Here is a 44,083-nt window from a genome sequence, read left to right on the forward strand (position 1 = left end):
GCTATGTCAGTCACCTTGTGGTCAGGCTTAAGATTTCTGAAGAACTTTGCGACACGTCCCTGGCAATATCTCCACCACCTCGGGTGAGCCACACCAAAACTTTCCGTGACATCGCTTGAGTTCAGCCGCTTTTCAGTACTTACCGCAATACAGCGATAGGTAGTATTTGCAACTTATACAGCCCGAAAGCGGCAGTCCGCTCTGGCGAACGCCGCCGAGCCGCGCTAAGAGGAAGCATTGAAAGATGCGTGGTGGTCTTCGAATGATGAGACGTTTAGCGGCGCCGGTCGGCTTGGCCCTTATGGTGCTCGCGATTGCGGGGGCGGTGGTGTTCGCCGCTCAGGCCCAGGCCCCCAATCCCCAGATTAAGCCGATCGTCCCGGATGCTTGGCAGGGTGATGCCTATCGGCCCAAGCCCGATCTGAAGGGCATCAAGAAGATCCGCTTCATCACCGATTCGGACTACCCACCATTCCACTATTACGACGAGGTCGGAGAACTGACCGGCTTCAATATCGACCTCGCTCAAGCGATTTGCGAGGTGCTTGGGGTCGAGTGCCAGATCGTGGCGACGAACTGGAGCAGTTTGATCCCAGCGATCGAAACCGGCGAAGCGGACGCGGCTATCGCCTCGATCCGCATCACGGCCGAGGCCTTGAAATCAGCTGATTTCACCTTGCGCTATTATGCGACGCCCGCGCGCTTTGCCGCGCGCAAAGAGAGCGAGATCACAGATATCCGCCCTGAGACGATCAAGGGCCTCAAGATCGGCGTGGCGAAAGAGAGCGGTCACGAGGCTTATCTCAAGACCTTTTTCCCGGGCGCTCCGATCGCCGCGTTCGACACGAGCGAAGCGGCACAGAGGGCGCTCAAAGAAGGCGCCATCGATCTGGTATTCGCGGATGGGGTCTCGCTCGCTTTTTGGTTCAACGGCGTGGAAAGCGAGCGCTGTTGCGAGTTTCGTGGCGGACCCTTTTTGGATTCACGGTTCTTTGGGGAGGGCGTCGGCATCGCCGTCAAAAAGGGCAACCGAAATCTCGTTCAGGCCCTAAATTACGCCCTTGAACAGGTGCATGCGCGTGGTACCTATGAAGAGCTTTTCCTGCGCTACTTCCCCATGAACTTCTTCTAGGCGAACGCCGTTCACGCATTGGTCTTCGTCTGGGGTGTGTCTTCCGCGGCGCGGTTTGGTGCGGCTTGGTGGATTTGAAACGGCAGCCAGAGGCTCCAACCGAAATGCGTGGGGGCCGTCGTCTGATAGGGATTCAGTCCGATGCGCATACCCAAATGCCCGTCCTTGGGTTGAGCGGTGTAAGTGCCGAACAGCCGGTCCCAGACAGACAGGTTGAAGCCGTAGTTCGAGTCATGCTCGGGTCTCAAGACCGAGTGGTGCACGCGATGCATGTCCGGCGTGACGATCGCGAGCCGCAAGACCCGGTCCAGGGGCCGCGGCAGGCCAATATTGGCGTGATTGAACATCGCGCAGCCATTGAGGATCACTTCGAACAGGAACACCGCCAGCGGCGAGGCCCCGAGTGGAATCACCACGGCCATCTTCCACAACATGGAGAGGCCGATCTCGATCGGGTGAAAGCGGATTGCCGTCGTCACGTCAATGTCGCGATCGGCGTGATGCACCTGATGGAGCCGCCATAGGACAGGGATCTTGTGTGAGGCGAGATGCTGGGCCCAGATCGCAAGATCGAGCACGACAAGGGCAATGAGAATCTTGATCCAGTCCGGCCAATCCACTGTGTTCAAGAGGCCGAGTCCGTTGTGCTGGGCGAAGAAAGCCGCGGCAACCGCCGTCAGCGGCACGGCGATCGCCGCCATGAGCCGAAGCAGAAGGCTTGCCGTCGCGCTGATGCCGAGATTGGTGAGCCAGCGGCGTCCTTTCGAGGCGATGAGCCGGCGCCGCGGCAGAAGGAGCTCGATCAGTGCGAACAGGACGAAGAGCCCGGCGAACACACCGAGCCGCACCATCGTATCGTCGAAGGAAAATGCATCTTGCATAGAGGGCAATGTGGCGCGCTTGCCCGCCCAAACCAATGGCGCGGCGATCAAAACGCCGCGAGGCAGGCTGCCAGGAGCCGGACGCTCAAGCAAAGAGGGGCGGTGCTGCGTGTACCGCCCCTCTTACTAATAAGCATGTTGATTGCCGGCGCCCCGCTAGACCTTGGCCGGGGCGTCCGTGGCTGGCGGAGTCTTGGCCGCATTGTCCGTCTTCTTGCCGCGCAGCTTGAAGCCGAGAAATAGCATCATGATGCCGAAGGCAATGGCATAGGCGCCGACCCACCACGTCAGAACGACGGCACCCATCGCGGGTGCGACAAACAGCAGAATGCCGAAAACGACCGAAGCGACACCGGCCAGGACGAGCCACCAGCGGCCATAGTCGAGCTTCAGGCTGAGCGCCGCATAAACCAAGAGAGCGCCCGATATCACGGCCCAGATGCCGATGATCAATACGAACACGATGGCGGCCATGCCGGGCCACAAGAAGGCGATGACACCGGCCGCGATGTCGACAATGCCCTCGAGGATCAACAGGCCCCATCGCTTTCCGTTGCGCGCGGCCTTGATGCCGGAGGTGATGGCAAGAACACCATCAACAAGCATATAGGCCGAGAACAACAGGACCGCCGCGAGGATTGCGGCAGGCGCGACAAAGAAACAGATCAGGCCGAAGATGACAGCGATCACGCCACGCAAGGCGACGACCCACCATCGGTCCGCCAGAACCGCGCTGAGCGCGTCTTGGTGCTCTGAGTTTTCTTTGACGTCCGTGCTTTCCGCCATCGTTGCCCCCTTCGGCATTGGATCGAGTTGAGTCTGACGCGCCGTCCCGCTTGTTGGTGGTGCGTGCGGCCGGCTCATGCGGTGAGAATATGAATATAGCGCGCTCGTTGCGGCTTGGGGAGTTGAGGTGCCCACACCGTCGCGGAGCGCGCCTTCACACGGCCGCGAAACTCAGAGTTCGAGGCTGTCTTCGGAGACAAGCGAGGCGATGGTCTGGCGCAGCCAGGTATGGCTCAGGTCCCGGTTGAAGCTGCCATGCCAGAGCAGCGAGATCGTGAAGCGCGGCAATTCAATCGGGACATGGCTAGTTGCAAGCGCAAACGCGTCGGCGAAGTAGTGCGCGAGCCGAGAAGGCATCGTGGTCATCACGGGCGCTCGGCGCACCACGAATGGAACCGCAAGGAAGCCATGCGTCGTCATGATGACTCGGCGCCGGAGCTTCCGCTTCGCCAAAGTCTCGTCGACCACGCCTCGAGTATCTTCTGCGAGGCTCGTCAGGATATGCGGGAACTTGAGATACTCCCCGAGCGAGAGCGGGGGAGACACGCCGAGTTGCTCGGAACTGAACAAACATAGAAAGTGATCCGTATACAGCTGCCGGCGGAAATGGTGGGCCTGGCCCTGTTCGAACACGCCGATCCCGAGGTCCAACTGACCGGTGTCGAGCTCTTCGAGAACGTCACTGCGGTTCGCGGGCCGCAAGCGTATGGACACGCCCGGTGCGATCGCTTGCAGGCGCTCGATGAGCACGGGCATGATCGCCACTTCGATCGAGTCCGCAAGGCCGATCCGGAATACGCGATCGGCGATGGCTGGATTGAACGTGCCACTTTCCAAGACGGCGGACTGGACCACTCTCAGGGCATTGCGGACCGGCTCGGCGAGCGCCAAGGCGCGCGGCGTCGGCCGCATCCCGTTTGCGCTCCGGGTCAAGAGTTCGTCGTCGAAGAGGCGGCGGAGCCGCGCCAGATTGTGACTCATGGCCGATTGGCCGAGGCTGATACGGCTCGCAGCCCGTGTCACGCTGCGTTCTGACAGGAGTGCGTCGAACGCGACGAGGAGATTGAGGTCCAGGCGACTTAGATTAGTGTGATCGATATCCATCATCGACCCTACCCATTGGATTAATTCTAGGAGAAGCTGCATGCTGGTGGCAACAGGATCATCTGGGGTGCCTGGTGAGGCACGGGCTTCAGTGATGACCTCGCGCGAACGAGATTGCTCCCTAGCGGCGTGAAGTGCGAGGTCCCGGCCGTCCTTCTGCTGCGCCAGTAGCGAGGACGGCCGGACTTTCGGGGCCCTTGGCAGGAGTGACTTAGCGAACGCGAGGGGGTCATTGGGGGGCATCGCGCGGCAATTGCGCCGCCGCCAGCGGTAACCTTTTGTTATGGTTAACGTGCTGGCCTTCAAATCGCCACGAAACCATTGAAAATATTATATTAATGGAACGGTCGACGTCAGACGGGCGTTAACCATAAGTGTTTGTTCGTCAGCACTCTGGGGACTGGGGGAGGAAGCTGATGGAATGCGTACCACCTCGTTTGTCGCGCTTGGGGCCTTAAGCCTCTTTGGCGTTGCCCAACCCGTTGTCGCTCACGCCACCGACGCGGTTGCGGCCACCAATGGGCTTCAGTCCAACAGCAGTGCGTTCTCCAAGAGCGCGCCCGTGCCGTTCGCTGCTCCCGTCTCGTCCGAAGCTGCCTTGCCACAAGCCGCAGTGCCGCAAGAGGACGACGCAAGGCCCGTTGCGGAGGTGCCCTACCAGGGCGACTCTGAGACGGTGTACATTCGGCCGACATTTCAGAATTCAGCACCGCAAGTACGGGCGCAGATGGCACCGGCCGCTCCCACGCAGTCGTCTCAGCCCAACGCGACAGCCTACGCGCCGCCTTCTGGTTCGGCGGCAGCGACCCCGGCAACCCCTCCGGAATTCGCCTCGGCCGAACGCCTCCTCGACTGGATCTCGAACTATCGTGACCAGCCGCAATTTTGGAGGGTTCCGGCTGCCGTTCATGCCATGCGGGACCATCGCCTGTTCTCGGACGAGGAGCAGCGCTGGTTCTGCATCGGGTTTATCGCCGGCGTGCTTGGCACCAACCCGAATGACGGGCCGGGGCTGATACCCAAGATGTTCCCGATGCCGCCCAAGGAGCAGGAGATCATCATCCGCGCGATCGCCTATTCCGGGCGCCCCGACTGGCAGGACCTTCTGGTGAAGAACGCCGCGAAGATGCCGCTGCGCAAGCCGTTGATCGACGACCTACTTAACGGGCGGCGGCCGACCCTGCAGGCGACGGAACTCGACACGGGCGGCACCACGGCCGTCTACGCCCTTTGGGGCTACTACGTTGCCTCGGGCCAACATGAGCCGGTCATGCGTATCATGCATGCGCTGCAATGGTCGAAGGGTGCTCAGAAGGCGGGCTTTTTCGACAAGCTCACCTCGGGTTGGGGCAAGGATGCCAACGACGTCGAGAAGGTCACGACGGGCGGGACAGCGAAATGGACGCTCGCCTCTTATGCGGAGCGCGATCGCGAGCTGATCGGCCTCTATCGCGCTGAATTGGGCAATCAGCCCGAGGAGATCGCCGGACCTTTGAAGGATGTCATCGAGGCGGCCGAGCTGTTCGAAGCGGAGAAGATTCGCAAAGAGCAGTATGGCGCGATCGAAGACGCCGAGCGCCGTCAGCTCACGGCGGACGCGGGCATGTCGAAAGGCTGGACCGCGGGCTCGATCGCTATCGCCACGGGCTGCATGGCCGCGACCGCGTTCGGGCAAGCGCAAATCGCCGTGCCTTGCGTCATTGGCGGCGCGCTCTACTCAGGCGCGGGCAGGCTCGCGCGCTAGGACAGAGATTTGTTAGAGAATTTTGTTGCGGGCCCGAATGCCGCGCTCGATTGCCGTCTTCGTAAGCATGTCGATCTCGAGCGCCTCGGCCAGGAGCTCCAGGAAACGGGTTTCCTCGGGACGCACATCGAGGTCCGCCGCCGCAACTTCCAGGGCGAGCGCATAGGCCGTCTCTCGCAACTTCATGGGAAGACCGCTCCGGATCAGCTCAAGGACAAGTTCGAGGCCGGCTTCGCTGCCGAGCAGTTCGCCACAAGCCTGAGAGGCGTCGACCAGGCCATCGGCGTTGTAGTCAGCGAAGACCGGCAGATGCGAAACGATTTCCCCGATGCGGGAAAGCTCCGCCCCAGACATGGTCCTGTCGACCGCCGAGGTTGTGACCATCGTGTAGATCAGTGCTGCGTGATGGTCCAAGGACTTGGTCATCGGCTTTCAACCCTTTCTGGCCGTAAATCTTCAAACGGGCGCGACGGTATGAAATTGCGACGGACCGGGCAAGCTCCTGTTTGGGAAGAAAGTTTGGGAAATAGTGGCGTCGTGGAAAAATCTGTGAAATTTGTTGCCTCTTGAGGGCGCCATTTTGTCGTTGGCGCCTGTATCTGTTTCTTCAGCACGCCCAAGTCTGTCATGCCCGAGACCACGAACGCTGGCCGCGACGCGGCGCCCATTAAGATCAATTCGGAACTGCTGGCCCACGTTCATGTGAGCAAGGCCTGGCCGTTCGAGGAGGCGCGCAAAGTCTTAAGCCGGTTGAAGCGGATCCCGCAGCCGACCGGCCCGATCTTATTCGAGACCGGCTACGGGCCGTCGGGACTGCCGCATATCGGCACGTTCGGCGAGGTTGCACGCACCACAATGGTCCGGCATGCCTTTCGCGTCCTCACCGAAGACAAAATCCCTACACGGCTGATCTGCTTCTCCGACGACATGGACGGGTTGCGGAAGGTCCCGGACAACATTCCCAACAAGGACATGGTCGGTGCGCATCTCGGCAAGCCGCTGACCCAGGTGCCCGATCCCTTCGAGGAGTATCCGAGCTTCGGTCAGCACAACAATGCGCGGCTGAAGTCCTTCCTGGATACATTCGGCTTCTCCTACGAGTTTCTCTCGGCGACGGAGTGCTACACTTCCGGTCGGTTCGACGCGACGCTGCTCAAGGTGCTCGAGCACTACGAGGAGATCCGCGACGTGATCTTGCCGACATTGGGGCCAGAACGGCGCGCCACCTATAGCCCCTTCTTGCCCATCTCGCCGGCGACCGGCAAGGTGCTGCAAGTTCCCATCGTCGACCGGGACCTTGCGGCAGGCGCCATTCTCTATAAGGACCCTGATACTCAGAAGCTGACACAAGTCTCGGTTAAAGGCGGCCACTGCAAGCTGCAATGGAAGGCGGATTGGGCCATGCGGTGGGCAGCGCTCGGCGTCGACTACGAAATGGCGGGTAAGGATCTGATCGACTCGGTGCGCCTGTCCGGGCGTATCTGCCGGATCCTCGGCCGCCAGCAGCCCGAGGGCTTCAACTACGAACTCTTCCTCGACGAGAATGGCGAGAAGATTTCCAAGTCTCGCGGCAACGGTCTGAACATCGAGGAGTGGCTGGCCTATGCCTCGCCCGAGAGCTTGGCGCTCTACATGTATCAGAGCCCGAGAAAGGCCAAGCGGCTCCATTTCGACGTCATTCCGCGTGCGGTCGATGAGTATGCGGGGCACCTTGCCGCCTACCCGAAGGAAGATCAGGCGGCTAAGCTGATGAACCCCGTCTGGCACATTCACGAAGGCTCGCCGCCCGAGGCCGATCTGCCGATCAGCTTCGCGCTTCTGCTCAACCTGGCCTCGGCCTCCAACTCCGAGGACCGGTCCGTGCTGTGGGGCTTCATTCAGCGCTATGCCCCCGCGGCGACCCCTGAGACCCAGCCCTTGCTGGATGAGCTTGTCGGCTATGCGATCCGCTACTTCCACGACTTCGTAAAGCCGTCCAAGCAGTACCGTGCCCCGACCGATAAGGAGCGTGAAGCTCTTGTCGATCTCGATAAGCGGCTCGCCGCGCTCCCGGCCAAGGTTCTGGCGGAGGAGATTCAGAACGAGGTCTACGCGGTGGGCAAGGATCACGGGTTCGAGCCCTTGCGGGCTTGGTTCCAGGCGCTGTACCAGGTTCTGCTCGGCCAGTCGCAAGGTCCGCGCTTCGGCTCTTTCGTGCAGCTTTACGGCATCGAGAACACCCGCACGTTGATCGCAAGGGCCTTGTCCAACGGCCCAGGAGCTTAGATCCAGCTCTTAGCCTTCCAACCTTTTTGTAAATCAAAATCAGCAAAAGCCGCTGATTCGTGCTCGCCGTTCAAGGATCAGCGACGTTGTTCCTCCATAATGGCTGAAACGGCCATCTTCTCTGGGAGGGTCGGTCGCCGAAGCGAAGCACCGGGAGACAGGGAAATGCGGGCCCTCCGCAACGAGTCCTGAGCGTCACGGGATGGACCGGCTTTCAGTCGCATGACGAACTTGAAGCGAAGGTTTGCGTGAAGGACAGGCGCGTAGACCAAGCTTATGAAGGCCGGTTTTACGACGACTGGGACAGTGTGGCAGCGGTACAGGCGCGCCTGTCCGACGAGGTCAGGTCATGGAACGCCGAGTGCCGCGAGCTGAAGCCTCTGCGGTTCTGGCCAGCGGAGGAACCTTCCGTCGAGTCGGCCAACGGGCCAACGGAGGGTGTGCTGGAGCGATCCGAGGCTACTACGGAGACCCCGGATGGTGCAGAATCGCCTGACGCGGCGGCTTCCCAGGAAACAAAAAATGCGACTGGGAGGCGACCGTAGCGCGTGTGAGCAAGGGCGATTCAGTTCGTTCGAGGACCCGAGGCCCGCAAGGCTCTGATCCAGGGCGTCTACGCCGGACCGTATGACGCCGATATCAAGGATGTCCGTCCCAACCGGGTCGCAAAAGCACTTTTGAGCAGGATGTTCTCGTAGCGGTCCGGTCGAAGCCGGGTCTCTTCGCGATCCGGATGGAGCCTCTGTCAGCGCCAGATTCCGAGCCGCCGCTCCTGAGCCGTCTCCGCCGCCTCCGTCAGGACCGTACTCGCTGGAGCCTTTGGCTTGGCCCAGCCATGGGTCACCATCCACAACGAAAGATCTTTGCCGCCGACCGCGCAGCGCGCTGTCAGGTTCGTTTCCTCGCCGGTCGCCGGCACACTGCACAGCACGGCGCGGCCCCGGATCAGCCGTGTCAGCGCGGTTCGGGCAAAACGCCCGCAGGGCCAGGCTTGCCCGCGGCTGTCCTCGCACTTTCCGGTCAGGCCTTCGACTTCAATCTCCGCAAGTGTGATGGTCGTGTCGTCGGCCTGGATGGAGCCGCCGTCCTGGACGACAACCCGATAAAAGCGCTTCGGCTGTAACAGGGACTTCGGCGGTTGGGCCTGTTGCGCCGCCCCGCCGGGCGTCGCGGCCGCCTCGTCTTGCGATGCCTCTTCCTGGCCGGGCTTGGCCTCGGGGGCGTCGGCATCCTTGGACAGAGGCTTGGTGAAGAGCTGTCCGTCGGCTTCGGGTCGCGGCGCGTCGACTTGCACCATGTCGTCATATTTGCCGAACGGCCAAAAGAACCAGATCGCACCGAGGGCAGCCAAGACGAGGAATAGGCACGAGACGCGGAACATAGGAATTACCTTAGAGCGAAGGCTTGGCGTCTTTGTGGAGCCGGGGCACGCTTATTGGCTTGCCCAGATGATGCGCGCGATCCACTCGACCCGGTCCAACGGGAAAACGAAATTCGGATGATCCGGGTTCAGCGAGGCGAGCTCGATCGTATTGGTAGTGCGGCGTACGAGCAGCCGGGCCATGACTTTACCATCGGTGGTCCGGATCACGACGCGGTCGTCGTTCTGCGTCGGCGCATTGGGCGACACGATCAGGATGTCCCCTTCCCGGTAGAGCGACTCCATGCTTTCCCCGGTGACTTCGAGCGCGTAGGCGTTTTCGTCGTCGACCCGGGGAAACTGGACCTGCTCCCAACCGTCCCCGACGGGATAGCCGCCATCGTCGAAGAAGCCCCCGGCACCGGCCTTTGTCAGGCCAATCAGCGGAATCGGTACGTTCCGCCTGGCCGCGCCCGGGTCGGATGAGGCGAGGGTCGCGAAGTCGTCGAGCGTCGCGCCCGTCGCGTCCAGAACCTTGGCAATGCTCTCGGTGGTTGGCCATCGAGGACGGCCGTCGCCAGTTGCGCGTTTGGACTTGTTGAAAGCGGTCGGGTCCAGCCCCGAGCGTTTGGCGAGGCCCGATACGGAGAGTCCGTAGCGATGCGCCAGTGCGTCTATGGAAGACCAAATTCGGTCGTGGGTGAGCCTTTTCAAGGAAACGGCTCCAGACTAACGGCGTTGATAAGGAAATAATACCTATTGCCTTTCTTATGGCTTATCTTGGGTCTGGGGTCCACCATGCTCGAATTGAAGGCCGCGCGCCAATTCGCCTGTGGCGTGTGGCCTTGTTGGCCGGGAATAGGGCGGCTAGTGTGGCGCCGCGTGCCATGGTCAAGCCCATCTACAAGATCCTAGCCGATGCCGCCTATGACGCGGCGAAGAACGAAGGGCACTTCGTCGGAACGGCCGATGATTTGCGCGACGGGTTCATCCATTTCTCCGCCGGGTATCAGGTGGTGGAAACCTTGGCCAAACACTATCCGGGACAAGAAGAACTCGTCCTGCTCTCGGTCGATCCGGACCGGCTGGGCCCGGCGCTGAAATGGGAGGAATCCCGTGGCGGCGATCTCTTCCCGCACCTTTACGGCCCGCTCGAACTCGACGCCGTCGTTGCCGAGGTGCCGCTCCAGCTCGACGACGACGATCTCCACATTCTGCCAGAGGATGTCGCGTGAGCCCGCTCTTCAGCCTGGGGCAGTCGCTTCTGCTCGCGCTCGACCCGGAGCGTGCGCACAACTTGACGATCAAGACATTGGAAATGGGTATCTACCCAAGCTGCCGGGTGCCGGACGACGCGCGGCTGCGCCAGACGCTGTGCGGGCTCGAGTTCCCCAACCCCATCGGCATTGCACCGGGCTTCGACAAAAACGCCAAGGTCGCGACGGCGCTGCTCGATATGGGATTTGGATTTGTCGAAGTGGGTACGCTCACACCGCGCCCCCAAAGCGGCAATGAGACGCCCCGCGTGTTTCGCTCTATTGAGGACCGAGCCGTGGTGAACCGGCTCGGCTTCAACAATGAAGGCCAGGCCGCGGCTCTGGCCCGCCTCCGGAAAGGCGTTCCGGGAATCGTCGGGGTCAATCTAGGGGTCAACAAGACCAGCGACGACAGGATCGCGGACTATGTGGAGGGCGTGGCGCAGATGGCGCCTGTCGCATCCTATTTGACGGTCAACATCTCCTCACCCAATACGCCGGGCTTGCGGGACCTTCAGGCGCCGAAAGAGCTCGCAGCGCTGCTGACCAAGATCGAGGAGACGTGCCGCGCGCTCCCCGGCAGAAGGCCGCCGCTCTTCGTCAAGCTGGCCCCGGACCTTGCTGACGCCGACCTTCCGGAGATTGTTGGGATCATTCAAGGGAGTGGCGCCGACGGCATCATCGTCTCCAACACGACTCTCGCTCGCACTGGCCTGACGGACCGAGCCTTGGTCGCCGAGCAGGGCGGGCTGTCGGGGCGGCCGCTATTTGCGCGGTCGACGCGCATGCTTGGCCGTGTCTACAAGCTCACCGCCGGCACCATGCCGCTGATCGGTGTGGGCGGAATCGATAGCGCAGAGGCTGCCCTCGCCAAGATCGAGGCCGGCGCCTCCCTCATTCAGATCTACACGGGAATGGTTTTTGAAGGCCCCAATCTGATCGACCGCATCAAGCGCCGCCTAGTTCAGGCGGTGTCGGAGGCGCATGCGAATTCGCTCGCACCTCTCATTGGGCGGCGCGCCGAGGAATGGGCGATAAAGATACTGCAGGAGGATGCCGAGTGAGTGTCACGATCTACCACAATCCGCGCTGTTCGAAATCGCGCCAAACCTTGGCATTGCTTGAGGAGAAGGGCGTCGCACCGGACATCGTGGAGTATCTGAAGACTCCGCCCAGCGCTGCCGAGCTCAAGGCCATTCTGAAAAAGCTTGGCCTGAAGCCGCAAGAGATCGTGCGGACCACGGATGCGCGTTACGCCGAACTCGGATTGAAAGAGCGCGCGGTCTCCGAAGACGATCTGATCGCGCTGATGGCCAAAAACCCGATACTGATCGAGCGGCCAATCGTCGTCTCCGGAAACAAGGCCGCTATCGGCCGCCCGCCGGAGACGGTTTTGGCGATTCTTTAGCGGCGGTCGCCACAGTTGCTAACGGCGCGTTCCGCTCGGTCGGTACCAAATCGTCCGACGGAGCGTCGTCGTTGCGGCTGAGCACTTTGAATACCCGCATCAAGAACCAGATGGGGAACACGATCACGGCGCCGAGCAGGAAGTAGCGGAAGCCCTTCTCGATCGTAGCAAAGCCCATGTCGTACATGCGCTGAATGAGGTCGCGTAGGGTCTGGACCAGGTCGTACGGGCTGAAGCCCAGTGCCGCCAGGATGACGCCGACGATCAGGGATATGATCGCGAGTCGGGCGATGACGAGAGCCGGATTGCCGCCAAAAAACCGTTCCATATACACGCGGGCCTCCACAGGGTGGGCGTAAGTTAGAGTCTTCGATTTAATTGGGGGGGCGAAGCCGGAAGGTCAAGGCAAAGGCCGGCCAAGAGTCGGCGTAGAGGCGATAGGGACGCAACGCAGTGAGCGCGCGAACGAGGAGACGGACAGCGGAGGGAAACTTTAGTGCCCATGCCGCGCAGTTGCCCGGACAGTTCGCGGATTGGTTCGCCTCGCGGGGCTGGCATCCGCGCGCCCACCAACTCGACTTGCTGGATAAAGTGACGACCGGGCTTGACGCACTCCTGATCGCACCGACGGGCGGCGGCAAGACCTTGGCCGGCTTCCTGCCCAGCCTGATCGACCTTGCGGGCCGGCGCGTCACGAAACGCGAGAGCGGCGTGCATACGCTCTATATCTCGCCGCTTAAGGCCCTTACCAAGGACATCGCGCGCAATCTCGCCACGCCCATCGCCGAGATGGGTATACCCGTCCAGATCGAGACCCGAACTGGCGATACGCCCCAAGCCCGCCGGGCGCGCCAGCGCGTTCTGCCGCCCGATATTCTGCTCACGACGCCTGAACAGATCGCGCTGATGCTCTCCCACAAAAGCGCGGCGCAGATCTTCGGCTCGCTGAAGTGCGTCATCCTCGACGAGCTGCACGCCTTGAGCGCCAGCAAGCGCGGCGACCTACTCGCACTAGACCTGGCACGCTTGCGGGCGCTGGCGCCGGACTTACGAGCGATTGGCCTCTCTGCCACCGTCGCACGGCCATACGAGCTCTCGGCCTATCTCGTGCCACAGTACGACGGCGGGGCGCCCGCTACACATTTCGCCGAGATCGTCACCGCGTGTGGCGGCGTGAAGGCCGACATCACGATTCTCAAATCAGACGCCGACATGCCGTGGGCCGGACATTCGGCGCGCTACGCGCTTCCCGAAATCTACGAAGCGATCAAGGCCCACAAACTCTCACTGATGTTCGTCAATACGCGCTCGCAAGCCGAGCTACTGTTCAACGAGCTATGGCGCTGCAACGACGACAATCTGCCGATTGCGCTACATCACGGGTCGCTCGACCTGGACCAGCGGCACAAGGTGGAGGCGGCCATGGTGGCCGGAAGGCTCCGCGCGGTCGTATGCACCTCGACCCTCGATCTCGGCATCGATTGGGGCGATGTTGATCTCGTGGTCAATGTCGGCGCGCCGAAAGGCGCAAGCCGGCTCGCGCAACGGATCGGCCGCGCCAACCATCGGCTGGATGAGCCCAGCAAGGCGCTCCTCGTGCCAGCCAACAGATTCGAGGTGATGGAATGCCAGGCCGCGCTCGAGGCCGCGGAAGAAGGCCAGCAGGACACTCCGTCAACGCGCCCCGGTGCGCTTGATGTGCTGGCCCAGCACATTCTCGGCACGGCCTGTGCGGAACCTTTTGACTCCGACTTGCTTTTTACAGAAGTCACAAGCGCCTCGCCCTATCGCGATCTCTCCCGCGAGAGCTTCGACCAGGTCCTCGCTTTCGTGGCGACCGGCGGATACGCGCTCGCGAACTACGATCGCTACGCCAAACTAAAACGCACCAAAGAAGGCACCTACCGCGTGGCCCATCCGCGAATTGCGCAGCAATACCGGTTGAACGTCGGCACCATCGTCGAGGCGCCCATGTTGCGCGTGCGCCTGGCGCGCCTCAAGGGCGTGGTGCTAACGCCGACAGGTGCGCTCGCCGGCGGGCGCATTCTGGGAGAGGTCGAGGAACACTTCATTGAACAGCTCGCGCCTGGCGACACGTTCGTCTTCGCGGGCGAGGTGCTGCGCTTCCAGGGCCTGCGCGAGATGGACGCCATCGTAACCCGCGCCCACGCGACCGACGCCAAGGTGCCTGCCTATGCCGGCGGAAAGTTCCCGCTCTCGACCTATCTGGCCGAACGCGTGCGCTTCATGCTGGCCGAGCGCCGGCACTGGGCCAAATTGCCGGAGCAAGTGTCCTATTGGCTGAAGCTGCAATCGGCGTTTTCGATTGTTCCCAACGCGCGCGAAATGCTGATCGAGACCTTCCCGCGCGGACAGCGCTACTACCTTGTCTGCTATCCGTTCGAAGGGAGGCTGGCTCATCAGACTCTCGGTATGCTGCTCACCCGGCGTTTGGAACGGGCGGGAGCCGCGCCGCTCGGATTCGTCGCCAACGAATACGCACTGGCGGTTTGGGGCCTCAACGACATGAGCGCCATGATCCGCAACGGAGACCTCGATCTCAAAGAGCTCTTCGACGAGGACATGCTTGGCGACGATCTCGATGCGTGGCTCGCCGAATCCAATCTGATGAAGCGCTCCTTCAGAGTCTGCGCCATCATTTCCGGCCTGATCGAACGGCGCCATCCGGGCCGGGAAAAGTCGGGCCGGCAGATGACCGCGTCCTCCGATCTCATCTATGATGTGCTGCGCCAGCACGAGCCCGGGCATTTGCTGCTGAAAGCCGCGTTTGCCGACGCGGCGGCGGGGCTTATCGATCTGCGGCGGCTCGGCGAATTCTTGAAGCGTATTGGCGGACGAATCAGGCATAGTGCAGTGAGTCGCGTATCACCGCTTGCCGTACCCGTCATGCTTGAGATCGGGCGTGAGAGCGTTCCGGGCGATGCCGGTGACACCCTGTTGCGTGAGACCGCCGAAGAACTCGTCGCCGAAGCCCTTGGAGAAGGGCCTCTGGATGAAGAGACGCAGAGCCCTGGGGGGGAGCATGCTGCACGCTAGACTTGATCTCATGCCAGAGACCGCGCCGACATTACGTTCACATCTCACCGTCGGAAGACACTCGATGCGGCCGCTCGCGGCCGGGGCTCTTTATTGGGAGGCCCAAGACGCGTTGCTCGTCGCCGATCTCCACTTGGAGAAAGGCGCGGCCTTCGCCGCCCGCGGCATGCTGCTCCCGCCTTACGACACGCGCGCGACCCTATCGCGGCTGGAAAGGATCATCCAAGCGCTGGATCCGAAGCGCGTCGTTGCGCTGGGCGACAGCTTCCATCGCAGCGAATGCGCCGACAATCTCGCCCGTGACGACTTCGCGCTGCTGCGATCGCTGCAGAATGGGCGCGACTGGTTCTGGATTTGCGGCAATCACGATCCGCATCTGCCTGACAGTGTCGGCGGGACGGTCTGCGGCTGCTTGACCATCGAGGGCGTCGTGTTACGGCATGAGCCGTCGAAGGCGGTGTTGAGCCCCGAGATCGTGGGGCATCTGCATCCCATCGCGCGAATTTCCAGACGCGGCACCGTTGTCCGCCGCCGCTGCTTCGCGACCGACGGCAGCCGCCTCGTGATGCCGGCGTTCGGTGCCTATACGGGCGGGCTCAACGTCCTGGACGGGGCGTTCGAATCGCTCTTTTGCTGGCAGCAACTGGAAGCCTGGATGATGGGGCGGCACGCCGTCTATCCCGTGCTGGGCAGTCTGCTCATGCCCGATTGAGGGACTGCTAGTCGCGGCGGAACGCGAACCAGCCCATCAGCCCCGCGAACACGGCGATGACGATGCCCATCAGGCCGTAGAGAAACGGCTTGCTGAAGGCGAGATTGTAAATCGTTGCCTCGATGCCGGCCTTATTGACCTCCAGCGACCCCTTGGTCTTGCTCGCAAGGTAGCCATCGCGGAATAGATAGACCTCCACCAGATAGCGGCCCGTGGGCACGTTCACTGGCAGAGCGACCGTCGCGCGGAACAGGCTGCGGCCGATAAACACCACACCGGAATCGAGTTCCGTGTACAGATTCCTCTCTTCCATCAGCCGGATCATGGCCGACTCGAAGCTCTGCTCCTGCGGGCTGCCGGCCGTGTCCCGGCCGAGATCGAGCTCCGAGAGGCCGATCCCAAGCTCGCGCAGGGTGTCGTCGGAGGCGATGGCCCGGATCGGCCGGGACGATAGAACGGCGTAGAATCCTGGGACATCCGTATACGTCTTGCCTGGGCCATTCACCCAGACGCCGGCCACGCGTATCTTCTTTCTCACCACGATCGAATCGTTGGGTCCGCGAACCACGGCGATCACATCGTAGGTCCCGCTGCTCGGCATCCGAGCGTCACTAAAATCGACACTTCCGAAAATGAGAATCTCGATGCCGGTGAAATTCGATTCGATAGCGATCTGGCGGGTCGAGATGTCCGCCTGAACCTTTTCCTGGCTGGTGCCAGGTTTGATGACGGGCGCCGGGGGCAGGGGGTCCTGGGCGCGCGCGGCACCGGCAAGGAGCATCAGGAACAGGAGAATGGAGCCAAGCCGTGAGATGCCCATCTCAGCCTCCCGTCGCTGGAATGATGCTGTAGAGGTCGGCCGGGCGTGCGACCAGATCGATTAGGATCCGGACCGCGACCCCGAGCACCATGAGCGCCAGCAGCGCGCGGAGCTGCTCGCCGCGGAGTTTTTGCCCCGCTCGCACACCAAACTGGCCGCCGATGACGCCGCCGATAATCAGCAGGAAGGCAAGAAGGATATCGAGCGTGTGATTCAGCGTGGCTTGCAACAGCGTCACCACCGCCGTCACGAAAATGATCTGAAAGATCGACGTGCCGACGACGACATTGGTCGGCATGCGCAAAATGTAGATCATGGCTGGGACCATGATGAAGCCGCCGCCGACCCCCAGAAACGCCGCCAGCAATCCTACCAATACGCCAATCGCCAGCGGTGGAATGGCACTGATATAGAGTCTCGACCGCGGAAAGCGCATCTTGAACGGCAGGCCGTGGATCCAGTTGTGCTGGCCCGACTTTCTTGCTGAGACGGTCTTACCGGCCCGCTGACGCCGCATCACGTTCACGCTCTCCCATAGCATCAACGCGCCGATCGTGCCGAGGAAGACAACGTAGGTCAGCGAGATGATGAGGCCCGCCTGTCCCACGCCGCGGAGATACTTTAAGAGGAGAACGCCGACGAGCGCGCCCGCGACACCGCCGGCGATTAGGATGGCCCCCATATGCAGGTCGACATTGCCGCGCCGCCATTGAGCGAGTGTGCCCGAGACCGACGTGCCGACGATCTGATTGGCGCCCGTGGCCACGGCGATGGCCGGGGGGATGCCCGACAGCATCAGAAACGGCGTGAGTAGGAAGCCGCCGCCGACGCCGAACATGCCCGACAGGAACCCGACCGCCGCGCCGAGACTCAGCATCACCAACAGGTTCACTGAAATCTCGGCGATCGGCAGATAAATCTGGAACATAGGCTGGTCGGTCAGAGGGCAAGCGCTCATGCACCGTGTTCGTGGCATGCCGACAAGTCAATGCGCTAAGCGGATTGATCTCCAATTCTCACCGAATTTCAGGCGGAAGTGTGGACAGGCTGCCGGAACGCTGCAGTCCACCGGGCCCTAGCTTGCGAGTGCCTCGAGCTGAGCGACCAGCGGAACCGTGATCTGGCCGGTCACGGACAGGCCGTTCCGTGCCTGGAACCGCTTGACGCCTGCGCGGGTCTTCTCGCCGGGTAGGCCGTCCGGCACGCCCACGTCGTAGCCAAGCTTGTTGAGGAGACTTTGGGCCCGGCTCACCAGGGGAGACCCTTGGGGCAGCTTGATTTGAGAGGCCGCAGCGGTCCCGCCCCTCCAGGAATTGAGCTCGGTTACCGTATTGGCCTCAGGCGAGACCGGCTTCGGTTTCCAGTTGGCGACCTTCCCGTCGACGGCCACGATGGTCGCCGCGGGCAGTTGGGCGGCGACCAGGTCGCGGCGCTTCTGCGCCTCGGCGTCGCCCTGCTTGGCCGACAGCACGTACCATTTATAGGCCTCGGCGATGTCCTTCGTCTGGCCCAAGCCATGCTCGGCCAGGATGCCGAGATTGAATTGGCTGTCGGCGAGGCCGCGCAGGGCCGCTTCACCGTACCATTTAGAGGCGAGAGCGTAGTTCGGCGTCGATCCGCCGCCGCTGCTCACGCTCACGGCGAGATTGTGCATGGCCCTGATGTTGCCGCGTTCGGCGGCCGCCAGGTACCAGCTGCGCGCCGTGTCGATATTGCGGGTCACCCCCACGCCGCGCTCATACATGGTGCCCAGCCGGTACTGCGCCGGAGCCAGACCGCCCCGGGCCGCACGCTCCATCCACACGGAGCCCGCCTTCGGATCGGCCATCGTGCCGCGGCCGTCGATATAGCGGACGGCAACGGAGTACTGGGCGATCGGGTTGCCCTTTGACGCGGCTTGGCGCAAGCTCTCGGGGCCGAGAGCCGCGGGCGGCATCGGACCGCTTACGGACGTTTCCGTCAGCTTCTCGGCCATCGCCACCTCGGTCGCGGAGGCAGGCTCCTCGACCGAGAATTCCACATCGCTCGGCAGGGCCGTAGAGTCGTCGGACTTCAGTGAGGCGAGTTGGGGCGCAGGCGCAATATCGTTCGCGGGCATGTTCCGAGCTGGCATCTTGGGAAGGTCCGTTACGCCGGGAGTCGCCTGGCCGACCCAGTCGTTCAGCGGCACCATGCCGGGAACGGGCGCAATCTCGGGGCTGGGGACGAGCCTGAATGACCCGGATTGCTGATCGGCGGGCGCTTCGGTTGCTCCTGCCGGTGTGTCATTGGCGGCCTCGGCCGAAGTTGCGGTCCCGCCGGCCGGCAGCGCCGGACCGCTTTGAGGGATCACGTCGACGCCCTGGTCCGTCTTGGTCCCAAGCCGTCCGTAGAGGAGGATCGCGCTGATCGTGAGGAGTATTGCAGCCGAGACAATCAGATAGGGCCGCTTCCGGCCGTTCGAGTTCTCGTCGATGGCGACGTCGATTGCCGAGTCGCGGCTCGCGGGCCGTTCTTCACGAGACTCCGCAAGGGCCGCTGCCTGGGCGGCCGCGGCTTGGGCGGCACGGCGCGCCGCGGCGACCATGTCCTCCGACGCGCCAGATTTCCAGTCCGCCTCGGGCTCGGGGCTTGGGGCCTGCATGGCCGTCGCGGCATACGGGGCTCTGGCACGCTCGAAGGCCGCCAGAAGATTTCGTGGCTTGACGGTGGCGCCGGTGGTGTCGAGCCGGTCCCGCAACGACTCTTTGACGCGAATCTCGGCTTTGTCCGGGTTTGAGGGCGCAGGGCGCGGGGCTACAGGGCTGCTAGCGCTGCGCGGCGTGCCGTTTCTAGCCGGTGCCGCCGTCTGCGGCGGTCGCTTGCGCTTTGGCCGAGGCGCCGCTGCGGCCGGGTTGGCCGCAGAGGGGGGCTGGATGGCGTTGCCGGAGGCCGGTCCGGCTTGTCTTGGCCGCTTGCGTTCGGCCTTCGCAATGAACGGGTTGGTCTGAGGCGAGCGGGCCACGGGGCGCTCGACCTGTTGCACGAGCCGTTTCAGAGACTCGTGCACCGATTGGAGCGAGCTGTTGAGCTTGTCGTCCGCCTGGCGGCTGGTATCGCTTACGGCGTTGAGCTCGCGCTGCATCGCCTCGAGACGGTCGGTTGTCTTCTGCGAGTCATCGGCGACCAAGCGGGCGGCCTTCACGGCGGCCTTGGCTGCGATTTCCTGAAGCTGCCCCGCATCGATCCCGGCTGGTTTGGCGCTTGTATCTTTGTCATCGAGGCGCGCGAGCAGCTTGACCAAGCGCTCCTCGACGCCGCCAAGCCGGCCAAGCTGTTCTTCGGCGCGGTTCAGCTGGCGGCCCATATCGGCAATCTGCTGCTCCACATGTTCCAGAGCCGCCCGGCTGGGCGCAGCCTCAAGCGACTGGGCAATCTGGTGGCTGACCTTCTCGAGACGGGCGTTCAGCGCCTCAATGGTGCTGCTCGGCATTGCCGCGCCGATGGACTGTTCCAGCCGGTTCGCCATCTCGGCGAGCCGGTTGTCGAAATCCGCAGGCGCCGCGGGCTTGGGCTCCCAAGCCCAGTCGGCGACCGGATCACGTTCCGGTGCCAGGTGGTTGGGGCTCCGTGGGGAAGAGATAGACTGAGCGAATGGGCTGGGCGGGGGCGCGTGGCCGGCGAACCTCCGAGGATTGTCGTCGAGATCGCCCCGTAGGCCACCCGTGAGCACGCGGCCCAGGCGTTCGAAATCATCGAGGTGTGTCTTGGGCGCGCTGTCCAGGCGCCGGGCCAGGCTGCTGACCTGTTCGTGCAGCCGGTCGAAGGACTCCGCATTTTCGGGCGCGCTCGTGCTGCGCGCGGCGTCCGTCGTCTGCGAGAGATGATCGAGTCTTGCGTGAAGTTGGTCTAGTGCTTGGCCATAGCGGCGCTCCGTCTCCTCGACGCGGTCGACCAGCCGGCGCAGCAGGGATTCGACTGAGCGCTGATCCATGGGCTCGTCGAGCAGCCCGTCAAACGATGTATCGAGGGGTGCGTCCCAGCGCGGCTCGGACCGCCATTCGCCGTGAGCGCTCTCGTTACGGCCGCCGCTTGCCGAAGTTTGCCAACCTGCCTTTGAAGCCATACCGTTCCCCATGGATAAGCCGCCGTTTCCGCTCCCCAAGCGGGTACCGGCGCGACCACGCGGGTGGTCCCATAGCGGTCAAATGGACGGTGGCAAGGCAGGGTAAATTTTCTCTTAAGGATTGCCCGATATCGGGGCATGCGGGTCCTGGAAGCGGGATATTATGAGGAGCGTGCGCCAGTGGCGGGTCTAGAGGAGCGGAGCCATGTCCTGACCGTGCCGACGCCCGGCAAGGGTTTCGTCAACTTCACGCAAGCAATCGGCGCATGGCTTGAGGCGATCGGCGCCCAAGGCGGATTGTTGACGGTATTCGTGACCCACACCTCGGCCTCCCTGACAATTCAGGAGAATGCCGACCCGAATGTCCGGGTCGACTTGCTCGATGCGCTGGAGCGGTTCGCACCCGAGGATCACCCCTACGCCCATCACGAGGAAGGTCCCGACGACATGCCGAGTCACATCAAATCGATGCTGACATCGGTAAGCCTCTCGATCCCTGTTCGTGCGGGTGCGATGACCCTCGGTACATGGCAGGGGATCTATCTCGTCGAGCATCGCGCCGCCCCGCACGACCGCCAGGTCGTTCTGAGCTACATCGGCCGTGTGTAGTCAGTCGCCTGCGTACATCCGTGTCGCGGCGATCAGGGCGTGCACGATGCCCGGCTCCGTCATGGCGTGCCCGGCATCCGAAACCACGCGCAACGCGGCCGATGGCCAGGCGTTGGACAGGTCGAACGCATTCTTAATCGGTGTGACGACGTCGTAGCGGCCATGGACGATCGTCCCGGGAATGGCGCTCAGGCGTTCCGCGTTGCGCAAGAGCTGGCCGTCGTCTTCGAAGAACCCGCCATGGAGAACGTAGTGGTACTCGATGCGCGCAAGGGCGAGCGCGTAGTGATCGGCCGTGGAATAGCGTTTGCGGTCGTGATCAGGTAGTAGCGGGAGCGTCCGCCCTTCCCAAGAGGTCCACGCACGCGCGGCCGCAAGCCGGATGTCCTCGTCCGTACTCGTCAAGCGATTGTAGTAAGCCCCGATCATGTCTCCGCGCTCTGTTTCCGGAATGGCTCGAGTGAACTCGGCGAAAGCCTCGGGGAACAGCCAGTTGCAGCCGTCGCGGTAGAACCAGTCGAGTTCGGAGCGTCGCATGAAAAGATGCCCCTCAGGATAGGTTCGCGGACGCGGTCGGGGCGCGTTTGCGCATAGGCAAGAGCAAGCGCCGACCCCCAAGAGCCGCCGAAGACCCGCCAGCTTTCAATCTCGAGATGGCCGCGCAAAGCCTCTATGTCGTCAATGAGATCCCCCGTCGTGTTGTTTTCGATCGAGGCGTGGGGGAGCGATCTTCCACAGCCTCGTTAATCGAACAGGCCGATGCGATAGAGCCTGGGGTCGTGGGAGCGGCGCATGATGGGCGCGTCGCCGGCGCCCGGTCCACCGTGTAGGACAACGACAGGCTTGCCGACAGGAGACCCGCATTCCTCGAAATGGAGATCGTGCCCCCCTGAGACTTGCAGACGCCCCGTGCGAAAGGGCGCGGTCGCCGGGTAGAGGGAAAAGCGTTGGGGCTCGGTCAGGGTATTCAAGCTGCGCTCGTCAGCCTGTCTTGCGGCGCGCGATCTCGGCTTGCGCTTCCGCTTGGTCGTACAGTGTTTCACCGTCGGGGCGCCGCATGGCTTCGAAAAACGTAGTGTCTGTCGCCGAGGGAGCCGGGCCGTAAAGACTTGTGCCTATCCCGGCGACGAGCGCAAGCACCGCCGAGATGAGACTCGCGGCCGCCGTTCCCGCCGCCGTTTCGGCGATACCGACAAGCCCGCCCGCGATGAGGTAGAGAAACAGGATGCCGAAGCCAGTCGCCATGCTGACCAGTGCACCCCAGACCGTGCAGCCTTGCCACCATGTCGACAGAAACAGCGTCGGAAAGAACGTCGCGGCCACAAGGGCAAAGGCAGTGACCGCATAACTCAGGGAATCCACGTCGGAGATGAACAGATAGATCGCCGTGAGCAGTGCGAGCGCACCAATGGAGCCCCAGGCGACCAGCAGCCGCGGCAAGACGATCGGCTGCGGATCGATCGACCTGTAGAGGTCGTCCGCGAGGCTCGCACTCAGCGTGAAGAGGTGTGAGCCGGATGCCGCAAGCGCGATCGCAAGACCGGCAGCGGCTATCAGCACGGTGAGTATGTAAGGCAGGGCCGCGAGCATCGGCAGAGCGAGCGCGATTCTATCCCGCGCAATCAGCACGTCGCCGACGCTGATTGCGCCGTCTCCGTTGAGATCGGTTGCACGGAAAATGTTCATCTCGCTGAGGCCGTTGAACCACGCCGGAAGACCTTGCATTGGGATGAGCACGATGTCTCCGAACATCAGAACCTTTGCGAAGACGACAAGCGCGGGCGCGGTAATGGCGAAGAGGGCGACCAGCAGAAGGGCCCAGGCCGTGGATCGGCGCTGATCCGCAACCGAGGCGGTCACGCCGCTGCGGGCCAAGAGGCTCGGCAGGGCCGCGGTGCCGAGGGCGAAACACACGAACAGGGCAAAGTAACCAGCCTCCGAGATCATGCCGAAGGTTTGGAGAAAGGGCTTCTCCGCGGCGGCGGGTTCGTGACCGGGCATGCCGGAAAATAGGCCCGGGTCGGCAGTGGCGACGCCCGAAGCTACTTCGGCGTTCATCAATGAGCCGAGCATTTCGCCATAGGTGAACTGCGGCGCAGGCAGGTTGGTCAGAGCCACAGCGACAATGGTCAGGGGAATCGCGAGTCCCAGGCTGCCAGCGATGAACTGGGCACTGCCGGACCATGTTAGTGAGCGCATCCCGCCTAGGATCCCAGTGGCTGCAATGAACAGAATCACGATCAGCACACACAGCCAGAACGCCGCCGGTAGAAAGATCGACAGCACCATCGCTGCGATGTTCACCTCTGCGGCAACCAGCAGAAAGGTCGGTGCGATCTGGAGCGCGCTCGCGACTATCCGTGTTTGCCGCGAGCGGAATCGCTGTTCGAAAAAGGCAGGAAGCGTGTAGGCCCCCACCCGTCGCAGATAAGGCACGAACAGCACGCCCGCGAGCAATAGACCGCAGACCCAGCCAAGGCCGATTGCAAGCCCGTCGAAACCGGCGAAGAACAGCGCCCCTGTATAGGCGAAGAACCCTGTGCCGCCGACGGTGATCGCCGCCAGCAGGAACCCGTTATAGACCTGGGGCACGCGGCGGCCGGACACGAAGAAGTCTTCGATGTTAAGTGTCCGTGCGGCGACCGCGATAGCCATATAGAGGATCATCGGCACCAAGATCATGAGCCGCGCGATCGACCGGTGGCTCCAACCGAGTTGCTCCGCCATGGCCAACAGGATCGCCAGGGAGACGAACAAACTGGCGACAATTCCGTAATAGGCGCCGAGATGGGGGTTCGGCGTGCGCTGGCGCGACTGGAGAGCCATCGCCTAGGTGACCTCCTCGTTCATGCTGCGAGTGAGGTCGATCTTCTCCTGAACGCGCACATACCAGAACGTGACGAAGACCGCGAATATGATAAGCCCTTGAGCCAAGAGGTAGAAGCCGAGCGGAAAGTGAAGGAACCAGATGCGGTTGAGTGCGAACGCATAAATGATGGCGACGGCCACGGCAAAGAGCACAACCGACACGGTGGTGACGGCGACGGCTAGCGTGCGCAGCTGATGCCGATCGCGGGCCGCGTTCTCGATCTCGACGTCTTGCTCTGTCACAAATCCTCCTCGCGCTGCAAAGGAGTTAGCAGTTCGCGATAGCCTTGCAAACCATACGCCTCGGCGTAATCGCCGCCAAAAATTTGGTAGGGCAGGACGCCAGCTATTTACCGCTTCGGAAGGCAGTGCAGGAAACTAGGACCGTCCGGCGGTTCGTGGGTTAGCGATCGGCAGAACTCGTTGTGGACGTTGGAACGGAGGTCGTGCTGGCGGCGATGCCGAACAACCGCCAGCGGCCAGCCACGGGTTCGAAGAGCAGATCGAAGTTCGACGGTTTCAAAGTAGCCAGTCAACCGCAAACGGCCTGAACGGTCGATTGACGGGGTGCGCACCAGCTTGGGCTGCAGAAGGATGATCGGAGAGAAATCAAATCGCCAGTCTCGCAGCTCCGTAAAAATTCCCGAGGGGCGTCCGCTGCAGTTCGAGGCCTGAAAGTTTGGCGAGCCAATCTCCCGCAGCAAGCTGTAATTTCCAGTGAAGTTCGCATCGTTCAGCGTAACAAGCGTCGAAATGATCAGCGTGGCCAACTGAGAGTCCGACGTTATGTCGAGAGTTTGGATTGGAGCGGCCCGTCTCTGCGGACCGGCTTGCCCACCACCCTGAGCGTGAAGGCATTCATGAAGTCCCAAACTAATTACAAGAAGTCCGGAAAGCAGCAATAGCGAGGTCGGCCGAGCGAAGCGCACTTTGCACAGTCTTGGAGCAGCGGTGGATCTGGCTACAGATCGTCAATAAGCAAAGCACGTTAGCTTCTGAGAGCTGTATTGTCGCACGCAATATTCGGGGCAACAAGTAGACGGCAAAAAGGTCCGTCCCACGAGGTTGCGGGCCGGACTCTTGAAACAGCCTTAGGTGCTTGTGCGGTTCTTAGTTGATGTTGCGCCAGGTCCACTGCCCACCGATGCGGCCGCCCCACCCATCGTCGCCAGCATCTTTGAAACCGACGCCGAAGCCGCAAGAGACAGCAAAACGATCGCCGCCGGTGATGAAATTCTCGCCCACCACGCCAAGGGCGGTGAAGCCGAGCCCGCTTGCGCCATCGAATATGGCGTAATGACCGGTAAGGCCAAACTGCTCGTTTCCAGCGAGGTCTGGGTTGTCCATCGCCATCGCCAACGCAAAACTTGAACGGTTCTTGTTCCGAGCCTGCCGGTTCTCCTTAATCCCCGCCGTGTTCTGGTCGATCTGGGCGAAAGTGGCGCCGCCATCAGTTGCCAAGTTGCCGTTCGCATCAGAGGTCACGATTTCAAGTGCACCTGACTGCCGGCTGCGGCTCTTGCTCGAAGTAATACCGGGCGTTTTATAGGTCTCGTTCTTCGTGCCGAGCACAACCTGGTTCGGCCTCGATGCCACAGCGCCGGCGCCGATCGCGATGTTGTTCACGCCATTCACGTTATTGCCCGAGTTGTCGCCATTGCCGTTGCCGTGTCTTTGTTCCATTAGCACAACCGCGCGGCTCAGTAGGGCATGTTCATGCGCTGCGTTCCGGAATTTCTACCTCGAAAAGGCGGTCAGAGAACGCGTTTTCCGCTTAGCCGCCAAAATGGAGGTTCCGAGTCCGTTTTGGGAACGAAATAGAAGATAATCCTTCAAATTGTGACTTTTAGAAACAAAATTCTTCTATTTCTCCTTACAGGGCTATCTTGATAGAATAATTTTTTAGTAATCTGCCCCATCTTCTGGGCTGGTTGGCGCTGGACGTAAGGCCATGTGGAAAAGCGACATGACGATCAGAGCAACATTCAGCGGAACGGTGATTTGCGTCTTCTCGACTGCGTTCTTGTGCGGACTTGTTGGCCTGTCGTCGGCCCAGTACACGGGCCGTGTGTTTGGACCGCGACGCTCTGTGCGACGTGATGCCATTTGGAAGGTGGCTTGAGACATGTTCATCACCGTGCGCCTGCCTGACGGCACCACGCATCACCTTGAAGCCCTCGAGGGCTGGCGTGTGATGGAGGTCATCCGCGATTGGGGGCTCCCGATCAAGGCGGAGTGCGGTGGCGCGTGCGCGTGCGCGACCTGCCATGTCTGGGTCGCGGAGAATTGGGTTGGCAAGCTCGTGCCGCCTACGGACGAAGAGACCGAGATGTTGGACGGCGCCTTCTCCGTCGACGATCGCCGCTCGAGGCTCTGCTGCCAGCTGATCATGACGCCCGAGCTTGACGGATTGGAAGTCGAGCTCGCGCCCGAAAGCCTCTCCGAGATTTCCGAAACCTCCGCTGCGACAGGGACTTCTGGCTGATGCGGACGTTCCCCATCTTTGTGAGCTTCGATGACACGCCGCCGCTCGTGGTCGGCGGCGGGCAGCTCGCAGCCATGAAGGCGCGGCTTCTTCTGAAGCGGGCCGATCACGTCGACGTCGCGGCGGACCTGCTTGACGCTGAGCTGTCGGCGTTCGTCGACGCGGGCAGGGCGGTTCAACTCGCGCCGATGCCCGGGATCGATCAAATTCGTGGGCGGCCGCTCGTGATTTCGGCCAGCGAGGACGAGGAGGAGGACGCGCGCATCGCCAAAATCGCGCGTTCGCTTGGCGTTCCTGTCAACGTGCCGGACCGCCCCCCCCTATGCACCGCTGCGCTGCCAGCGATCGTGGATCGCGGCGAGGTCACCATCGCCATTGGCACCTCGGCGGCGGCCCCGGTTCTGGCCCAGCGCCTGCGCGCCTGGTTGGAGCATGAACTGCACCCCCGGCTTGGCGATCTTGCAAAGCTCGCGGGCTCGTTTCGCGATCGTGTCGCCGGGGCGTTGCCGGAAGGACCTCGGCGCCGCCGTCTTTGGGAGACGATTTTCGACGGTCCGGCCGCGGCTGCAATGCTGCAGGGTGAAGAGGCGGAAGCCCGCAGCCTGATCGACTTGGAAATAGAGCGCGCCGCCGAGACCCGTGAAAATGACGGCCATGCGCCGCAAGGCCGCGTCGTTCTCGTCGGTGCGGGTCCAGGCGATCCCGAGCTTCTAACGATGAAGGCGATCCGGGCCCTGAAGGCCGCCGATGTCGTCTTCCATGACAAGCTGGTGGGCGAAGGGGTGCTGGAATTGGCGCGCCGCGAGGCGGAACTGATCTCCGTCGGCAAGACGAAGGGCGCCCATAGCGTGCCACAGTCGGAAATCAATGCGCTCCTGGTGGCGCGCGCGAAAGCCGGGCAAACGGTGGTGCGTCTCAAGGGCGGCGATCCCTTTATCTTCGGCCGGGGCGGCGAGGAACTCGACGCGCTGCGAGTCGAGAACATTGCGATCGAGGTGATCCCCGGCGTTACGGCCGGTGCCGCCGCGGCCGCGAGCCTGCAGATTCCGCTGACCCATCGCGAGGTGTCGCACACGGTGACGTTCGTATCCGGCCACGAAGCGGGCGGCGCGGCGCCGAGCTTCGAGCATCTCGATTTGAGGGCGCTGGCGTCCGGCAACAACACATTGGTCGTCTATATGGGCGTCACCACAGGAGCCGTAATCGCGCGGCGCCTGTTAGATGCTGGGTTCCGCACGGCGCTGCCGGTCATCGCGGTGGAAAATGCCAGCCGCCCGAAGGAGCGGCGGATCGCCACCACGATTTCGACGCTGGCGGTCGATCCCGACAGTCTTGGCTTGAGCAGTCCTGCCGTTCTCATCTTCGGCGAGGTCGCGGGGCTTCCCGCTGCCGGCACCGTTGAAAGGATTTTGGCCCACGAGGAGGTTGTCCGCGCTTATGCCTAGTGTCGTTACCGCGAACCGCCTGGACGACGGCATTGTGGTCTATCTCGCCCCTGGTGGCGGGTGGACCGAGAACCTTGCCGACGCAGACCGCGCCGAGGGCGAAGACGAGGTCAAGGTGCTGGAGGCGGCCGCCGAGACGGCCGTGCGCGAGCGGCTCGTCATCAGCGTTTATGCCATGCCCGTCGAGATCAAAGACGACGGCACGGTCGATCCGATTTCCGTGCGCGAACGCATTCGCGCTTCCCACCGCACGACGCTTACAAAGGACTGGTACAATGTACCGCTATGATGAGTTTGATCACGCCTTCGTAAACGAGCGCGTGTCGGAGTTCCGCGACCAGGTTACGCGACGTCTCACGGGAGAGCTCTCCGAAGAAGAGTTCCGTCCCTTGCGCCTGCGCAACGGCGTCTATCTGCAGTTGCATGCCTATATGCTGCGGATTGCGATCCCCTACGGGCAGTTGTCGTCGCGCCAGATGCGTCAGCTCGCCATGATCGGTCGCAAATGGGATCGTGGCTATGGTCACTTCACGACGCGCCAGAATCTCCAGTTCAACTGGGTGAAGCTGGTCGATATTCCCGACGTGCTCGCTGCGCTTGCCGAGGTCGAGATGCACTGCATCCAGACGAGCGGCAATTGCGTGCGCAATGTCACCTCCGATCCTTACGCGGCCGCGGCCGTCGACGAACTGGAAGACCCACGTGTCTGGTGCGAGATCTTGCGTCAATGGTCGACGCTACATCCGGAGTTCAACTGGCTGCCGCGCAAGTTCAAGATCGCGGTCTCAGGGGCCGCGGAGGACCGCGCCGCCACCGCGTTCCACGATATTGGTCTGCGCATCGTGCGCGGCCCGAACGGCGAGAACGGGTTCCGTGTCCTCGTCGGCGGCGGTATGGGGCGTACGCCCTATGTTGGCCAGGTGATCCGCGAGTTCCTGCCCAAGGAGCACTTGCTGTCTTACGTGGACTCGATCCTGCGCGTATACAACCTGCTCGGACGCCGGGACAACATGTACAAGGCCCGGATTAAGATCCTGGTCAATGCGCTGGGCATCGACAAGTTCCGTGAGGCCGTCGAGGCGGATTGGGACGCGACAAACAAGGCCGCAATCGATCTTCCCGAAGACGAGGTGCGCCGGATTGCGTCCTACTTCGCGCCGCCCGATTTGCCGGAACAGGCTTCCCGCGACGAGGCACTGGCCGCGCGCCGCGACGCCGATCCGCGCTTTTCCGACTGGTATCAGAACAACGTGCTGGCCCATCGCTTGCCCGGTTATGCTTCGGTCGTGATCTCGCTGAAGGAGCCTGGACGCACGCCGGGCGATAGCTCCTCAGACACGATGGATCTGGTGGCCGATCTCGCCGAGCGCTTCGGCCATGACGAGATCCGGGTCAACTACACGCAGAACCTCGTGTTGCCGCATGTAACAAGGGCCGACATCCCGGCGCTTTACGACGTGCTGGCGGAGGCGGGGCTCGCCGTTGGCAACAACGAGCTTTTGGGCGACATGATCTGCTGCCCGGGGCTCGATTACTGCAACCTCGCCAACGCGCGCTCGATCCCCATCGCGAAGGAAATCGCTAAAAGGTTCGAAGATCCCGCGCGGCAGGCCGAGATCGGAAAGCTCAGGGTCAACATGTCCGGCTGCATCAATGCCTGTGGACATCACCACGCGGGCAATATCGGCATCCTCGGTGTCGATAAGCGGGGTACGGAGCTTTACCAGATCACGCTCGGGGGCAGCCCAAAGGATGACGCCGCGGTGGGATCCATCATCGGTCCCGGGTTCCGCGCCGAGAAGGTTCCGGAGGCCATCGGCACCATTGTCGATACCTATGTCGAAAACCGTCACGAGGGAGAGAGCTTCCTCGAAACCTGGCGCCGTGTCGGTGCCGCGCCGTTCAAGGAGGCTCTCTATGGTGCTCGTTGATTTGACAACAGGCGCGCTGATCGCCGAACCGGATGCCGCCGCGACCGTTTTGGAACCGTCCGCGGACCACGACATGCTGGAAACGGCCGCCGGCGGCAATGCCGGCCCCATCGCGATCATGTTCCCAAGTTTCGCCGATGGCCGTGGCTTCAGCCTGGCGCGGATCCTCCGCGACCGGCTTGGGTTCACAGGCGAGATTCGTGCCGTCGGTTCGCTCATCCCCGACCAGTCGCAATTCCTGTTGCGCTCTGGCTTCGATACCGCCGAGATTGCCGATCCGGGCGCTGCCGAAAGTTGGAACGCCTCGCTCGCGCATATCCGCCGCAGCTATCAGCCGTCGGCGCGCAACCCCTTGCCGTTGCGGTGGAATGCGTCCGCCAAGGCCGCGGCTGAACTCGACCGTGTGCTCGCGGCCGAGGACGATCTCGTCGAGCGCATCAAGTTGATTGCAGATTGCATTGACGGCCGTATTGCCTTTTCGACCAGCCTTGGATTGGAGGATCAAGTGATCCTACAGGCCATAGCCGAATCCGGCGTGACGAAGGCCGGGGCGGCGGTGGACGTCTTTACGCTCGATACGGGCCGGCTGTTTCCGGAAGTTCTCGAAACGGTCGAGCTGTCCGAGCTTCGCTATCGCACGCGCATCCGTCTCGTGGTGCCCGACGCTCGCGAGGTCGAGGAACTCGTCACTCGCGATGGCGTGTACGGCTTCCGGCAGTCTGTCGACAATCGGAAGAGCTGCTGCGAAGTCCGGAAAGTCCGGCCGCTGAACCGGGCACTGCGGGGCGCACAAGGCTGGATCACGGGGCTCCGGCGCGACCAGTCGCAGGCCCGCGCCGATGTGCCGATGGCCGCGTGGGACGAAGCGCGTGGGCTCATTAAGGTCAGCCCGCTTGCCGATTGGACCGACGAGCAGGTGAACACCTATATCGACGCCCACAGTGTCGTGGTCAATCCGCTACATGCGCAGGGGTTCGTCTCTATCGGCTGCGCCCCGTGCACGCGCGCGATCGAGCCCGGCGAAGACCCGCGCGCGGGCCGCTGGTGGTGGGAGGCCGAAGACAAGAAGGAATGCGGACTGCATGTCGCCGATTCCGAGCAGCGTTCGGCGGTGCCAGTCGCGCAAGAGGAGAAAGCCGCATGACAGCGCTGACGTCTCATCTCAAGCTTCTCGAGGCCGAGAGCATCCATATTTTTCGCGAGGCCGCCGCGCAGTTCCGTGCGCCGGTGCTGCTCTACTCGATCGGCAAGGACTCGACGGTTCTGCTGCATCTGGCGCGGAAGGCTTTTTGGCCGGCCAAGCTTCCATTCCCCCTGCTCCATGTGGACACGACGTGGAAGTTCCGCGAGATGATTGCGTTTCGCGACCGGACTGCGTCCGAGATGGAACTCGATCTCATCGTGCACACCAATCACGAAGGGGCGGCGAAGAACATAAACCCCTTTGATTATCCGCCCTCTGTCTATACGGACATCATGAAGACACAGGCTCTGCGTCAGGCGCTTGATAATGGTGGCTACGACGCGGCCTTCGGCGGTGCCCGCCGCGACGAGGAGGCATCCCGCGCCAAGGAACGTGTCTTCTCCTTCAGAGGGAGTGGACATAGCTGGGATCCGCGCCTGCAGCGGCCGGAGATGTGGCAGCTCCTGAACGGACGCCTGGGCAAGGACGAAACCGTCCGTGTGTTTCCGATGTCGAATTGGACCGAGGCGGATGTCTGGCGCTACATCACTCTCGAGAAGCTCGATGTCGTGCCGCTCTATTTTGCGAAAGAGCGCCCGACGGTCGAGCGCGATGGCCAGATACTGATGGTCGACGACGAGCGCATGCCGCTTCGGCCGGACGAGGAGCCGACAATGCGCAAGATTCGGTTCCGCACGCTCGGGTGTTATCCGCTCACCGCTGCCATCGAATCCGAAGCGACGGACTTGGACGCGCTCGTGACCGAGACTTTGGATGCGCGCGTGTCGGAACGGGCCGGCCGTTTGATCGACCATGATGAGGCGGGTGCCATGGAGATGAAGAAGCGCGAGGGGTATTTCTAATGAGTTTGGCTGCGCTTTCGGAAACACAATCCCCACAGTCGGCGTTGCAACCGGGCGAGAAGTCCGAAGCAATGCTGCGGCTCTTGACCTGCGGTTCCGTGGACGACGGCAAATCGACGCTGATCGGACGGTTGTTGTGGGATGCCGCCGGCGTCACCGAGGATCAGCGTGCTCAGGTCATGCATGCCTCGCATGCGCGCGCGGTAAACGGAGAGCGGATCGACTTTTCGCTTTTGCTCGACGGGCTCGTAGCGGAACGCGAACAGGGCATCACCATCGACATTGCCTGGCGCTATTTCGAGACGGCGCGCCGCCGTTTTGTGATCATTGACTCGCCGGGGCACGAACAGTACACGCGCAACATGGCGACCGGCGCATCGCATGCGGATATCGCCATTCTGCTGGTCGATGCGCGCCACGGCGTGAAGCGTCAGACACGGCGTCACGCGGCGATCTGCAATCTCGTCGGCATCAAGAAAGTCATTCTCGCCATCAACAAGATGGATCAGATCGATTGGTCCGAAGAACGCTATCGCGCCATCGAGGCGGACTTCCGGTCTCTTGCAGGCAATTTCAGCTTCACGGACATCTCGGCCATCCCTGCCGCGGCGTTGACGGGCGCGAACGTCGTAGCGCGATCCGTCGAGATGCCTTGGTACGAAGGCCCCACGCTGCTCGAATATCTTGAGAGCGTTGAGTCCAGGACCGAACCTGCGGACGCGCCCTTCCGCATGCCGGTGCAGCTCGTGTTGCGGGCGGCGAACGATTTTCGCGGCTATGCCGGCACGGTGACGTCCGGCGCAATTCGCGTCGGCGATCGGGTCGTGGACGCGCGCAGCGGGCTTGGCGCCACGCTTCAGCGAATCTCAACGATGGATGGCGACCTTGTGACTGCCTCCAGTGGCGATGCCGTCACCCTCGTGCTCGATACCGATCTCGACATTTCGCGCGGTGCCGTGCTGACGGAGACGCGGCGCCGGCCGACCAATGCGGATGTTTTAGAGGCACGCCTCGTCTGGCTATCGGAGCAGCCGTTTGATCCAGAAGCGGGCTATCTGCTGCGCACCGCGACCGATCTGACGCCGGTGACCTCCATGAGCGTTTCCACGCTGATCGACTTCGAGACGCTCTCGTCGAGGCAAGCACATGAGTGCGGCATGAACGACATCGCCGATTGCCGCATTCTGCTTGGCCGGTCCACGGCCTTGGATCTGTTTGGCGACCTGCCGCTGACCGGGAACTTCGTCCTGGTCAATGCGCTCGATGGCGCGACGGTCGCCGGTGGTGTGATCACCTGGGTGCAGAAGGGCGCCGCCGCCGTCGGCGACAATATTCTTGTGCTTGACCGATCCCGCTTGTCTGGCTTATGCGCGGACCTCGGCAATTCTCCAGAGGACAAAGCCGAGTATGCTCGGCGTGCCCAAGAGGTAGCAATTCTGTTACGGTCGGCCGGCGTTCCGGTCCTGATCGAGACGGATCGCTAAAGGCCCATTGGATCCGCTTTGGTTCTGATCGCGCCCAAAAATGTCGGGGGAGGCCCTCATACATGATTGATCTCAGCGGGGTGATCGCCCTGCTGCCGTTGGCTGGTGCTGGGTTTGGTGTCGGCTTCTTGGTGGGGCTGACAGGCGTCGGCGGCGGTGCGTTGATGACGCCCCTGCTCATTTCGACTTTCGGCGTTCCGCCATCCGTTGCGGTTGGTACGGACCTCCTCTACGCGTCGGTCACCAAGACGGTTGGCGGTTGGCGGCATCATTTGCAGGAGAATGTCGACTGGCCGATCGTGCTGCGGCTCGCTATGGGATCGCTGCCGGCATCGATCATCCTGCTGGCCGTGATTGCCTACCTTCCGCTGGACACAGAGGAGATGGCGGAGTGGATTCGCTATGGGCTCGCCTTCGCGCTCCCCGTGAGCGCGCTGGCGATCGTGCTCTATCCCATCATGATGAAGACGCACACCAACGGGAACGGCAGCGATGATCTGCCCAAACGCACGGTGGCGACCGTTTTGTTCGGTGTCGCGCTCGGGCTTCTCGTCACGCTGACCTCAGTCGGCGCGGGCGCCATTGGTGTTGTCGTTCTCGCACTGCTGTTTCCGGCCCTGCCGGCCAAACGGATTGTTGGCACGGATATCGCCCATGCGGTCCCACTGACGCTCGTCGCGGGCGCCGGTCACTTTGGCTTAGGGCATGTGGATTTCGGGGTTCTCGCGGCGCTGCTGGTGGGGTCCATCCCAGGAATTCTGCTGGGGACGCGCCTCGCAGGCGTTGCGCCGGACTGGCTGCTTCGGCCTTTGCTCGCGGTAACCCTTTGCTACGCGGCGTACGCACTCCTCACGAAATAGAGCGTGAAGAGCGCTGTGCCGGGGCAGCAGAACAGCATGCCGCTAGGCGACACGCCGCTCAGCTTCGGTTCCGAGATATTCGTCAACGTTCTGCTTTGCTGCCGCGAGCGCTTCTTCGGGGTTGGACGAGAGCGTCCGCAATTGGGACATGGCCAGCATTGGAAGATCGTCCCGCATGGGAAAAATATTCGCACACCAGTTCGACCATTCCTGACGTAGCCGGATCTCGTAGCCTCGGTATTGGGACCTATCGCTTGTCATTCTCGAATCCTCCGCGATCCATGTCCCCCGTGTGGTTGGACATTGTGATTGTCAGGAGACATTCAATAGCATCGCACCCGGGCCCGCCGTCTTGGCCAAGAAGCAGCCGCTAGGGTTAAATCATTCTTTAGAGTGGGTTAGCGTCCCGCGGCGCGCAGGGGCACCGTGACGTTGCCAAGATTTAATCTCGGCGCAGCAAAGACCGAGGCGCACCACCGTCCCGCGGCTCGAGGTGGCTATCCCTGCTCGTCGTAACGGCGGGCGGAGCTCGTGCGATCTAGCCTGGGCACTTCTTTTTGAGAAAGGCGCGGTTCATGTAGCGCGGGTTGCGCATGAACGGCGGCACCGGGCTGCGCCGGCAATTCATGGCCGCCGCGCGCTTGGTCATCTTTTGCACGGTGTAGGTCTCGCCCCCGTTTTTCTTCTTGGCCAAAGCGGGCGTTCCCGCAACGCCGACCGCCCCGCAGAGCAAGATCGCGACGAGCATGTGCAAGCGTGACAGTCCGGTCATCGGATGTGACCTCGTGCCGTTTCGTCGAGCGCCGGCGCGGCCAAAACGTGCTCGAAGGCCGCCGGCAGCGTAACGTTGTGCGGTGCGTCTGCGAACATCGGTGCGATCTCCTCAGGCGCGTAGCCCGCAAGGCCGCAGCCGATCGGCGCGACTTCGAAGAGCGCCCAGGGACGCGTCCGCGTGAAGTCCAGAAACTCGGCGATGCTCTCGGCGATTTTCTCGCGCACGCGGGGCTGCAACGTGTCGCTACGCGTTGGGATCGCGTAGGCGTTGCCCTGCGGCCCGGCCCCTTGGCCGTATACCGCGCCCCGGCTTCGGAGCGCTTCCAGCGCATCGCCCTCATCGTGGCGTCCGGCAAGGTCCGAGCCGAACACAAAGACAGGCCGGTCCATGTGCATTGCTTGTGTCTCCTAGGGCTGAGGGGGCGCGTCCCGTTGGCCAGGACGCGCCCTAGCTGGCAAACACTGGGCTAGCGAATGCAAGCGTTGTATTTGTTGCGCCATTTCCTGGCCCGGGTCTCCTCGTACCGTTTGCGGTAGTAGCCGCAATTCCGCGTCATGGCTGCAGCGCCTGCGCCGACGCCCGTGCCGACCCAAAGGGCCCTCGTGCCCCAGCGGGCGCCCCGGTATACGCCCCGGCCTGCGCCGCGCACGCCGCGATAGACGCCGCGCGTTGCGTTGTTCAAGCCCTTGCCCACCTTTTGTCCGACCCTGGGCCGGGCATCCGCAGGAGCTTCGAAACTCACCGTCACAAAGAACGCGGTAAAAATGAGAATTGTTATGGCAGCAATAGCTCTCATGGCTCGGTTTCCTCCCTATCCTGGCCCGATTTGAGCCTAGCACAGGAGGGCGGGGCGGTCTGCCCCGTCGCCGCTCGGCGGACGGCAAGAAGGACCCGGGCTCGATTTTCGACTTAGGAAAGAAACCTGGTGCCGCCGGACAGGATCGAACTGTCGACCTCGTCATTACCAATGACGCGCTCTACCACTGAGCTACGGCGGCGTTCCGTTGACCGGAGGATCGGCGTGATCTCTCGGGGATCGCGAGAATCCGGCACTGGCCGGTTGGTCCGCTAACGATCAGGCAGATCCGAGGAGCCGATCCAAAAGAGACTCAACGAAATGCCCCGTCCCGGTGCGGCGCGCAAACTGCCATAGCGGGCATTGCGACGCAAGGATTGCCCTGCTCTTACAGCCGCCAAAGCAATGGGGTAAAAGGCGCACAGTCCACGGTAGCCAAAGGGATGGCGAAATGGCCGAAAAAGACAAGCGCGAGGGGAAATCAGGCCGTACATCTCCAAACGATGCACGGCAGGAGCGTTTGGCCGAGGCGCTGCGGTCCAACTTATTGAAACGTAAGGAGAACGCGCGGGCCAAACGGTCGGACTCGAAGCCTCCCGAAGAAGGGGGACAGGGGTGAAACGGAAAGGCTAGACTGACCGATTGTCGCATTGCCTATTGTGGCGGAACAGGGGAAACGAGGCGCGGCAGGTAGAGCCGCGTCGGAGGGAGTAACGCGTTATGGATCGTATCCGTATTGTGGGCGGGACACGGCTCGAAGGCACCATTCCGATCAGCGGTGCGAAGAATGCCGCGCTGCCTCTGATGATTGCCAGCCTTCTCACCAATGAGACGCTGACGCTGCATGGTATGCCGCGCCTTGCCGACGTGGCGCTGCTGTCGCGCATTCTTGGCAATCACGGCGTCGACGTCACCATCGCCGGCAAACGCGCCGGCCAGAGTTCGAACGACGGGCAGACTTACAAGCTGACGGCCGCCGAAATCGTCGACACGACCGCGCCCTACGAGATGGTCGCGCGGATGCGCGCAAGCTTCTGGGTCCTGGCGCCGCTTCTGGCGCGCTGCGGCGAGGCCAAGGTTTCTCTGCCGGGCGGCTGCGCCATCGGCACGCGGCCCGTGGATCTTCATCTCGTGGCGCTTGAGGCACTGGGCGCTGAGATCCAGCTGGATGCCGGCTATGTCCTCGCCAAGGCGCCGAAAGGGCTGAAGGGCAACCGGATCGAACTCGAAAAAGTCTCCGTGGGCGCGACACACAATGCGTTGATGGCAGCGGTTCTGGCCGAGGGCGATTCCGAGATCGTGAACGCGGCCCGTGAGCCGGAGGTCGGCGATCTTGCCACCTGCCTCATGGAGATGGGCGCAAAGATCGAAGGGATCGGCACGTCGACCTTGCGGATTCAAGGCGTGCCCTCGCTCCATGGGGCCGAACATCAGGTCCTGCCGGACCGGATCGAGACGGGCACCTATGCCATGGCGGCGGCGATCACCGGCGGCGATGTTTTTCTGCAGGGCGCCCGGGCCGAACTCCTCCAGGAAGCGCTCGTGGCTCTGCGCTCCACGGGTGTCGACGTTTTCGAAGAGCCTGGCGGGATTCGCGTGGCGCGAAACGGCCACGGGCTCGACGCCGTGTCCGTGGAGACTCAGCCGTTCCCCGGCTTTCCCACCGATCTACAGGCCCAGCTCATGGCGCTGATGTGCACCGCGCGGGGCGTCTCCGAAGTGCGTGAGACCATTTTCGAGAACCGCTTTATGCATGTACAGGAACTTGCGCGGCTCGGCGCACGCATCGATCTTCGGGGCGACACGGCGCTGGTCCATGGGGTGAGCGGCCTCCGGGGCGCACCGGTCATGGCCACCGATCTGCGGGCCTCCGTCTCGCTTATCATCGCAGGGATGGCGGCGCAGGGAGAGACCACGATCGGGCGCGTCTACCATTTGGATCGCGGCTTCGACCGTCTCGAAGAGAAGCTACGCAAGTGTGGTGCGCAGATCGACCGGATCACCGGCTAGGTGGCTGGTTCTCGGAATGTCTTCCGGACGGGGCCGAAAGCATGGTAGATCCAAGTCATTTACGCTCTTATCGGTGATTTCTTCCTATGACGACGCTTAAACTGCTCGCACTCGACGAGGAGGACCTTCAAGTCGTGTCCTCCCAACTCCAGGACGCAGTTGTCCGGGTCGGCGATATGACCTACCTGCCGTCGCAGAAACGGTTCGCGGCGGTCGTCAATCGGTTCGATTGGCAGAGCGCGGATCGCGACGGCGAGCGCTATCGCCGGCTTAGGACGGCGCTGCGCTTCGACCGGGTGCTTGGCGCCCGCCACAAGGATCTCGCGCCGGCGGATAAGGATCGCGTGCTATCCTTGCTTGCTATCGGTTTCGAAGCGGGTGAGGACCCGAGCGGCAAGGTCGTACTTTACTTCGCGGGCGACGTGACCGTGCAGCTCGATGTCGAATGTATTGAGGCGGAGATGCGCGATCTGGGCCCGGCTTGGCGGACGCGCAACAAGCCGGAACATCCCGGCGAGGGTGAGGGCAACGGGCAAAACGACGCAAACGAACCGGCCGGCTCCAATCCGAACGGCTCCGAAGCCGCGGACGCTTGAGGCCTTATGGTTCAGTCCCTCGATACACGAGAGGAAGACTTTCCGGCCCGCTTCGAGGCATTGCTCGGCATGAAGCGCGAGTCCTCCGGCGATGTGAATGACGCTGTCGCCAAGATCATCGCCGATGTTCGCGCGCGCGGCGACGAGGCCCTGATCGACTTCACGCAAAAGTTCGATCAGCTCGATCTTCGCCAAGCAGGCATCGCGGTCGCGGAGGCTGATATCGCAGGTGCGCTTGCCGCCGTCGACGAGGAGACAGTCGAGGCCCTAGAGCTCGCCCACGCCCGCATTCTGGATCATCACAGCCGGCAGGTCCCGGCCAGCGAGAGCTACATCGACGCGACCGGCGTGGAGCTCGGCCAGCGCTGGACCGCGGTCGCCTCGGCCGGCCTTTACGTGCCAGGCGGGACCGCCAGCTATCCGAGTTCGGTTCTGATGAACGCCGTGCCGGCGAAGGTTGCCGGTGTCGAGCGGCTGGTCATGGTCGTGCCGTCCCCGCGCGGGGAGCTTAATCCGCTGGTGCTGGTTGCCGCGGTCCTTGCTGGCGTCGACGAAATCTACCGGGTCGGCGGGGCTCAGGCCGTCGCCGCGCTCGCGTTCGGCACCGAAACGATCCGCCCCGTGACCACGATCGTGGGCCCTGGCAATGCCTATGTGGCCGCCGCCAAGCGGCAAGTCTTCGGGCAGGTCGGCATCGACATGGTTGCCGGACCGTCAGAGGTCGTGGTGATCGCCGACAACGAAAACGATCCGGCCTGGATCGCCAGCGATCTGTTGGCGCAAGCCGAGCACGACACGGCGGCGCAATCCATTCTCATCACTGATCATTCCGGTTTTGCGGAGGCGGTCATTGCGGCTGTGGACACGCAGCTCAAGACGCTCCCGCGCGCGGAGACCGCGCGGGCGAGCTGGGATGAATTCGGCGCGGTGATCCTGGTCGGATCCCTCGACGAGGCCCCGGCGCTCTCCGATCGTCTTGCACCGGAGCATCTGGAAATCGCCACGGCAGATGCGGATGCGCTCGCGGCCAAGGTCCGGGATGCGGGTGCGATCTTCGTCGGCCGCTATACGCCGGAAGTCATCGGCGACTACGTTGCGGGCACCAATCACGTATTGCCGACCGCGCGGAGCGCCCGATTCGCTTCGGGCCTCGGTGTTCTCGATTTCATGAAGCGCACGTCGTTGCTGAAGCTGGATGCCGAGAGCCTCAGGACGCTCGGCCCCACAGCCATGACGCTGGCGCGCGCCGAAGGGCTGGACGCGCACCGGCGGTCCGTCGGCATTAGGCTCAAACTCCCAGATTGATCATGACCGAGTCGGACGAACACATCTCCTTTCCGGAAACCGCGCGGTTGATTGCCGTGACGTTGGACGAGGCCTCGCTCGGTCGCGACAGTCTGGAAGTCGAACATGAGCGCGAGGTCGCTATCTTCGATCTCTTGGAGAAGAACAATTTCGATCTCGCCGCGGAGGGGCACAATGGGCCGTTCACGCTGCATCTCTCGCTGGCCGACAACCGGCTGGTCTTCGCCATCTCCGACGACGGCGGTATCCCGCTCCAGCAGATCATGCTGTCCCTGTCGCCCTTCCGCCGGATCGTTAAGGACTATTTTCTGATCTGCGACAGCTACTACGCGGCCATCAAGACTCAGCCCGCCTCCAAGATCGAGGCCATCGATATGGGACGCCGGGGCCTGCACGACGAAGGCAGCCACCTGTTGATGGAGCGGCTGAGGGGCAAGGTAACGGTGGACATCGCCACGGCCAGGCGGTTGTTCACGCTCCTTTGCGCGCTGCATTGGAAGGGGTGAGCCGTTGAGCGCAGGCGGCGATCTGCCTGGCGCCGTTCTTTTCGCGTGTGCCAAGAACGCCATTCGCTCACCCATGGCAGCCGCACTGCTGCGCCATCTTGCCGGACGGCGGATCTATGTGGAATCGGCAGGCGTGCGCCTCGGCCGCCCCGACCCCTTCGCCATCATGGTGATGGACGAGATCGGCATTGACATCTCCGATCACGTACCGCGCGCCATCGACGACCTGCGCGACCTTGGCTTCGATCTCATCGTCACCCTGGCGCCGGAAGCCCAGCACAAGGCCTTGGAACTGGCCCAAGGCTATGCCATCGACGTAGTCTATTGGCCGACGCCCGACCCGACGCTGACCACCGGCTCTCGCGACATAATCCTCGATGCCTATCGTGACGTCCGCGACCGGCTTTTCGATCGGATCAAAGCGGAATTCCAGGTGCAAGGCGCTGGCGGCGTTTAGAGGTCGTTCACCTAGCTATCAGATTCTTTGCCGCACCCGGGAACGGCGGGACGCCCCAGCCGTTTTTCTCTCGTCCCCAAGTAACGATTAGACCAGTAAGTAACGATTGGACCGGACGATGAACGACGTCTCACGAATGAATGGTGCCAGCCAGCATCCACCCCATCCTCAGCGGATGGAACTGTCGACCGACCAGGCGGTCGAGAACGCAGCGCTTGCAGGCGCTGCGGCGATCCAAAAGCTGGTGGCGGAACGCAACGAGCTGCGCACTCGGCTTGCGTCGCACGAGCAGGAAACAGCCGCCTATCGGGCGCTGAACAACGAGCTGCGGCGGCGGCTGCTTCTGGTTCACCAGACCTATGTCGAGATGGCCAAGGGCGTTGTCGGTGACCTCGAACGCTTCGACGTGGCGCTGCGCGAGTCGGCGCAAGACGCGCATTCCACGATCGAAGCTCAAACGCATTGGGAAGAAGCCGCGCCCGCGCCTTAGGCTCCCGCGCAGAACGGGGCGGTTAGGGCTAACGGCGCCCGTCCCAAAGAACCCGCGCCGGCGGCCTAACCCTTATCCAATTAGCCTTTGGCTTCCAAAAACTTTTTCAAGGTTTCGACGGCAAAGCAGGAATCCGAGTCGCCTGGTAGGGGCGAGGCCGCTAGCGTTCCGATAGGTCAGGGCCCGGCAATGAAACCAACAGAGCCGCCACGCTTTACGCATGATGAAGATGACGTCGCTCAGTCGCGCGAGACCGTAACCCGCAAGAAGGTTGCCGGGATTGAGGTGGTGTCCTTGCGAAACGCAGTGTTGTGGCCGTTGAACAGCTCTTCGAGGTCCGCCTGGAGCGAGTCCGCGCGGCCGTCTTTCCCTGCCGCTTCGAAGGCATTCATGGTCGGTCCATAATAGCGTCTGAAGTTGCTGAGGAGGTCCGATGGTGGAACCGCAGCGTTGAAGGTGAAAGTCTCTCGTGCAAACGCAATGTTGTCACTGGAAACGCCCGCGGCGGTGAACCGCGCGACCACTTCGTCCTCTACGCCCCAGGTGACAGGGCTGATGAAGTCGTCCGGCGGCGGGGGCGTGTAGGCCGCGCTGACCCTCAAAACTTGCGCGATCAGGGTCGGATCGCCTGGAATCCAGTTCCCCATGATGATGCGCCCGCCAGGACGGGTTACCCGCACCATCTCTTTTGCCACGTCGTAGGGTCTGGGCGCGAACATCGCCCCGAAGATGCTGACGACGAGGTCGAAGCTCGCATCGTCCAGCTCGTTCAGATCTGAGGCATCGCCTTCTTGGAAAGTACAATTGGATAGACCTGTTTCTATTGCGCGCTTGTTTCCGGCCTCGACGAGGTTGCTCGCAATGTCGACGCCTAAGACGTCCGCACCACGCTTTGCCGCAGGCAGCGCCGTCGTTCCATCACCGCAGCCTAGGTCCAAGATCTTCAGGCCGTCGGTGATTCCGAATGTCTCGACCAACGCGTCGCCGCTATCTCGCATCGTTGCGGCAATTCGCGTGAAGTCGCCTTTTTCCCATAGCGCTCTATTCGGGTTCATGAGCCATACCTCTTTAAACGAGCATTAGATCATGCGTTGGACCCGTCACATCAGCAAGACACGCAACGTTAGAACTGCGGGCAGGTCCCATTTTCGGGTGCCGCGCTTTGGGCGGGTCGAGGCCACGAATCGTGGGAATCAGCCTTGCTTTTGGGCGCTCACCCGACCATTCTCCGCGGCAATCTACAGATGCGGAAGGAGCCTTATGGCGAAGGAAGAAATGCTCGAATTTCCGGGGGTGGTTACCGAACTCCTCCCGAACGCCACATTCAGGGTGAAACTCGAGAACGAACACGAGATTATCGCCCACACGGCGGGACGTATGCGCAAGAACCGGATTAGGGTGCTTGCTGGTGACAAAGTTTTGGTCGAGATGACCCCCTATGATCTCACTAAAGGTCGGATCACTTACCGGTTTAAGTAGCATGCTTGGGCTGAAGCGGAGCACACCCGCCTCGGCCGAGCCTGCACTTGCGGTCCCCGGCAAGACCAAGGCGCCGAAGCGGCCGACGCGTCGGCGCGCGGAAAAGCCTGTGTCTAGCTTCCGGCCGAAGCTGGTGCTCGCCTCCGCGTCCCCGCGCCGGCTGCAGCTGCTCGAACAGGCAGGAATTGCGCCGGACGCCTTGCGGCCGTCTTCGGTCGACGAGAGCGTCTCGAAGGGCGAGGTGCCGCGCCAGATCGTTCGGCGGCTTGCCAAGGCCAAAGCCGAAGCGGCGTTGAAGATCGTCAAGAACGAGCCCGAACTCGCCAAAAGCTTCTTGCTTGCCGCAGACACGGTTGTCGCCGTGGGCCGGCGTGTTCTCGGCAAGGCCGAGCTGGAAAACGAGGCCGCCGACATGTTGCGGCTCCTGCGCGGTCGCGCGCATCGCGTTTATACGGCGGTTACCATGGTCACGCCCGAGAGACGCTGGCGCGAGCGTGTGGTCGAGACGCGCGTGCGTTTCCGCAATATTTCCGACCAGGAGATCGGCGCTTATCTCGCCAGCGGCGAATGGCGCGGCAAGGCGGGCGGCTATGCGATTCAAGGCATTGCCGGCGCCTTCGTGGTGAAGCTAGTCGGCTCCTATACTAACGTGGTCGGCCTGCCGCTGACCGAGACCGTCGACCTTCTGGCGGGCGAGGGCTATCCGGTCGCGATGCTCTGGCTTACCAAGGCCGAGGTGGAGACCGAGTGAGCGCCGGCGACGATGGGAGCGAAGCCCCAAAGGCCATTTCGCGCTGCCCGATCTGCCGCAAGCCGTCCCTGAAAGCCCATCGGCCATTCTGCTCCAAACGCTGTGCGCAGCTGGATCTCGGGCGCTGGCTCAAGGGCAGCTATGTCGTGACGGCAGACCCGCCCGAAGAGGCATATCCCGAGCCTCCTGCCGATTGGAAGAAGGAATAGAGGCGGGTTCGGCAGGGGTGCAAAACACGCCCAGCCGGGTCTCGACAGAGCCCAGCCGATTGCCTATAAGCCGGGGCTTATCAGCAGGGCTCTTGCGCGATCTTTTCCGCCAGCCGGCTATCGCGCCCAGCCTGACACAACGCATGCCCAGGTAGCTCAGTTGGTAGAGCAGCGGACTGAAAATCCGCGTGTCGGTGGTTCGAATCCGCCCCTGGGCACCACGCCATCGCAAGGCTTGATCTACGAACGCCGTGCGGGTGCGAGTCTGGTGACGATCGCTCGGTAGCTCGCGGTATCGAGGCTGGTCCGACGGCACGACTTTCCGGGATTCGCTGCCGAACCAGCCTCGCGTGTGACCGGTCAGATGAAGAC

45 protein-coding genes, 2 tRNA genes and 1 pseudogene are annotated in these 44,083 nt (G+C 62.6%); 27 read left to right on the top strand and 21 right to left on the bottom strand.

The genetic code is table 11. The features are described 5' to 3' along the window. The first annotated feature begins 262 nt into the window (after nt 1-262). Nucleotides 263-1,132, top strand: coding sequence for a transporter substrate-binding domain-containing protein (locus WBQ77_RS03975; RefSeq protein ID WP_424043206.1), 870 nt, complete (start codon nt 263-265; stop codon nt 1,130-1,132). An 11-nt stretch (nt 1,133-1,143) separates the two neighbouring features. Here the strand turns inward: WBQ77_RS03975 and WBQ77_RS03980 are convergent, their stop codons facing one another. The 3 genes from WBQ77_RS03980 to WBQ77_RS03990 form a co-directional block, all read right to left on the bottom strand. Continuing rightward, nucleotides 1,144-2,013 carry a sterol desaturase family protein gene (locus tag WBQ77_RS03980; protein WP_424059010.1) on the bottom strand — a complete coding sequence of 290 codons (870 nt, stop codon included), beginning with the start codon at nt 2,011-2,013 and terminating at the stop codon, nt 1,144-1,146. 156 nt (nt 2,014-2,169) lie between these two features. Further along, nucleotides 2,170-2,799: an HdeD family acid-resistance protein gene (locus tag WBQ77_RS03985; RefSeq protein WP_424059012.1), complete on the bottom strand. Its 630-nt coding sequence runs from the start codon at nt 2,797-2,799 to the stop codon at nt 2,170-2,172. 171 nt (nt 2,800-2,970) lie between these two features. Next, nucleotides 2,971-3,945: a LysR family transcriptional regulator gene (locus WBQ77_RS03990; protein WP_424045287.1), complete on the bottom strand. Its 975-nt coding sequence runs from the start codon at nt 3,943-3,945 to the stop codon at nt 2,971-2,973. A gap of 379 nt (nt 3,946-4,324) precedes the next feature. Between WBQ77_RS03990 and WBQ77_RS03995 the strand changes: the two genes are divergently transcribed. Then, nucleotides 4,325-5,647 carry a hypothetical protein gene (locus WBQ77_RS03995; RefSeq protein ID WP_424059014.1) on the top strand — a complete coding sequence of 441 codons (1,323 nt, stop codon included), beginning with the start codon at nt 4,325-4,327 and terminating at the stop codon, nt 5,645-5,647. Between the two features lie 12 nt (nt 5,648-5,659). On the opposite strand, the gene WBQ77_RS04000 is transcribed toward WBQ77_RS03995, so the two are convergent. Next, a complete protein-coding gene (locus tag WBQ77_RS04000) occupies nt 5,660-6,073 on the bottom strand; it encodes a tellurite resistance TerB family protein (RefSeq protein ID WP_424045291.1) in 414 nt (137 codons plus the stop codon). Between the two features lie 201 nt (nt 6,074-6,274). Here WBQ77_RS04000 and WBQ77_RS04005 point away from each other — a divergent pair, with 201 nt between their 5' ends. Next, nucleotides 6,275-7,912, top strand: a complete 1,638-nt coding sequence (locus WBQ77_RS04005) for a lysine--tRNA ligase (protein WP_424059016.1) — start codon at nt 6,275-6,277, stop codon at nt 7,910-7,912. Between the two features lie 745 nt (nt 7,913-8,657). On the opposite strand, the gene WBQ77_RS04010 is transcribed toward WBQ77_RS04005, so the two are convergent. Together WBQ77_RS04010 and WBQ77_RS04015 are read right to left on the bottom strand one after the other, a co-directional pair. Further along, complete coding sequence (locus WBQ77_RS04010) at nt 8,658-9,293, bottom strand: thermonuclease family protein (RefSeq protein WP_424059017.1); 636 nt, start codon at nt 9,291-9,293, stop codon at nt 8,658-8,660. A 51-nt stretch (nt 9,294-9,344) separates the two neighbouring features. Next, the gene (locus WBQ77_RS04015; protein ID WP_424059019.1) at nt 9,345-9,986 is read right to left on the bottom strand and encodes a S24 family peptidase; all 642 of its coding nucleotides are present in this window, start codon (nt 9,984-9,986) and stop codon (nt 9,345-9,347) included. Nucleotides 9,987-10,159: 173 nt separating this feature from the next. Between WBQ77_RS04015 and WBQ77_RS04020 the strand changes: the two genes are divergently transcribed. From WBQ77_RS04020 to arsC, 3 genes are read left to right on the top strand one after another with little or no spacing between them, the layout of a single operon-like run. Next, nucleotides 10,160-10,507 (top strand): DUF952 domain-containing protein, encoded by a 348-nt coding sequence (locus tag WBQ77_RS04020; protein ID WP_424059021.1) that lies wholly within the window; start codon nt 10,160-10,162, stop codon nt 10,505-10,507. Continuing rightward, nucleotides 10,504-11,592, top strand: coding sequence for a quinone-dependent dihydroorotate dehydrogenase (locus WBQ77_RS04025; protein ID WP_424043749.1), 1,089 nt, complete (start codon nt 10,504-10,506; stop codon nt 11,590-11,592). Before WBQ77_RS04020 ends, WBQ77_RS04025 begins: the two co-directional genes overlap by 4 nt. Next, the gene (gene arsC / locus WBQ77_RS04030; protein ID WP_424043751.1) at nt 11,589-11,936 is read left to right on the top strand and encodes an arsenate reductase (glutaredoxin); all 348 of its coding nucleotides are present in this window, start codon (nt 11,589-11,591) and stop codon (nt 11,934-11,936) included. Before WBQ77_RS04025 ends, arsC begins: the two co-directional genes overlap by 4 nt. On the opposite strand, the gene WBQ77_RS04035 is transcribed toward arsC, so the two are convergent. Next, nucleotides 11,896-12,264: a DUF6460 domain-containing protein gene (locus WBQ77_RS04035; protein ID WP_424043753.1), complete on the bottom strand. Its 369-nt coding sequence runs from the start codon at nt 12,262-12,264 to the stop codon at nt 11,896-11,898. The genes arsC and WBQ77_RS04035 overlap by 41 nt on opposite strands. Before the next feature lie 125 nt (nt 12,265-12,389). Between WBQ77_RS04035 and WBQ77_RS04040 the strand changes: the two genes are divergently transcribed. Beyond that, nucleotides 12,390-14,993 (top strand): ligase-associated DNA damage response DEXH box helicase, encoded by a 2,604-nt coding sequence (locus tag WBQ77_RS04040; RefSeq protein ID WP_424059023.1) that lies wholly within the window; start codon nt 12,390-12,392, stop codon nt 14,991-14,993. Nucleotides 14,994-15,057: 64 nt separating this feature from the next. Continuing rightward, complete coding sequence (gene pdeM / locus WBQ77_RS04045; protein ID WP_424043755.1) at nt 15,058-15,705, top strand: ligase-associated DNA damage response endonuclease PdeM; 648 nt, start codon at nt 15,058-15,060, stop codon at nt 15,703-15,705. A gap of 7 nt (nt 15,706-15,712) precedes the next feature. Here the strand turns inward: pdeM and WBQ77_RS04050 are convergent, their stop codons facing one another. From WBQ77_RS04050 to WBQ77_RS04060, 3 genes are all read right to left on the bottom strand, one after another. Next, nucleotides 15,713-16,525, bottom strand: coding sequence for a TIGR02186 family protein (locus WBQ77_RS04050; protein WP_424059025.1), 813 nt, complete (start codon nt 16,523-16,525; stop codon nt 15,713-15,715). 1 nt (nt 16,526) lies between these two features. After that, complete coding sequence (locus tag WBQ77_RS04055; RefSeq protein ID WP_424059027.1) at nt 16,527-17,483, bottom strand: sulfite exporter TauE/SafE family protein; 957 nt, start codon at nt 17,481-17,483, stop codon at nt 16,527-16,529. 117 nt (nt 17,484-17,600) lie between these two features. Then, nucleotides 17,601-20,609, bottom strand: coding sequence for a peptidoglycan-binding protein (locus tag WBQ77_RS04060; RefSeq protein ID WP_424059028.1), 3,009 nt, complete (start codon nt 20,607-20,609; stop codon nt 17,601-17,603). 180 nt (nt 20,610-20,789) lie between these two features. Here WBQ77_RS04060 and WBQ77_RS04065 point away from each other — a divergent pair, with 180 nt between their 5' ends. Beyond that, complete coding sequence (locus tag WBQ77_RS04065) at nt 20,790-21,218, top strand: secondary thiamine-phosphate synthase enzyme YjbQ (RefSeq protein WP_424043763.1); 429 nt, start codon at nt 20,790-20,792, stop codon at nt 21,216-21,218. Here WBQ77_RS04065 and pip read toward each other — a convergent pair. From pip to WBQ77_RS04090, 5 genes and pseudogenes are all read right to left on the bottom strand, one after another. After that, nucleotides 21,219-22,180 (bottom strand): annotated as a pseudogene (pip, locus tag WBQ77_RS04070) (prolyl aminopeptidase). A gap of 19 nt (nt 22,181-22,199) precedes the next feature. Continuing rightward, nucleotides 22,200-24,044, bottom strand: coding sequence for a solute symporter family protein (locus WBQ77_RS04075; RefSeq protein WP_424059030.1), 1,845 nt, complete (start codon nt 24,042-24,044; stop codon nt 22,200-22,202). Nucleotides 24,045-24,047: 3 nt separating this feature from the next. After that, on the bottom strand, nt 24,048-24,329 hold the full coding sequence (locus WBQ77_RS04080) for a DUF4212 domain-containing protein (RefSeq protein ID WP_424043768.1): 282 nt from the start codon (nt 24,327-24,329) through the stop codon (nt 24,048-24,050). A gap of 107 nt (nt 24,330-24,436) precedes the next feature. Beyond that, a complete protein-coding gene (locus WBQ77_RS04085; protein ID WP_424059032.1) occupies nt 24,437-24,856 on the bottom strand; it encodes a hypothetical protein in 420 nt (139 codons plus the stop codon). Nucleotides 24,857-25,196: 340 nt separating this feature from the next. Continuing rightward, the gene (locus WBQ77_RS04090) at nt 25,197-25,712 is read right to left on the bottom strand and encodes a hypothetical protein (protein ID WP_424059034.1); all 516 of its coding nucleotides are present in this window, start codon (nt 25,710-25,712) and stop codon (nt 25,197-25,199) included. 499 nt (nt 25,713-26,211) lie between these two features. On the opposite strand from WBQ77_RS04090, the gene WBQ77_RS04095 reads away from it, so the two are divergent. The 8 genes from WBQ77_RS04095 to WBQ77_RS04130 all read left to right on the top strand — a co-directional run bounded on the left by WBQ77_RS04095 (nt 26,212) and on the right by WBQ77_RS04130 (nt 34,337). Further along, nucleotides 26,212-26,571 (top strand): 2Fe-2S iron-sulfur cluster-binding protein, encoded by a 360-nt coding sequence (locus WBQ77_RS04095; RefSeq protein ID WP_424043772.1) that lies wholly within the window; start codon nt 26,212-26,214, stop codon nt 26,569-26,571. Continuing rightward, nucleotides 26,571-28,016, top strand: coding sequence for a siroheme synthase CysG (gene cysG, locus WBQ77_RS04100; protein ID WP_424043774.1), 1,446 nt, complete (start codon nt 26,571-26,573; stop codon nt 28,014-28,016). Before WBQ77_RS04095 ends, cysG begins: the two co-directional genes overlap by 1 nt. Further along, nucleotides 28,009-28,305 (top strand): DUF2849 domain-containing protein, encoded by a 297-nt coding sequence (locus WBQ77_RS04105; RefSeq protein ID WP_424043776.1) that lies wholly within the window; start codon nt 28,009-28,011, stop codon nt 28,303-28,305. Before cysG ends, WBQ77_RS04105 begins: the two co-directional genes overlap by 8 nt. Continuing rightward, nucleotides 28,292-29,947 (top strand): nitrite/sulfite reductase, encoded by a 1,656-nt coding sequence (locus WBQ77_RS04110; protein ID WP_424059036.1) that lies wholly within the window; start codon nt 28,292-28,294, stop codon nt 29,945-29,947. The genes WBQ77_RS04105 and WBQ77_RS04110 overlap by 14 nt, the downstream gene beginning before the upstream one ends. Next, complete coding sequence (locus WBQ77_RS04115) at nt 29,934-31,091, top strand: phosphoadenylyl-sulfate reductase (RefSeq protein ID WP_424059038.1); 1,158 nt, start codon at nt 29,934-29,936, stop codon at nt 31,089-31,091. The genes WBQ77_RS04110 and WBQ77_RS04115 overlap by 14 nt, the downstream gene beginning before the upstream one ends. Next, nucleotides 31,088-31,993: a sulfate adenylyltransferase subunit CysD gene (gene cysD, locus WBQ77_RS04120; protein WP_424059040.1), complete on the top strand. Its 906-nt coding sequence runs from the start codon at nt 31,088-31,090 to the stop codon at nt 31,991-31,993. The genes WBQ77_RS04115 and cysD overlap by 4 nt, the downstream gene beginning before the upstream one ends. A 71-nt stretch (nt 31,994-32,064) precedes the next feature. Next, entirely contained in the window at nt 32,065-33,477 is a 1,413-nt protein-coding gene (locus WBQ77_RS04125; RefSeq protein ID WP_424045561.1) for a GTP-binding protein, read from the top strand. A 62-nt stretch (nt 33,478-33,539) separates the two neighbouring features. Continuing rightward, nucleotides 33,540-34,337, top strand: coding sequence for a sulfite exporter TauE/SafE family protein (locus WBQ77_RS04130; RefSeq protein ID WP_424045562.1), 798 nt, complete (start codon nt 33,540-33,542; stop codon nt 34,335-34,337). Nucleotides 34,338-34,379: 42 nt separating this feature from the next. On the opposite strand, the gene WBQ77_RS04135 is transcribed toward WBQ77_RS04130, so the two are convergent. From WBQ77_RS04135 to WBQ77_RS04155, 5 genes are all read right to left on the bottom strand, one after another. After that, a complete protein-coding gene (locus tag WBQ77_RS04135) occupies nt 34,380-34,598 on the bottom strand; it encodes a hypothetical protein (RefSeq protein ID WP_424045563.1) in 219 nt (72 codons plus the stop codon). A gap of 277 nt (nt 34,599-34,875) precedes the next feature. Then, entirely contained in the window at nt 34,876-35,109 is a 234-nt protein-coding gene (locus tag WBQ77_RS04140; protein WP_424045564.1) for a hypothetical protein, read from the bottom strand. Next, nucleotides 35,106-35,501: an A1S_2505 family phage non-structural protein gene (locus WBQ77_RS04145; RefSeq protein WP_424045565.1), complete on the bottom strand. Its 396-nt coding sequence runs from the start codon at nt 35,499-35,501 to the stop codon at nt 35,106-35,108. The genes WBQ77_RS04140 and WBQ77_RS04145 overlap by 4 nt, the downstream gene beginning before the upstream one ends. A 77-nt stretch (nt 35,502-35,578) precedes the next feature. Then, nucleotides 35,579-35,908: a hypothetical protein gene (locus tag WBQ77_RS04150; RefSeq protein ID WP_424059042.1), complete on the bottom strand. Its 330-nt coding sequence runs from the start codon at nt 35,906-35,908 to the stop codon at nt 35,579-35,581. 127 nt (nt 35,909-36,035) lie between these two features. Further along, nucleotides 36,036-36,110: transfer RNA gene (locus WBQ77_RS04155), tRNA-Thr, on the bottom strand. A 518-nt stretch (nt 36,111-36,628) separates the two neighbouring features. Here WBQ77_RS04155 and murA point away from each other — a divergent pair. From murA to WBQ77_RS04185, 6 genes are all read left to right on the top strand, one after another. Further along, nucleotides 36,629-37,918 (top strand): UDP-N-acetylglucosamine 1-carboxyvinyltransferase, encoded by a 1,290-nt coding sequence (gene murA / locus WBQ77_RS04160; protein ID WP_424045567.1) that lies wholly within the window; start codon nt 36,629-36,631, stop codon nt 37,916-37,918. Between the two features lie 86 nt (nt 37,919-38,004). Next, nucleotides 38,005-38,514, top strand: coding sequence for a DUF2948 family protein (locus WBQ77_RS04165; protein ID WP_424045568.1), 510 nt, complete (start codon nt 38,005-38,007; stop codon nt 38,512-38,514). A gap of 6 nt (nt 38,515-38,520) precedes the next feature. Next, the gene (gene hisD, locus WBQ77_RS04170) at nt 38,521-39,819 is read left to right on the top strand and encodes a histidinol dehydrogenase (protein ID WP_424059044.1); all 1,299 of its coding nucleotides are present in this window, start codon (nt 38,521-38,523) and stop codon (nt 39,817-39,819) included. A gap of 2 nt (nt 39,820-39,821) precedes the next feature. After that, nucleotides 39,822-40,325, top strand: a complete 504-nt coding sequence (locus WBQ77_RS04175; protein WP_424045570.1) for a UPF0262 family protein — start codon at nt 39,822-39,824, stop codon at nt 40,323-40,325. A gap of 4 nt (nt 40,326-40,329) precedes the next feature. Further along, nucleotides 40,330-40,782, top strand: a complete 453-nt coding sequence (locus tag WBQ77_RS04180) for a low molecular weight phosphatase family protein (RefSeq protein WP_424045571.1) — start codon at nt 40,330-40,332, stop codon at nt 40,780-40,782. A 118-nt stretch (nt 40,783-40,900) separates the two neighbouring features. Beyond that, nucleotides 40,901-41,272, top strand: a complete 372-nt coding sequence (locus WBQ77_RS04185; RefSeq protein ID WP_424059046.1) for a hypothetical protein — start codon at nt 40,901-40,903, stop codon at nt 41,270-41,272. A 239-nt stretch (nt 41,273-41,511) separates the two neighbouring features. On the opposite strand, the gene WBQ77_RS04190 is transcribed toward WBQ77_RS04185, so the two are convergent. Further along, nucleotides 41,512-42,327 carry a class I SAM-dependent methyltransferase gene (locus WBQ77_RS04190; RefSeq protein WP_424045573.1) on the bottom strand — a complete coding sequence of 272 codons (816 nt, stop codon included), beginning with the start codon at nt 42,325-42,327 and terminating at the stop codon, nt 41,512-41,514. A gap of 205 nt (nt 42,328-42,532) precedes the next feature. Here WBQ77_RS04190 and infA point away from each other — a divergent pair, with 205 nt between their 5' ends. The 4 genes from infA to WBQ77_RS04210 all read left to right on the top strand — a co-directional run bounded on the left by infA (nt 42,533) and on the right by WBQ77_RS04210 (nt 43,932). Continuing rightward, on the top strand, nt 42,533-42,751 hold the full coding sequence (infA, locus tag WBQ77_RS04195) for a translation initiation factor IF-1 (RefSeq protein ID WP_045365920.1): 219 nt from the start codon (nt 42,533-42,535) through the stop codon (nt 42,749-42,751). Nucleotide 42,752: 1 nt separating this feature from the next. Beyond that, on the top strand, nt 42,753-43,502 hold the full coding sequence (locus tag WBQ77_RS04200) for a Maf-like protein (protein ID WP_424045574.1): 750 nt from the start codon (nt 42,753-42,755) through the stop codon (nt 43,500-43,502). After that, nucleotides 43,499-43,711, top strand: coding sequence for a DNA gyrase inhibitor YacG (locus tag WBQ77_RS04205; RefSeq protein ID WP_424059048.1), 213 nt, complete (start codon nt 43,499-43,501; stop codon nt 43,709-43,711). The genes WBQ77_RS04200 and WBQ77_RS04205 overlap by 4 nt, the downstream gene beginning before the upstream one ends. 145 nt (nt 43,712-43,856) lie before the next feature. Continuing rightward, nucleotides 43,857-43,932 (top strand) — tRNA-Phe (locus tag WBQ77_RS04210). Nucleotides 43,933-44,083 lie beyond the last annotated feature (151 nt).

Origin of the sequence: Methyloceanibacter sp. (assembly GCF_049590335.1) — a bacterium.
Taxonomy (GTDB): Bacteria; Pseudomonadota; Alphaproteobacteria; order Rhizobiales; family Methyloligellaceae; genus Methyloceanibacter.

What these genes read in the sequence shown, in the direction of transcription:
- WBQ77_RS03975 (WP_424043206.1), top strand. Translation starts at nt 263, where the DNA reads ATGATGAGACGTTTAGCGGCGCCGGTCGGCTTGGCCCTTATGGTGCTC.
- WBQ77_RS03980 (WP_424059010.1), bottom strand. Translation starts at nt 2,013, where the DNA reads ATGCAAGATGCATTTTCCTTCGACGATACGATGGTGCGGCTCGGTGTG.
- WBQ77_RS03985 (WP_424059012.1), bottom strand. Translation starts at nt 2,799, where the DNA reads ATGGCGGAAAGCACGGACGTCAAAGAAAACTCAGAGCACCAAGACGCG.
- WBQ77_RS03990 (WP_424045287.1), bottom strand. Translation starts at nt 3,945, where the DNA reads ATGCAGCTTCTCCTAGAATTAATCCAATGGGTAGGGTCGATGATGGAT.
- WBQ77_RS03995 (WP_424059014.1), top strand. Translation starts at nt 4,325, where the DNA reads ATGCGTACCACCTCGTTTGTCGCGCTTGGGGCCTTAAGCCTCTTTGGC.
- WBQ77_RS04000 (WP_424045291.1), bottom strand. Translation starts at nt 6,073, where the DNA reads ATGACCAAGTCCTTGGACCATCACGCAGCACTGATCTACACGATGGTC.
- WBQ77_RS04005 (WP_424059016.1), top strand. Translation starts at nt 6,275, where the DNA reads ATGCCCGAGACCACGAACGCTGGCCGCGACGCGGCGCCCATTAAGATC.
- WBQ77_RS04010 (WP_424059017.1), bottom strand. Translation starts at nt 9,293, where the DNA reads ATGTTCCGCGTCTCGTGCCTATTCCTCGTCTTGGCTGCCCTCGGTGCG.
- WBQ77_RS04020 (WP_424059021.1), top strand. Translation starts at nt 10,160, where the DNA reads ATGGTCAAGCCCATCTACAAGATCCTAGCCGATGCCGCCTATGACGCG.
- WBQ77_RS04035 (WP_424043753.1), bottom strand. Translation starts at nt 12,264, where the DNA reads ATGGAACGGTTTTTTGGCGGCAATCCGGCTCTCGTCATCGCCCGACTC.
- pdeM (WP_424043755.1), top strand. Translation starts at nt 15,058, where the DNA reads ATGCGGCCGCTCGCGGCCGGGGCTCTTTATTGGGAGGCCCAAGACGCG.
- WBQ77_RS04050 (WP_424059025.1), bottom strand. Translation starts at nt 16,525, where the DNA reads ATGGGCATCTCACGGCTTGGCTCCATTCTCCTGTTCCTGATGCTCCTT.
- WBQ77_RS04055 (WP_424059027.1), bottom strand. Translation starts at nt 17,483, where the DNA reads ATGAGCGCTTGCCCTCTGACCGACCAGCCTATGTTCCAGATTTATCTG.
- WBQ77_RS04060 (WP_424059028.1), bottom strand. Translation starts at nt 20,609, where the DNA reads ATGGCTTCAAAGGCAGGTTGGCAAACTTCGGCAAGCGGCGGCCGTAAC.
- WBQ77_RS04075 (WP_424059030.1), bottom strand. Translation starts at nt 24,044, where the DNA reads ATGGCTCTCCAGTCGCGCCAGCGCACGCCGAACCCCCATCTCGGCGCC.
- WBQ77_RS04095 (WP_424043772.1), top strand. Translation starts at nt 26,212, where the DNA reads ATGTTCATCACCGTGCGCCTGCCTGACGGCACCACGCATCACCTTGAA.
- cysG (WP_424043774.1), top strand. Translation starts at nt 26,571, where the DNA reads ATGCGGACGTTCCCCATCTTTGTGAGCTTCGATGACACGCCGCCGCTC.
- WBQ77_RS04105 (WP_424043776.1), top strand. Translation starts at nt 28,009, where the DNA reads ATGCCTAGTGTCGTTACCGCGAACCGCCTGGACGACGGCATTGTGGTC.
- WBQ77_RS04110 (WP_424059036.1), top strand. Translation starts at nt 28,292, where the DNA reads ATGTACCGCTATGATGAGTTTGATCACGCCTTCGTAAACGAGCGCGTG.
- WBQ77_RS04115 (WP_424059038.1), top strand. Translation starts at nt 29,934, where the DNA reads ATGGTGCTCGTTGATTTGACAACAGGCGCGCTGATCGCCGAACCGGAT.
- cysD (WP_424059040.1), top strand. Translation starts at nt 31,088, where the DNA reads ATGACAGCGCTGACGTCTCATCTCAAGCTTCTCGAGGCCGAGAGCATC.
- WBQ77_RS04125 (WP_424045561.1), top strand. Translation starts at nt 32,065, where the DNA reads ATGCTGCGGCTCTTGACCTGCGGTTCCGTGGACGACGGCAAATCGACG.
- WBQ77_RS04130 (WP_424045562.1), top strand. Translation starts at nt 33,540, where the DNA reads ATGATTGATCTCAGCGGGGTGATCGCCCTGCTGCCGTTGGCTGGTGCT.
- WBQ77_RS04135 (WP_424045563.1), bottom strand. Translation starts at nt 34,598, where the DNA reads ATGACAAGCGATAGGTCCCAATACCGAGGCTACGAGATCCGGCTACGT.
- WBQ77_RS04140 (WP_424045564.1), bottom strand. Translation starts at nt 35,109, where the DNA reads ATGACCGGACTGTCACGCTTGCACATGCTCGTCGCGATCTTGCTCTGC.
- WBQ77_RS04145 (WP_424045565.1), bottom strand. Translation starts at nt 35,501, where the DNA reads ATGGACCGGCCTGTCTTTGTGTTCGGCTCGGACCTTGCCGGACGCCAC.
- WBQ77_RS04150 (WP_424059042.1), bottom strand. Translation starts at nt 35,908, where the DNA reads ATGAGAGCTATTGCTGCCATAACAATTCTCATTTTTACCGCGTTCTTT.
- murA (WP_424045567.1), top strand. Translation starts at nt 36,629, where the DNA reads ATGGATCGTATCCGTATTGTGGGCGGGACACGGCTCGAAGGCACCATT.
- WBQ77_RS04165 (WP_424045568.1), top strand. Translation starts at nt 38,005, where the DNA reads ATGACGACGCTTAAACTGCTCGCACTCGACGAGGAGGACCTTCAAGTC.
- hisD (WP_424059044.1), top strand. Translation starts at nt 38,521, where the DNA reads ATGGTTCAGTCCCTCGATACACGAGAGGAAGACTTTCCGGCCCGCTTC.
- WBQ77_RS04175 (WP_424045570.1), top strand. Translation starts at nt 39,822, where the DNA reads ATGACCGAGTCGGACGAACACATCTCCTTTCCGGAAACCGCGCGGTTG.
- WBQ77_RS04185 (WP_424059046.1), top strand. Translation starts at nt 40,901, where the DNA reads ATGAACGACGTCTCACGAATGAATGGTGCCAGCCAGCATCCACCCCAT.
- WBQ77_RS04190 (WP_424045573.1), bottom strand. Translation starts at nt 42,327, where the DNA reads ATGAACCCGAATAGAGCGCTATGGGAAAAAGGCGACTTCACGCGAATT.
- infA (WP_045365920.1), top strand. Translation starts at nt 42,533, where the DNA reads ATGGCGAAGGAAGAAATGCTCGAATTTCCGGGGGTGGTTACCGAACTC.
- WBQ77_RS04200 (WP_424045574.1), top strand. Translation starts at nt 42,753, where the DNA reads ATGCTTGGGCTGAAGCGGAGCACACCCGCCTCGGCCGAGCCTGCACTT.